This window comes from Undibacterium sp. RuTC16W, from assembly GCF_049339445.1.
Lineage (GTDB): Bacteria > Pseudomonadota > Gammaproteobacteria > Burkholderiales > Burkholderiaceae_D > Undibacterium.
The window spans coordinates 1-57,671 of sequence record NZ_JBMPPE010000003.1 but is presented as its reverse complement, the minus strand read 5'-3'; the positions used below and the strand labels follow the sequence as shown (position 1 = coordinate 57,671).

Below are 57,671 nucleotides of genomic sequence, written 5' to 3'. Positions count from 1 at the left end.
AGGCAGGTTGTGATCTGGCTGATCTGGCTGGCTTGACTCCGGCAGCGGTGATCTGCGAGATCATGAAGGACGATGGGACCATGGCGCGTTTGCCGGATTTAATGGAGTTTGCCAGAGAACACGGATTGAAAATTGGTACGATCGCGGACTTGATCCACTACCGTAGCCAGACGGAGAGTATTGTCGAACGCGTTGCCGAGCGTGAAATGCAAACTGTCCACGGCAGCTTTAATGCCGTTGTCTATCGTGATAAGCCAAGTGGCTCCGCGCATCTGGCTCTGGTGCATGGTCACATTACACGCGATAAAGAAGCATTGGTGCGGGTGCATCAGCCAGTCTCGATACTCGATTTGCTGGAAAGTAAAATTACCACGCACTCATGGAATGTCGCTGCGGCGATGGCCGCAGTGCAAGCCTCTGACTCGGGCGTTATTGTCTTGCTGAATTGTGAAGAAACGGCGGAGCAGATGTTTGATCAGTTCAAAGCACTGAACACGCCGGATGCACGCCCGCAAGGCCGTGCTGCGCGTATGGATTTGCGTAACTATGGTATCGGCGCACAGATTTTGAAAGATGTCGGAGTTGGTCGCATGAAGCTGCTGGCGAATCCGAGAAAAATGCCCTCCATGACGGGCTTTGATCTTGAGGTAGTCGGTTATATGGACAAGCCTTGATTCAGCCAGTCAGGATGAATCAACGCCAATCAGAACTAATGTAAAAAATATCCGGGTGTCAGTTTGTCGCCCATACTTGAATAATGACATAGCAGCGCACAAGCGCAAAAAGGGAAGATCATGACGGTAGGACATTACGAATCAAATCTGGACGGCGCTGGTGTGCGCGTAGGTATTGTGCAGGCCCGCTTTAACGAAACAGTGGGTAACGGCTTGTTATCCGCTTGCCTGGCTGAACTGACGCGTCTGGGTGTATTGAACGAAGATATTTTGCACGTCACCGTTCCTGGCGCACTGGAAGTGCCGCTTGCATTGCAAAAGCTGGCTGAGACAAACCAGTTTGATGCGCTGATTGCCCTGGGTGCAGTGATTCGCGGCGAGACCTATCATTTTGAGCTGGTTTCCAATGAGTCCGGTGCTGGCATTACACGCGTAGGTCTGGATAGCGGTATCCCGATTGCGAATGCGATTCTGACCACAGAGAATGATGCGCAAGCTGAAGTCCGTATGGCGGAGAAGGGTGCCGATGCTGCTCGTGTTGCCGTTGAGATGGCAAACCTGACACTGGCACTGGAAGAACTGGCCGAAGCCACTGAAGATACGGGTTACGACGCGTAAGAGCACCACCCAATTAAGTAGAGATGACTATGACGAACAAAACCCTACACGCTAATCCGAGCAAAAGCCGCTCGCCCAGACATCGTGCGCGCGAATTCGCCTTACAAGGTTTATACCAGTGGCTGTTGAATAACGAAGATTCAGGTGTAATCGACGCTCACATTCGTGAGGCGCATGGCTTTGATAAAGCGGATCGTGAGCATTTTGATGCCTTGCTGCATGGTGCGATCAATCAGTCGATACAGTTGCGTGAAGAAATCACGCCTCTGATCGACCGTACGATAGCAGAGCTGTCGCCAATTGAGCACGCGGCTTTGCTGATTGGTGCTTACGAATTAAAACATCACATCGAAATTCCTTATCGCGTCGTGATCAATGAGGCTGTTGAATTGACCAAATCCTTTGGCGGTTTGGATGGACATAAATACGTGAATGGCGTGCTGGATAAATTGGCTGCGAAATTGCGTACAGCCGAAATCAGCGCCGGAAAATAATGAACGTGTTACTGAGGTTCTGATGGATATCAGATTCTGATGCGATGAACTACAGATGAACTACAGATAAGCCGTCTTATTTCTGCATGAAGTAAGGCGGTTTTTTTGTGTCTGGTTATTACCTGAATCGTGCCTGAATTTCGCTGGAATCTCGCAAACCTGTCAAACGACAACTACAGAAAAGTAAGCTCATGGAAAAAAATCTCGCCTCCCGCCTGGATAACATTGCTCCTTTTCATGTCATGGAGTTAGCCAAAATGGCGGCTGATCTTGAGGCGCAAGGGCGTCATATTATCCATATGGGAATCGGTGAGCCGGATTTTACTGCGCCGCAGATGGTCATTGATGCTGCCAGCAAAGCTATGGCAGACGGTCGCTTGCAATATACCTCTGCCCTTGGTGTGCCTGCCTTGCGTGAGGCGATTGCCCGGCATTATCTTGATACGTTTGGATTGGCAATCCCTGCCAGCCGCATCATTGTGACTGCAGGCGCATCCGCCGCATTATTGCTGGCGTGCGCTGCGCTGGTCGAACCCGGGGCAGAGGTTTTGATGCCAGATCCATGTTATCCGTGCAACCGCCATTTTGTCGCGGCATTTGAGGGTAAAGCACGTTTGATTGAGAGCGGTCCTCAGCAGCGCTTTCAGTTGTCCGATGCAATGGTGAATCAACACTGGAGTGGGGCAACTAAAGGTGTATTGCTGGCGTCACCCTCCAATCCGACGGGGACGTCGATCGATCACGACGAGCTTGCACGCATCATTGCAAGTGTCAAGGCGCGAGGTGGATTTACGATTGTGGATGAAATTTATCAGGGCTTGTCTTATGAAGGAGCGCCATTTTCGGCCTTATCTCTGGATGATGATGTGGTGGTGATCAACAGCTTTAGTAAATATTTCAATATGACTGGATGGCGTTTGGGCTGGCTGGTGGTGCCGGAGCGTGTCGTGCCGCATATTGAGAAACTTGCTCAGAACTTGTTTATATGTGCTTCATCCGTGGCGCAGCATGCAGCGATTGCCTGTTTTTCGCCAGAGGCCTCGGCTGTCTACGAAGAGCGTAAAGCAGAATTTAAGCGCAGGCGCGATTACATCGTCCCCGCTTTGACTGCTCTGGGTTTTGAGGTGCCCGTGATGCCGGACGGCGCGTTTTATGTGTATGCGGATTGCTCGCGTTTTTCGACTGATGCCGATCAGTTTACCCGCGATTTATTGCAAGAGGCCGGTGTCGTGATTGTACCCGGGCTGGATTTTGGCACCTCAGGTGCGCGGCGCTATGTCCGCATCTCGTATGCGACCTCGATGGAGAATTTGCAGGAGGCCGTGCGGCGTATCGCAGAGTTTGTATCACGGCCAGCTACATAAACTTGTAGTAAAAATCGTTGATGTAAATGTGTCCTTCATTTTATTGCGATGCTGCTGAGCCTGCCTTAAGTGGTTTTATTGGACTTAATTTGACTTAATTTGACTTAATCAAAGGTATATTCCAGCAGTACTTGAGATAACTGGCCATTGATGCCGCTCCAGGTGCTGCGGCCATGTCCTTTGATACCTGCTAGCTCACCCGTACCGGAACCGCTCAGCACGTTCAATGTGCTTTCTGACTTGCCGGACTTGATGCTGCCGACATGTTGCAAGATAAATCCACCGCGACGATTGCCGATCTTGCCGGTCAGATATTCCAGTCCGACGAAGTTTGCGGATTGCGATGTGGCAGAGAAGGTCAGGCATTCAAAACAAGATTCAGCCTCGATATCGCCTGCATAGCGATGTTTCACTTTGGACTGGGTAAGCCCGGTGAGCAGGTTGAATTTTTCGTCCATCCCTTTTAATTTGATCGTTCCTAAAGCAAGCATATTCTCCCTCATACTGTTAAACAACAGACAAATAGTGTGCAGACTTGATTCATCGACAGTCAGAATGTGAGCTGTGTTGTGCTGATGAAGAGTCAAGCCAGCGTGAATCAATCCGCTTATGGAAGACGAAGACACGCTGATTTTTCACCTTGTGGGTATCACTGAACTTGCCAAAGGGAACAATTGCCCGATAAGGCGACATGTCTTATTTGGTGGATCAGTGGGCTAATTATTACGGAAATTAAAAACAAATCGGCAGCAGGAAATTGGATCCTTTTGCCTAATGTTGTCATCCTGTAACAATTAGGTAACGAAGTATTTCAAAAATGCCATATCATGTCCACTCACAAATTCGCATACCTCATGTATTTTTGTTATAGGCTAAGGGTGAATTTAATTTGCCGATTCTTTTTGGTGGACAAACATTCAGGTGAAATGGCGATTAATTTTCAGGCAATATTTTTCTATATTATTTACATACTCCCCAATAAATTACATTGAAATGCCTTTATCGCGCTTGATGTTATGGTGTGTTGAAAAATACTTGGGTGAGTATATTAATATTGCTCTATTTGAATGTCGAATAAATAAGGAGTAAGAGATGATCCAGTTCCGACAAATCGAAGCTTTTCGTTGCCTGATGATTGCAGGTACCAGTGTTGGTGCCGCACGGAAAATGAACATCACGCAACCCGCGATTAGTCGTTTGATTGCCGATTTAGAAGAAACGCTCGGCTTCAGGTTGTTTAATCGCGACAAAGGGCGGCTGGAACCGACTTTGGCAGGTGTGCGTTTTTATAGTGCTGTCGAGGAAAATTTTCTTGGGCTGGAACGTTTGTCGCAGGTCGCCAGCAATATTCGCAATGAGGCACCGCAGGGCATCACGATTGCCTGCTTACCAATCTTGTCTTCCTCCATCTTGCCGCTGATCCTGCGCGAGTTCTTTAAATACCATCAGGATGTCCCCGTGACTGTCGACAGTTCAAATGCACCAGAAATCCTGGTGCGCTTACAGGATCAAAAAGTTGATATGGCGATTTGTATGGCGTTCCCGCCGCTGGCAGGGATAGAGCAAGAGATTTTCAAGGAAGCGAGTGTGATGTGCGCGATGCCAGTCGGCCATCATTTAACCAGCAAGGAAGTGATTGAGCCGATGGATCTCGATGGAGAAGACATCATCGGTTTTTTCCCTATCGTGTCGCAGAGTTATGAATTAGAAACCCTGAGGCTGAGTGAGGCAGGAAGCCGTCCGATCCATCGGGTCAAGACGCAAACCTCACATACACGCTACGCAATGGTTGCGAATGGTCTCGGCGTCTCGATTGTCGAACCGTTTGGCGCAAAGCTCTGGCTTAAGAATGGCGTCGTGGTACGTCCTTTTTCCAGCGATATCCGTCATCAATATGTATTGGCTTGCCCAAGCGGTGGCAAACGCTCTGAGCTGATGCATGATTTTCGTGAAGCGGTACTGAAGGTTGCGAAGGATTATGACTTTGGCGTTGAGCAATAAAAAAGCCGTCTGCTGATGCTGACGGCTTTTTCATGACCAGAACATCCCAGTTCCGGTGACTATGCTTAACTACTGATCGCAAGCTGCTTATAGCTTATAGCTTGGCAATTTGCTCAGGATGTGCAGGTTTCGATTCTGCTGCTTTTGCCTCGGTGACAGCATCGCTTTTAGGTGCTGGCGTGCTCTGTGGCGCTGGAGCAGGTGCTGATACGGGAGCAGAGGTGAATGTCGGTACATTTTTACCGGTGGCGACATCCTTCAGGCGACGGTATTCCGCCATCACACGTGAGCCATAGCCTGCATCGTTTTCAAAAGCGGCCGCACCTACGTAGAGTTTGAGACCTGCTTCAACCGAGCCGCCACGCAAGACATAATCTTTCAAAATCAATGCGCCGACCTTGATGTTTGCTACCGGATTTAGCGCTGCTTTGACGCCGCCCATTTCCTGAAACTTGTCGTGGTGAACCTTGGACATGACCTGCATCAGACCCTGAGCGCCTACGGGGCTCTCAGCAAAGGGGTTGAGACCAGATTCGATTGCCATCACGGACAAGATCAGTAGCGGATCCAGTTTGATTTCTTGTGCTGTCAGATAACTGGCTGATACCAGCATGTTCGTCGCATCGCTGGCGATGCGATAGCGTTTTGCCAGCCAGTTAGTAACCCATTGTTGCTGGCGCTGATTGCCCAGCATTTTGGCATCTTCTTCAGTCAGTTCAGTTGTTTTGGCAATATCTGATTGAGCGACTTGTTCTGGTGTTGCCATCAACATGGCCAGGCTCGGTGGCGCGGCTTGTTCTGCAACACTCTCTTCGATCGTGACGAACGGAGAAAGTTTTTTAAATTTTTCAACCAGATCTGGTTTGATAAACATCAGGCCGAGAACGAATATGGCCGAAATACCCAGCAACATCAGCAGATGGTGCATGGTAGTCATGAAGCCGCTGCGCGTATCGCGTGCTGCGATGGACAGTGCTGTGGTCTTGCTGGCGAGCAGAGTGCTGCCTTGTTGTACTGCTAAAATAAAACCTTGAAACATTTAACCTCCTGAACTTTCGTAGCGCTTGTCTGTTCAGTAAAGAACAACACGCAAATAAAAAACCACGAATCAGAAACATCGTCTCCGTCGCTGGCGCGATCAAAAAGACGCCGGAGTTATTTGTCTGTTGAGCTTTATGTAACTCAACTTAGGGTGGGAGATTCGTAATCTCGCTTGTGACAAACAACTATTTTCGGGTCAAGGCAGTCGCCTTTTGAAAACAATCCTTACAATGTTATGTGGGGCCCGATCCCCGTGAATGATGTTACCTTTTGGCGTTGCAATCTTTGTTCGACTGCGCCGGAGTTCTAGCCTCTTCATCAAGTTGGGCGAATTGTAGGGTCGGTTTTATATCAAGTCAATACTATAGAAATTGATTGTCATTACTTTTAAATCTAGAAATATCTGCTGCGTCGCAGCAAAGTATAATGAAATCAAGCACTTGCCGAATTTATTTGCTTTATTAAGTTCAAACTCATAAAAAGCTAAAAAACATGAAATATGCAGATTTACGGGATTTTATTTCTCAGCTTCAACAACAAAATGAATTAAAACAAATAGTTACGCCTGTTTCACCGTATCTGGAGATGACAGAGATCTGCGATCGCACCTTGCGTGCAGAAGGACCGGCGCTTTTATTTACCAAGCCAACTGGTCATTCAATACCGGTACTGGGCAATTTATTTGGTACGCCGCACCGGGTAGCAATGGGTATGGGAGCCGACAATATCAGCGAGCTGCGCAAGATCGGGCATGTGCTGTCGTCTTTAAAAGAGCCGGAACCACCGAAGGGTTTTAAAGATATTCTCGGGCTCGGCTCTCTCGTCAAAGCCGTATGGGACATGGCACCCAAAGAAGTGCGTGGTGCGAAGTGCCAGGAAATCGTCTGGGAAGGCAACGATGTCGATCTGGCGAAACTGCCGATCCAGCATTGCTGGCCGGGTGACGTGGCACCTTTAATTACCTGGGGTCTGGTGATTACCAAAGGCCCTTATAAGAAGCGCCAAAATCTGGGTATCTATAGACAGCAGGTCTTAGGTCGCAACAAGGTCATCATGCGCTGGCTCGCCCATCGTGGCGGCGCGCTGGATTTTCGTGAGCATGGCATTGTCAATAAAGGGCAGCCTTATCCGATTACTGTTGCACTCGGCGCTGATCCCGCGACCATTCTTGGTGCCGTCACACCAGTACCGGATAGCTTGTCGGAATATCAATTCGCAGGGCTCTTGCGCGGTAGCCGCACCGAACTGGTCAAAGCCATCGGCAGCGAGTTACGTGTACCTGCCAGTGCTGAGATTGTTCTGGAGGGCCATATATATCCCGACGAATCACATCCGACCGGCTATGAGCACGCGCTCGAAGGGCCGTATGGCGATCACACTGGTTACTATAATGAGCAAGACAGTTTTCCCGTGTTCACGATAGACCGTATCACTATGCGTCGTGATCCTATCTATCATTCAACTTATACGGGTAAGCCGCCGGATGAGCCTGCCGTGCTCGGTGTTGCGCTCAACGAAGTCTTTATCCCTTTGCTGCAAAAACAGTTTAGCGAAATTACTGATTTCTATTTGCCGCCCGAGGGCTGCAGCTATCGCATGGCCGTAGTGCAGATCAAAAAAGCCTATGCAGGCCATGCCAAGCGCGTCATGTTTGGTGTCTGGAGCTTTTTACGCCAGTTCATGTATACCAAATTCATTATCGTCGTTGACGAGGATGTGAATATCCGCGACTGGAAAGAAGTGATCTGGGCGATTACTACCCGCGTCGATCCGTTGCGTGACACCACGCTAGTCGATAATACGCCAATCGACTATCTGGACTTTGCCTCGCCAGTCAGCGGTCTGGGCAGCAAAATGGGTTTGGATGCGACCAATAAATGGCCGGGTGAAACCAGCCGCGAGTGGGGGACAACGATCCAGATGACGCCAGAAGTCAAGGCGCGCGTTGATGCGATCTGGCAGGAGTTAGGTATCTAGTAGTTAAATACGATCTATATAGTATTTTAGGACTGACGCAAAGCGGAGAGCTACAGACGGTCATTCAGATGGCATTGGAAATTGGCAGGCCAGATGAAAAAGCTCAAGATGGCCCTTAAAACACTGGCACAGAGGTGCAGAAGTTGAACTGGTACAGAGAACATCAGAATATCTGTGAATTACTGCTTTTCTCTGCCTCTGTTGTTCCTCTGTGTCTCCGTGTCTCTGTGGTGAGGGGTTTTAGTTGTTGTGTGAGCTCTATATTTAAGCAGCCTACCCCATCAAATCGGCCAGCTCATGCAAAACACTCCGTTCAATGATCCGGGATTGTCTATCAGTGCCGGATCAAAGAGCTACCCAAGCCCTGCAAAGGACCCAGAGGATTTTTTTCATCCTCTAATTGCTGGATATTGGATTTGCCGCTCCAGAGCGTATACATCACCACATCGTTCTGAATAATGATCAGCGCGGTGAATTGCCAGCCAGTGATCTCTACCTTGCGCTCAAAATTCAGAAAATCTTTAAAAAAACTTCCATAGCGTTTTTTATCCAGATGTTTCTCTTCAATCTCATACGCGTAGCATGCGGTATGCGCAGCAAGGCAGGTGCGTACCTTGGGTGGAATCAGGTTGCTAGTCGACGATTCACTGGCAAACAGGCGACGACTGATATCCGCATGATTGAGCAGGGCGATATTGGGTGAGACTTTAGGATTGATACCCCGGCGGTGCAGGTCGGCCAAGGTGGTTTTTTCGGAGATAATATTGGCAAATTCCTGCTCGCCGACCTGATAAGTCGCCCAGGGCAGATCCGAGCTTTGCTTAGAATTAGGTAACAAAGATTCGCAGGCACTCAGACTCAAGGCAATGAATGCAATGCTGACGAAATGATATGTGCGAGATGCCATCGATTTGCCCCGATGTGTCAGCGAGCTAAGATTCGGAGATAATACCCGGACCAGCTTGCTCCTTATTGTATTGTAGGCAGCAAATGGCCGAATGCAATATTCCCTCAGTTGATAAAGAACCATCACCACGATGCTGTCGAACCGCAAAGACCACTCAGTTAGTCCGGAAAAACCTCTGTTGTACAGTTTTCGCCGCTGTCCCTACGCAATCCGCGCCAGGCTCGCTATCCGGATGAGTGGTGTCGAAGTGCAGATACATGAAGTCAGTCTGCGCAATAAGCCACAAGCGATGCTCGACCGCTCACCCAAAGGCACGGTGCCAGTTTTGGTCTTACCTGATGGTCGCGTGATCGATCAAAGTCTCGACATCATGTGCTGGGCACTGGCGCAACAGCCGGTATCGCCCTGCTTAACACCGGGCGGCAACATACCTGCCGATGCACAGGTATTGATACAGCAAAACGACAGCACGTTTAAACAAGATCTCGACCGCTATAAATATGCAGAACGATTTCCGGAACATTCGGCGACGACATATCGTGAGAGAGCAGAAGTATTTCTGGATGCACTTGACTGTCGCTTGCAACAACATAGCTACCTGACAGGGGCGAAATTAAGTATCGCCGATCTGGCAATCGCGCCGTTTGTAAGGCAATGCGCATTGGTAGACGCAGAATGGTTTTATGCCACCCGGTACAAGCACTTGATTACATGGCTGGATGCGATATTGCAGTCAGCGTTGTTTGTTGCTGTGATGGAGAAGGTGGCCACATCTTCAGCAACTTAGTATTTAGTAAATCATCATGATTTAAATATGGAGTAATTTTGGGACTTACTTTTACTCGATGAATATCTGAATTGTTTTTGATTTTTTGGTGCGTTTACATAGCTGTTCATAAAATGGACAGTCATTCAACATACGTAGTGATTGTGTATTCCTGCCAGCAGTACGCAGAAACGACAAACTTTGCGGATTACTTTACGTTCTGTTGTGCTCTGAATTTTTTGGCATTGGAACATATTTAATCGCTAGGTCAATAAACAAAGCGAAACCCATCCCGCAATATCCATGCGCCTCACAAGCCAAAAACACTCGCGAAGCCGCACCAGCAATGCGGATACGTTTTTAACTATTCATTTTTACCAGCTTTAACGCCTTTTTATCACTTGATTCAGCGCTGCACTCAGCGACTCACAATTAAACGCAACCCTAATGCCACAAAGATTGTGCCGGCGATGCGGTCTAGCCATTGTCCTGCCTTTGGATTGCGATTCAGCCACAGGCCTGCTGCGCCGGAAAAATAGCCGAGTAAGCCGAATAACACAGCGGCCTGCGCGGTAAATACCAGGCCGAGCTGGGCAGTTTGCCAACTGACAGCGCTACGTTCTGCGATCACGAATTGCGGTAAAAAAGAGAGGAAGAACAATACGACTTTGGGGTTAATACTGTTCGCGAACAGACCTTTGGCGAACAGTTTGCTAAGTGATTCATCCGGTACGCCTGTCGTTGCAACCTGCGCGCTGCCGCGACTGCGTAAAGCCTGGATGCCGAGGTAAATCAGATACAGTCCGCCGCAGGTTTTGAGTGCGGTAAAAGCTAGTGGTGACGCTGCAATCAGCGCACTGATGCCAAGGCTGGCAAGGATGGTATGGCTGATGCAGCCAAGTGCGCAGCCCAGGCCGAATACCATGCCTTGCTTACGTCCGCGTGAGATGCCGACGCCGAGCACCATCAGATTGTCGGGACCGGGCGAGGCGGTTATTAACATGGCGGCTAGCAGGAAGCCAAAGAATTGTTCGGGAGCGAGTAACACAGGACACCTTGATTATTCAGACGGAGGCTGTATGTTACCGCAGGCATACGAGGGTTGAAATAAAAAATGAGGCGATAGCTTGCACCGTCGCCTCATTTTTATTACTGCTGACTGCCAGGTATTGCAGACAGAAGTGGTTGGGCAGATAGCCCGTATATGGTTTGTTGCGTGAAAATGATGCTGCTACTACTGACCTCAGCAACAACTATTTTTAGCAAAAACTATTTGGCGGGCATCGCCACTTTAATCAAATTGTCTTCCGGTTTGCGGTCGATATATTTGTTATCTGGATCAATCCCGGCTTTGGCTGGTTCGCCTTTGACCAGCATGGTGTAGGTCACGTCCTTGCGATCAATGAGTTTGCGCTCCCTGAATAAAGGTTTTCCGTCTTTGTCATCCACGCCGATATCGATCCAGTCATGCAGGGGTAGCTCTTTTTCTGCACCGAGTTCATCTGCTTTTAGCTTGTTGCTACTTGCGGTCAGAGTGACTTCGTACTGACCGTTGCCGACAGATTTTGCACTTGCGGTCAGGGCACGATTTTCGAATAATACGATGGACTCAAACAGATCGGTGATCAGTCCCTGTTTGTCCTCCGGTGTGACCTTGCGCAAGGCATCGACCAGTACTTTGCTGCTTGGATAGGGCGCACCTTGATTTGCATATTGGGCAATCACGTCACGCAAGGCTGCATTGACCTTGTCCTGGCCAATCTGGTCCTGCAGCAGATACATGACCAGACTGCCTTTTGCGTAATGGATATAGTCCTGATTTTCATTAAAGGCGATAGGCAATTCCTTCTTGCGTTCCCGGCTTCGGCCCATCAGATAGCGATCCAGTTCGTACTTCAGGAATTTGCGCATTTTGTCTTTGCCGTAGGTCTTTTCCATCACCATCAGCGCAGAATATTGTGCCAGCGTCTCGACCAGAATCGTCGCGCCTTTGGTATTACCCGAGACGACCTGATGTGCCCACCATTGATGCGCGACTTCATGCGCCGTCACATAAAAAGGATAGTCCAGATCTTTCGGATCCTTATCATCGACCTTGGCAATAAAACCGATACTTTCAGAAAACGGAATTGTATTCGGGAATGCCTGCGCAAAGCTCGCATAGCGCGGGAACTCGATGATACGCACCATTTTGTGCTGATAAGGGCCGAAGTTCTGGGTATAGTAGGTGAGCGATTCTTGTACACCTTTGATCATGCGGTCCAGATTGTATTCATGACCTTTTTGGTAGTCGATCTCGATCGCAACATCGTTCCATTGCGCTTTTTTTACGCTGTATCGTGCCGACATAAAGGCAAAGAAATTTAATACCGGTTTATCCGGCGCATAGTGGAAATAACGCCGGCCATTTTCTGTCCACTCTTTGATCAGTCTGCCCGGTGCGATCCCGATCTGATCTGCACTGGTGGAGACGGTTGCGTCAAAACGTATCCAGTCTGCGTCGTTGGCGATGTAGCTGTTTGCCAGGCCTTTAGGATCATCGCGATCAGCCATTCTTTCTTTCTCTGGCAGGCCGTGTTTCTTGCGTTCTTTCTCATCGCTGAGTTCAGCTCTTGACTGATAACCGATGCTCGGAAAACTGCCGCTGTTAAAAAAGGTACCGTTGTGCAGGATATGGCTGTCGCTGCCCATGCCGGCAATCCCTTTCGGTGTAAATGCCAGCTCGATGTCGAGACCGAGTTTGTCGCCCGCTTCTAGCGCCGGAGTGAGTTTATAGCTGTAAAACCCTTTCTTGTCCTGAATCACCGGTGTTGCCGTTCTGTCGAAATGCAGTTGCTTGATATCGACATCTTCTGCCTGAGAGATAAAAATTTCGCTGATCGCTGCCGTTCCTTTATTGACCAGTTGATAGCTTGCTTTGGCACTGGCAGTTCTTTGGTCCGGAAAAATATCGACTGCGACCTTGATATCTGTAATGCGAGGTTGGGGCAGGGCTTCATATTTTTTATATTGCTTTTCATAGTTTGCCCTGTCAGCCTCACCGTCAAAGCTGCTCTGATAGTGATTAATGATATTCGTGTAATAGAACAATAAGCCCCCGGCACCGGCAAACAACAGACTGCCTACCACCAGCACGGATGTGATCGCAGGCGTGACAGAGTGCTGTGCCAGGCGCAGCCGATTACGCCATTCCACCGTGGTGCCGCGCACCCACATCAGCATCGCCAGGCCCAGTAATATCAAGGCCGCACCGCTCCAGTACAGTTGGTACCAGAATACCTGCGGCAAGTTGTGACCAAAACCGTCCATGTCGGAGTAATGGGCAGTCGGACCACCACCGTACATCACCATAGGATGCTCGATACCCAAAGACGGTAAGGCAATCGTCGCGATGTAATACGCGATCATGACAAAATAACCGACGTACTTATTGTTCAGAATAACTTGCACCGCCACTGCCAGCACAGCAATCAAAGCGTAGGATGGCCATTGGATCAGGAACAGATGTTCCAGGTATTGGCTTAGCTCATAATGCGTGTAGCCCTTTGCGGTCTGGATGATGATCCCGCATACCATCAGTACGAATAACAGGATACCTTGCAAGCTGATGAGCGCCACCAGTTTTGACAGTAACGGCAGCCAGTTCGGTACTGGTAGGGCATCGAGCAACTGAGCAATCCGCGCATCGCGTTCGCGCCACACCAGTTCACCTGCATAGAAGGTCGTGATAATCAGCATGAACAGACTAAAACTGGTACCAAGTAAATCCAGTACCGCATAGGTGACCGGATAAGTCGTTGTGCCGTACATTTTGCTGAGTGCGTTTGAGAGCGAAAACATGAACATCACACCCGTCAGGGCGACAACGATGAAGTACACGTTTTTGACGGTCTCGCGCAGGTTCAGCCAGCATTGACTGATAAAGAGCGACAAGAGATTGGCTCCGCCATAATTCGGGGTGACGACAGGGATCTTGACTGATGCTGGCGCCACTTCTCTGGTAGCTATTTTCTTTTGTTTACCGCCTGCGCTGATTGCCGCAAAATCAAAGCGCCAGTAACAAAAAACCATCGCGAGTAGACCGACAGCACCCCAGATCAGGCGGTTATAAAGCAGCAGTCCCTCCAATGGCACGATGCGGCTATTTTTATCTGCGATGCTCCAATATTCTGTGACACGGCTGATCGCACGTGAGCCGAATGGATCAATCAGCGCAGCCAGCGTTCTGTCGTCCACGTCGCGGGCGAGACTCCCGGCAACCAGGTAACCAATCAGCAGAACGACACTCGATACATAAACCGGCAGCATGCGGCGATATAAGGCACCCAGTGTGAAGAAGACTGCGCCGAAGATCATCAGGTTCGGTATCAGCGAGATAAAGTAGGGAGCAAAGTAGGCTGTCGGAATCATTGTTCCCAGAAAATTTTTGCCCACGCCAGGCAGGTAGCAGCCTAGCCATGCACCCAGGCTGATGCTGGAAAAAATCAAAATCAAAGTCAGCAACGCTCCTACATAACGACCGCCCAGATACTGAAATTTACTGATGGGCGCACTGTAAAAAAAGTGCCAGATATTGTGTTCGGTATCTTGCTGGATCGCGCGTCCCATCATTGCCGCGACGATCACCACGCCGAGATAGCCGAGAAAGGTCACCGTCTGCGAAACCGCCATCGGTGAATTGATATGCACCTTGCCGCCGAAATCAATCGAGGCACCATCAAACACACCACCTGCTGCGGCGATCCACAACATCGCCAGCGAGAAGAACATCAGAAAGTAGACGTAGGTAGAAATACTGCGGGATTTTTGCCGCAGCTCAAACAGAATAATTGAGAGCATGGTCGTTCCTTATGCCGCGCGTGCAGATGAGGTAGACGTTGCGGTTTGCTGTGCCAGCAGCGTTGCCATCGCTGAGAAATACACGTCTTCCAGATTGCCCTGGGCTTGGGTAAAACCATCACCCGGATGATTGTCCGCATACACATGAATCAGGGTACGTCCTGAGGTCAGGCGACTGGAGATAACCTGATATTGCGACTGGTAGGTAGCGAGCTCGCTTTTCTCGATGAAACGCTTCCAGATTTTGCCCTGTATCTGATCAATGAGCTGTAAAGGCTGGCCGGTCAGGATAACTGAACCTTGGTTGATGACTGCCATGTGATTACACAGGTCGGCAACGTCTTCCACGATATGCGTCGACAGGATCACGATTTTTTCGCTACCGATATCCGATAACAGATTGTGAAAGCGCACACGCTCTTCTGGATCGAGACCCGCCGTCGGTTCGTCGACGATAATGAGTTTTGGGTTGCCCAACAAGGCCTGTGCAATACCGAAACGCTGGCGCATGCCGCCCGAGAAGCCGCCGACGTGTTTGGTTTTTACATTGAAGAGATTGGTTTGATGTAGCAGACCTTCGACCACCTCTTTACGCTGTTTGCGGTTGTCCAGTCCCTTCAGTATCGCAAAATGATCCAGTAAATCATAGGCACTGACTTTCGGATATAAACCAAAATCCTGAGGCAAATAACCGAGCATGCGGCGCACTTCGTCTTTGTGTGTCTTGATATCAATCGCATCCAGATGCGCCGTTCCCGAATCAGCATCCTGCAAGGTTGCCAGCGTACGCATCAGCGTCGATTTACCCGCACCGTTTGGTCCCAGCAAGCCGAACATACCCGCCGGTATCGTCAGCGTAATATTGTTCAGAGCCTGTACACCGTTGCTATATTGCTTGGATAAATTCTGTATGCGTAGTTCCATGACCATTCCTTATGGGAGTGTGATGACTTCGTGAGTTGGATGAATAAAAAGAACTTAAAAAATAAAAAGTACGGCGAAATGTAAACGTGTTCAATCCGCGGTATGAGTTCCATACGGGTTAATAATGCGAATTAATCTGGTAGTCGAGTGCGTAATAATTCAGTCTATTTTGCATGCTGGATATAATAACAACAATGTTCAAATAGGCAATATATTTCGTTATTGCAATGCTGTTTGCCTTCAGCCCGGGATGTTAGCCGAATACGAACTGAATTCAATGGTGACAATAAGCGTTAGGGTTTACTTAAGCAATTAGCAAGTGATGAAATTGCCTTCAATAGGGATGAAATCCATAAATCAGGTGATGAAATCTGATGTCGGTCTGGTGCCGGTGCATCAGATGTTGACTAGTCGATTCGTTGACTAAGATGCCAGCGCCGCAGAAATTGCCAGCACGAATTCGGCCTGATCAGTTATAATGCGATCTGGCGGGCCCCTGCGCATTGCGGCATGGCCAATCTGGTCAGGTCGGGAACGAAGCAGCCACAGTCATTTCCCGCAAGTGCCGCAGACCAGGCTCGCCTCTTTCTCTCAGGTCTTATCCTTTCCAGCTTTTCCTGTCGTTGCTCTGACAAATTTTTCCTCCAACAAAATCTAAAGTTAACTGGCGTCGTGGCTTTGCGCCTGCCGGCTACTATTTACTTGATTTCGCCGATATTTATCCCTACTCTGATTTAGCAGTTTTTTATCCGACACAAAACAACTAAAGGAGATACGAATGAGAATCTTGAGTCAGTTTTTACTATCCTGCGCCTTAAGTTTTGGCTTGTTGTCGTCATCGATTGCTGCGGATGACAGAGGCAATGCGGATCAAGCTATCGCTATGGTAAAAAAAGCGATTGCAGCGATTAAATCGCAAGGTAAAGAAAAAGCCTTCGCAGAGTTCGCCAATACATCGAATAAGGATTTTCATGACCGCGACCTGTACATCATCGTCTACGACTTGAACGGCATCAATTTGTCTCACGGAAATAATCCTAAAATGATGGGAAAAAATCTGATTGAACTCAAAGCCGGAGACAAGTTTGTCGTCAAGGACATGATTGCCGTCGTTAAAGGCAAAGGTAGCGGCTGGGTTGATTATCAATGGCCCAATCCCATGACCAAGGTACTAGAGAATAAATCGACCTATGTCGAAAAAGTCGATGACTATTTCGTCGGTTGTGGCGTGTATAAATAAACGCGTAATTAAATCAACAGAAAATGAAGCAAGCCATCCCTGCGTAGCTCGGGATGGCTTTTTACATTGACAGCCTCTGATTAAGATGACTGATGATGTCAGTATGTTGCAAGGACTGGACTAATTTAATTAATACACAACAATGAATCGATACCCGTTCCCTTTGCCTGTTCGGCTTGTGGCTGAAACACGACAATCTCCCTCCCAGACATCCACATCACACGCCTGACATATCTGCTCACTAAAATGCGGCGCATCTCAATGATGTGCTCGATGCTGTGATTGATGGCGTGCTTAGTTAAAGCTTACTTAAAAGCTTAATTAAAAACTTACTCAGGTGATCACGTCAGTGCTCAGTGCTATGCTTGACTCGACTACCGGAACAATGCCGTATGACTCAAAAAAAGATATTGCTGCTGAGCGTTTCTGCGGGTGCCGGACATATGCGTGCTGCCGAGGCGATTCGTGCTTATTCGCTTGATCCTCGCTATCGGGTCGTCGCAGATCATCTCGATGTGATGAATTATGTGACGGCGGGTTTTCGTAAAATCTATACCGATTTTTATCTCAAATTGATCAATAAAGCCCCTACTTTATGGGGATACCTGTATCAGGCGTCGCATGAGGCACAGGCTGACGGTACGATAGAAAAACTACGACGTGCGCTGGAGCGGCTGAATGCGCGGGCGCTTTTGAAAGAGATCGCCACAGTCAATCCGGATGCGATCATCTGTACGCATTTTTTACCGGCAGAAATGCTGGCGCGACTGTTACGCAAGCAACGCTTGCATTGTCCGGTCTGGGTGCAGGTGACTGATTTTGACTTGCACCGGATGTGGGTGCATGAGGGAATGGCAGGTTATTTTGCAGCGAATGACGAGGTGGCTTTTCGCATGCGGGCGCAAGGGATTGCAGCAGATACGATCCATGTTACGGGTATTCCTATCATGCCTGGCTTTGCACTGAGGCCGGATCGTGCAGCGGCGGCACAGCAGCTTGGTCTTGATGCCAGTAGAACGACGATTTTATTAATGGGCGGTGGCGCCGGTCTCGGTAGTCTTGAGCAGATTGCTGCACGCTTGTTGCGTATCGCAGGCGATTTTCAATTAATCGCTATGGCGGGGAAAAATGATCGTGTACACGCAGCACTGATGAATTTGGCAGCACAATTTCCGGGTCGTCTTGTCGTGCAAAGCTACACCGACCATATCGAACAATGGATGGCATGCGCTGACCTGGTGGTGACCAAGCCCGGCGGTCTGACCTCGTCAGAATGTCTGGCGATGGGGTTGCCGATGATCGTCAATGCACCGATCCCCGGACAAGAGGAGCGCAATGCCGATTATTTGTTGGAACAGGGTGTGGCTTTGAAGGCCTTCGATGAGGTGACGCTGGAATATCGTGTGCGTTATCTGCTTGAGCATCCCGAGAAATTGCACGAGATGCGGATCAAAGCGATAGCGCTTGGGCGTGCCGATGCGGCATGCAGGGTGCTGGAGCAGGTGTGTCACTCCGGTTATTCACCATGCCGTAACGATATGCCAGTGCAGCCAATAATGCCGCCGACAAGCTTGCCAGCGCTTTGATGACAACATCACGATGAACGAGCGCATACCGTCCAAATCCTCCAAATCCCAATGCAGCTTGCAAGCGGGGTCTGACATTACGCAAGTCTGGCGGCGGCTGATCGTATTGCTGGCCTGGGTTGCCTTACTCGCCTTATTTTTTGCCCAGACCGAGATACAGATCGAGGGCAGTGCCGGATGGGGTGCGAATTTACCGACCTGGCGCATAGAAAAGCATTGGTTGCTTGATATCTTTTGGGGCGGTCGTGCCATGACGGGATATCACGCCTGGGTATTTCCGTTTATCTCGCTGGTGTTTCATTTTCCATTTTTCTTTTTCCATACCTGGACGCTGAAGCTGGAGGCAAGGGCGCTGGCCAGCATCATGAGTTTTTGGATCGTGGAAGATTTTTTATGGTTTGTGCTGAATCCTGCATTTGGCCTGGCGCACTTTGATCCGGCGTACATTCCCTGGCATAAGCACTGGTTCTGGTTTGCGCCGACAGATTATTGGACTTTTTTAACGCTCGCGTGTGGACTGTTCTGGTTTTCTTATTCTCCTTATGTTTTTCATAAGAGAAGCGAGGAGGGAAACTAAACAAACGGTGATCGAGCAGGCGGTCGCAGCCCCTGCAGGCGGACTTCTAAACATCCTTGAATTGATAAACCTTACTCCTGCTTCCTCTGTGTTTCCGTATCTCTGTGCCTCTGTGGTGAGAGGTCTTGGTTTTTACGCAAGTTTCTTGCTTGCTCAATCAAGTGTACTTAACACTTTCCTGATGCGCTGCAACGATCGTCAGGCCGAATCCGGTCGCCAATTCAGCGCGGTGTTGCCGCATCTTTTTTGAGTGATTGTTTTTTTGATGTGCTACATTGGACTATGCTTGCCTGATTGAAATAGTCTGTCATAGTCAATTCGATCAGTCATGTCTGACTGGATAGCTTCCTTGCACTGATAGGCGATGACTACTATGCGACTAAAAAGCACTTCGCTGTTACGCATTCTCCTGATCCTGATGTTGATACTGGCGGGTATCATTACGTCCGTTTTGTATCGCGCCGGAGAGGAAACGACCGATGCTGTCGCCCAAAAAACCCTGGATGCGATCAGTTCAAGGATTAACGCCGTCAGTGAAAAACAACTCGCCAGCGCCTACGTTATCCTGAATTCGATTGCGCCGAATTCTATTCATTCTAAAGACAATCACTTTCGTCTGGATCTGGCTTTTCCCAAAGATTTGCTGAAGATAGAAGAGCGGTTGTGGAGTGCGACTGGCTTGTTTCCTGATATTAATCAACTTGCGTATTTCGGTGCGGAAGATGGTGGTTTTGTCAGTGTCCGGCGCATGGTTGATGAGGGGCGGGTAGAGGTACGTTATCGTCAGCCCGGCGCAACCCAAAGTGATGTTTACAGCATGTCAGCGCCGAATCAAAAAATCGCTTTGCTCAGAAGCGACCAGTTCGACCCCAGAGTGCGCCCCTGGTATAAAAATGCCGTCGCAAAAAACAAGGCAGCATGGTCAGCGGTCTACATTGATTTTACCAAGCGCGAACCATTATTGACGCTGACCAAGCCTCTGTATACGACTGACGCCGATAGTGCGCAAGGCGAAAAGCTCCTCGGCGTACTCGCGACTGACGTGTCGCTCAAGCAGATCACCGCAGCGTTGCAGCAGATGGTGATGCCAGATGGCAGCATCGCTTTTATTGTTGAGCGTTCTGGCGAGCTGGTGGCGACTTCCTTGAGTGAATTGCCTTATGTCCGTGTCAGCGATACCGCGTTGAAGCGTCAGTTCGCTTCTGAAAGTGTGTCGCCTCTGATGCGTAATGTGTTCAATCATGTGCAGCAAAAAATCATGCCGCAAATGTCGGATCGTCTGCGCGACGGCGTAAGCGATGAGGCTCCCGTGATTGACATTATTAACACTCCCCAAGGGATCGTCCAGATTGCCGCTGGCCGCCTGATTGATCCGGCGGGACTGGAGTGGATCACGATTGTCGCCGTGCCGAGAGCGGCGATCCGTACCGAGATGCGTGGCCTCACTATCGGTAGTCTGGGCGTTGCTTTGAGCGCGATACTCGGTGCCTTATTGCTCGGTTATCTGATTCTGCGCTGGACGATGGTCGATATTCGTAAACTCACCGAGGCAGCACGACGGGTCGGTAGCGGTGAGCCTGTCAGGGATATCGATATTCAGCGGCGCGACGAAATCGGCGTGCTGGCGGAGAGTTTGCAAGAAATGCAGCATAGCCTGCGTACCGACAGTCTCACGCATCTCTTGAACCGCGATACCTTTATTTCACAAATCGATTTCACCCGGCGGCGCTCTAGCGATTTAAAAAATCTGCGCTTTGCATTGCTGTTTATCGATCTTGATCACTTTAAAAAAATCAATGATGAGCACGGACATGAGGCGGGCGATATCGTATTGATAGAGATAGCGAGACGATTGGAATCTGCGATCCGGAAAGAAGATGCCGCAGCGCGTTTCGGTGGTGATGAATTTGTCGTCTATCTGCATGGTGTCGCGCAGCGTGATCTGGCGAATCAATTAGTCGAAAAATTACGTCAGGCAATCGAGACGCCGGTCCGCCTCAAAGAGGGTGTTACAGGGATTGTCGGCGCATCCATCGGCTTGGCGATGTATCCGGAAGATGGTCTGGATATGGATAGTCTGTTGCGGGCATCGGACTTGCGTATGTTTGAAGAAAAAAGTCGTCGCAAAGCGAGGGTACGCTGATACCGTTAATGCTTCTTCGCGGGCGGGAGATGGTACGGTACATGGCGTAGCGGATTGTCCCGCTACGCCATTTTTTTCAATAGAGGTACCTCATTACCTCAGTACCGTGACATCAGTATCACCACTTCATTTCACCCTTAGTTACTTTGGCTCCCAGATCCAGTGCGATGCCTAAGCCTGCGTTCGGGTAGGCTTTTTTCATACTGTCAATCAGTGCTGCGGCATTTTTACTTTGATCAAATTCCAGTTCAAATTTTTTCAAATAGTCGCGGGTATAGATCAGTTGTGAGGCGTCGAGTTTTGCACCGGATTTGAGATGACCCGGGACTACCGTAGTTGCTTGTAGCGACAGCATCTGATCCAATGATTTGACCCAGTTAACACGGGCTTCTTTTTGTGCGGTGTCTGCCGTCCATACATGCAAACCGGCAAACGTCGTGACACCGCCAGCGATTGCTTTAATCGACGGGATCCAGACATAGTGCTTGTAGACTTCCGGTGCATCGTAGCCGACTAATTCGAGTTTTTTACCTTCCAGATCGATGCTGCTGGCTGTCCAGACCTCTGGGATGACCGGTGTTTTAGGTCCGTTCACGCCTAACTGTGGTCCCCATACCTGAAGCTTCTTTTGCAGGTTTGCTTTGATGTGATCGACCGTGCCGGCGCTGGCAACGATTTTTGCGTCAGGAAAAATTTCCTTGATGACTTCGGCACCAAAATAATAATCAGGATCTGCCTGGCTGATATAGACGGTGTTCAGATGCTTACCGCTTTCTAATACCATCGCTGCAACCCGTAAAGCATTGGCGCGTGTGAATTGGGTGTCCAGTAATACGGCTTCTTTTTCTCCAGTGATCAGCACTGAGCTGACATAGAAGCCGCTTTCTTCGGCGCTGAATACTTTTAATTCCAAGGGTTTGTTTTGTGCGACGCTGCTACCCGCGATTGTCATACCAAGCACGGCGGGAGCGGCGAATGTCAACAGAGATTTTTTCATACGATGTCTTTCTTGATGATGTGGTGGGTCGGGTAGGTCTGCTACTGCTAAGGGTAAAAAAAGAACTAATCTGGGCGTGTGAGAATCGTCTCGATCTGCGCTACTAGCTCCTCCGGATGCTGATAGGCATGGCTGTGATTCAGATGCGTTTTTATGCCACCGGCTTCGAGGAAGAAATTCGGAAAACCACGTGCGCCGAATTCATCCAGATAAGCCCGGGCCGTGTTGACGTACTGAGGCAGCGCCGTCAAGACTTCTGCGTAACGGGATGCAAATATCGTGGAGTCAATCCCAAGTTGCTCCGCCAGCGTCGCCAGTAACGCGACATTGCTGACGTCCTTGCCTTCGACGTAGTGCGTCTTTTGTATCTGTTCCAGCATAGCGTGTGCTAATCGCGGCGCAAGCTCTTGCACAGCCATCACCGCTGCTGCAGGAGGGACGGAATAGTATTGCAAGGGATCCGCAGTTCTGACGCGGTTCAGATACGCCTCTCCAAACGTCACGCCAGCCAGTGCAGCGATGCGCTGATCGGCTGTGATGATATGGTCGCGATAGGCAGGATCGATATTGGCAGGTGACGCAAACAACAAGCCGGGGTGGAAGCGGACCGTTAAGTCGTCGCCAAAATGCTGGCCGATTTTTTTCAGCAAAGGACTGGCGGCATAACACCAGCCACAGAGCGGATCGATTATTGCGTGAAGCTTAGCTGTCATGATGTCTGTCCTTTTTATGGTGCGGTCGAAATTGAAGAGGTGATGTCATTGATGTCATTGTAGGGAGCGTATCGCTTGAGAAAAAGAGCGTATGATGCAAATCATCTTTCTGTTTAACAGAACAATCAAATAGATATTTTTATGCAATTTGATTATTTGAGGCGCATGGCGTTGTTCGCCGAGGTCGCACGTTATGGCTCGTTTTCTGCGGCTGCGAGAGCGCAGGATCTGGCGACGTCTGTGCTCAGTACGGCAGTCAGTCAGCTCGAAGACGAGCTGGGCGTGCGCTTATTGCACAGGACGACGCGACGTCTGTCACTGACGGAAGTTGGTCAGGATTTTTATGCGAAATGTCAGGACATGCTGGCATCTGCCGATGCTGCGCAAGAACTGGTGGCGGAGCACTCGGGTGAAATTGCCGGACGCCTGCGTATCTCTGCCGCATCGGATGTCGCGGAGAAAATTATTTTGCCAGCGCTCGCACCGCTGGCGCGTGCCCATCCCAAATTGTTATTGGACATCATGGTCGATGATCACATCGTCGATATGACGACGCAGTCGATTGATCTGGCAATCCGTTCCGGCTGGATGCGTGACTCGTCGCTGGTGGCTCGCAAACTATCTGATCTGCACGAAGTGTTGGTCGCCTCTCCCGCGTATCTGTCGCACTACGGTGTGCCGGTCGCTCCCGACGACTTGCGTACACACCGGATTATTGGCCTGAGCCGTTTTGCGGATCCGACAACTCTGGTGTTTAAAAACGGACAGGGCATGACTGCCCGGATCAACATGACACCGGGTGCAATGACCGATAGTGTGCGTATGTTGTGTGAGCTGGCACTTGAGGGATTCGGAGTGGCACGCTTGCCTAGCTATACGGTCAGGGATGCATTACAAAACGGACGTTTGCAAGTGCTGCTGACGGACTGGAGCTTGCCGGGAGCGGGTATCTTTGCGGTGACTTTAAAACGGAATCTGCAACCGAAAAAAGTTAGCGCAGCGATTGAGGCTTTGAGTCAATTTTTAGCAAAATCATTGTGAGCACATCCTAGCGTCAGGCTAAGGCGGGCTGCGCAAAAACCAAGACCTCTCAACACAGAGGCACCGAGACACAGAGGAAAGCAAGAGAAAACAGTGCTATTTAATATCGATTAAATGGTTTTTAAACCTTCCCAAATTGAACCCGCAGACTGAATGCGGCTTCTAAAGGTCTTTCGTGCCAGCAGCCGCAGCCTGCTTGCGGATTCGTTTGAGGATTCTCTAAAAACCCTTCATCGATATTTCTTGGGGTCGCTCTCTCCTGCTTCTCCTCTGTGTCTCGGTGCCTCTGTGTTGAGAGGTCTTGGTTTTTGCATCAGTTGCGTAAATCCTAATATCGGTAACGCACCCTAATTCTTTTTAAAAAAAACCGAAGGTGACTTGCCGAAGGTTTTTTTGAACATGGCAGAAAACGCCGACTGGCTGGTATAACCCAGCTCTGCCGCAACTCTGGATAAGGGCAGACCGCCAGAGATTAAAGGTGCCGCCCGCGCCAGCCGCATCTGCTGACGCCAGGTGCCAAAACTCATCCCCAGATCCTGTTCAAACAAACGTGCCAGTGTCCGTGCCGAGGCGCCGACTTCCTTCGCAAAATCCTCGAGTGTCAGAGCCGATGCCGGATCGGCTATCAGTGCCAGGCACAGGCTTTTCAGGCGCTTGTCGCGTGGCATGACGACATTCATCGGCAAGCTTTTTGCCAGACGTAATTCATCGAGCAAGACCGCAACCAGATGATCCTCGCGCGGACCGGCCTGATCATGCTCACTCAGACTCATCACGAGTTCGCGCATCAGTGCCGAGACTTCCAGCACGACACACTGATCGCCATTGATCGGTACGGCATCCTGATGGACGTAGATTGCCCGCAGACGTGCTTTTTCCAGAGTGCGGACTTCGTGCTCGACATTGGCCGGTATCCAGATCGCCCGCAATGGCGGCACAAACCAGGTGCTGTCTTTGGCGAATACCTGCATAACGCCATCGATCGCGTAGGTCACCTGTCCCCAAGGGTGCTGATGGGCGCGCAAGAGTTCATCGGCCGCCAAATCCCGCGCGACGACCCGTACCGGGCGCTCGGTGCTGGGAAATAACCGGGCAGGAGGTGCTTTCGTGTTGGTCAGAGGTGATATGCGCATGCTTGTCCATTTTGCGATAAAGATTGTCTTTTTATCTTAAATCAGACGGCGTAATTTTGCTTACACTTTGTGTGTTGAGTGCATTTAGGTATTTTATTTACTTACAGGACTGACGCAAAAACTAAGACCTCTCACCACAGAGACACGGAGACACGGAGACACGTAGGAAAAGCAAGAGTAAACGGTTTCGTTGACGCTAACTATTGATATCAAAACGAATCCGCAAGCGGAGTGCGCCTGTTGGCGCGAAAACCCTTTGGAAGCCGCATCCAGCCTGCGGATGGCTATGTAACAGGTGGTAAGTAGCTTGTCGCTTTGCGTCAGCTCCGATTCATTTCCTTTATCAACACAGCAGGTACACACAATGACAACAACGATGACGGCGGCAACGCCTGCAAATAATGTGAGACAGGACGCTCTGGTGATTGGTCTGGTCGGACTGGCACATAGCATTTCACATTTTTTTCATTTAATACTGGCTCCTTTATTTCCCTGGATTAAAGAGGCGTTTAGCTTGTCCTATGCCGAGCTGGGGCTGTTGATGACGGTGTTTTTCATTGTGTCCGGTGTCGGTCAGGCTTTATCCGGTTTTGTGGTGGATAAACTTGGTGCGCGAGCCGTGTTGTTCTTTGGGGTGAGCTGCCTTGGTGTGTCTGCACTGGCATTATCGATGGCGCAAAACTATCCGATGCTGCTGGCGGGATCGATGCTGGCGGGGCTGGGTAATAGCGTATTTCATCCTTCCGACTATACCTTGCTGAACAAGCGGGTATCGACTGCGCGGCTTGGCTATGCTTTCTCCGTCCATGGGATTACCGGTAATCTGGGATGGGCGACAGCACCGGTATTTCTGATCAGTATTGCGGGTATCGCTGGATGGCGGAGTGCCTTGCTGGCAGCGGCTTTGCTGCCTTTGATCGTGCTGGCCATTCTGTTTATTTATCGCGATGCATTGCGTACGGATGAGGTCGCGCAGCCTGACCGTGTCGCCGCTCCGGCGAGCGCAGTGCGTCCGGCTGGCGCCATCAGTAAAAATGAGGGAACGATGGACTTCATGCGTTTGCCTGCAGTCTGGATGTGTTTTGCTTTTTTCTTTATGACGGCGATGGCGCTTGGCGGAATACAGAGTTTCGCTTCTGTGAGTTTGCGTGAAGTGTATGGCATGTCGCTGGGCTGGGCGACGACGGCCTACACTGGCTATATGCTGGCGTCAGCGGCGGGGATGTTGTGGGGTGGTTTTATCGCAGCGAAAACGACTCAGCATGATCGCACTATTACGATTGCGTTTTCGGTAGCGGGCTGCTTCGCCTTGTTATTGGCGACAGGCTGGGTCAATGCGGCGTTAGCGGTGGTGCTGATGGCGGCGATTGGATTTGGTTCGGGCATCGCCGGACCGTCCCGCGATCTGCTGATCCGTGCCGCAGCACCGAAGAACGCCACGGGCCGCGTGTATGGCGTCGTGTATTCGGGACTCGATACCGGGCTTGCCTGTTCGCCTTTGCTGTTCGGTGCGGTCATGGATGCTCGCCATCCTGGCTGGATTTTTATCTGCATCGGCGTGTTTCAGGTGATGGCGATTTTGACCGCGGTGAATGTGGGGGCGAATACCAAAGCCAGGGCGCTGGCGGTATAAATGCCTTTTTGCGGGCGGCATTCTCGGATGAGTCATGATCATTCAGGATCATTCAGGATCATTCAGGATCATTCAGGATCATTCAGGATCATTCAGGATAACTTCGTATCAGTTTCATGCTGGCTAGCGCTTGGATAAAAATAACTGGCTGGTTAGAATAGTCGGTGTAATGACATTGATGCGGAGGATTATATACTCCCTCTTAGTATATTTTTATCGCGCTTATAAATCCTGCGGGTAAAGCCCTGTTTTATGAAATTGGTAGGGGAGTATCCCTATTTTCCTTTTTTAACACATTCTGAAAGCGCGCTATGAGCTTGTTAACTTGCGATATCTGTGATGCCCATGAAGATAAAATTGCCAGCGGTGAGTTGCAAGTTTTTCCGCCGATTTTTATGAAATTTGGTCGTCACGCACAATTCGCTGGTCGAGCCGTCACACTGAAGCTGTTTGAAGAAAACGTTCTGGTACGCAATCAGCTGGAGACGCCAGGCAACGGCAACGTATTGGTGATTGATGGCGGCGGCAGTTTTCGTTGCGCGCTGGTCGGTGGCAATCTCGCTAAACTCGCTGAGCAAAACGGCTGGGCGGGTATCGTCGTGAACGGCTGTATCCGCGATGTCGATGAGATCAATGCCTGCGACATTGGCGTCAGGGCGCTCGCTGCTTTCCCTGTGAAAAGTGCTAAACGAAATACAGGACTAGAGAATGTCCGCCTGCACTTTGCCGGTATCACGGTTAATCCCGGTGACTGGATTTATGCTGATGCCGACGGCGTGATTGTGTCACCGCTGGCTTTGGGATGAGCTGAGTTGAGCCGAGCTGCGTTGTGTTCAGTCTGGTTTGCTACATTGACGTTGGTGAGGCATTGTGCGATCAGGTTTTAAATCAACTCTACGCTCTGCAAATTCAAATAACTGCTTTCCCGTATCGTCTTTACAAAATCCGTCAGATACGCCTTGTCTGCCAGCTCTGGCAGGCAGGCAGCATACAGTTTGCCGGTTAAGCCACCGGCAGTAATCCGCTTCGGCAAGACATAATCCCGGTTTACATAATTTTGTGCCGCCCACACGGGCAGCGTGGCGATGCCACGTTTGCTGGCGACCAGTTGCAGCATGGCGACGGTAAGCTCGGTGGTGCGGCGAGTGGTATCGATGCCAGCGGGCTTCAGCACTTGCCGCACGATGTCCAGCATTTCATCCGGCACCGGATACGTGATCAGGGTATCGCTGGCAAAATCCTGTGCCACCAGATAGTCGCGGCTGGCCAGCGCATGGTCCTTGGCGAGCAGGGCGACAATCTCGAAACGGAATAGCGGCTGATAACTGATGCTCTCGTCATGATCGATTTCGGACACGATCGCGACATCGGCACGGCCGTTGTACAGCAGGCCGACCGGATCCGCCTGAAAGCCGGACACAATATCCAGCTCGACTTCGGGCCAGCGATTGCGAAACACATCCATCGCTGGCATCAGCCAGTCAAAACAGGTGTGACACTCGACCGCAATCCGTAATTGTCCGGCAACACCTTGCGCCAGCCGCGCCAGATCGCGTTCGGTATTGGCGATCTGTGGCAGCACGGCATCGGCGAGTTGCAGCAGCCTTTCCCCTGCCGGAGTAAAGCGTATCGGTGTCGATTTACGCTCAAACAAGGCGCTTCCATGATGTTCTTCCAGCAGTTTGATCTGGTGCGACAGCGCTGATTGCGTGACATTCAGCAGGGTTGCCGCACGCAGTAAATTGCCGGCTTCGCGCAGGGCATGCAAGGTTTTTAGGTGGCGGACTTCGAGGATTGATTGCATAGGAGATGCTGACTATTAGTAAAATTCAAGTTGATTCTTAAAATTTATCGTTTGAATCATAGTCGACACTCAACCATCATGGCAACACTTAAAAGATTAAAAGGAGTTGTCATGGCATCAGCACATATTTTGGGTTTTCCGCGTATTGGCGCGCAACGTGAATTGAAATTTGCTCAAGAGGCATTCTGGCGTAACGAATTGTCTGAGGACGCATTACGTGACATCGGTGGTGAACTGCGCGCCCGCCACTGGGCGGTGCAAAAGCAGGCGGGGCTGGATCTGATCAGTGTCGGTGATTTTGCCTGGTACGATCAGGTGCTGACGACACTGGCGTTGCTGGGGGCGCTGCCGACCCGCTTTGGTTTTGATGCGCGTGAACTTAGTCTGAGTGATTATTTTTGCGCCGCGCGTGGCAATAGCGCTCAGGTCGCGATGGAAATGACGAAATGGTTTGATACGAATTATCACTACCTCGTGCCAGAATGGACCGCCGATACGCAGTTTGATGGCGGTGTCGATTGGTTATTCGATGAGCTGATGCAAGCGCAGGCCTTGGGACACAACGCGAAGGTGACGTTGATCGGTCCGGTCACTTTGCTGTATCTGGGCAAGATCAAAAACGGTCTGGGTCATAAGCTTGAACTGTTGCATAAAATTGTCCCCGGGTATCAGCAACTTCTTGCCAGAGTCAAGGCGGCAGGCGTTGAGTGGGTGCAGATTGATGAGCCAATTCTGTCGCTCGATCTGGATACGCAATGGCAAAATGCGCTGCAAGTGGCCTACGTGGCGCTGGAAAAACATGCCCCCAAACTGCTGCTGACCAGCTATTTTGAATCCATCGGCGATCATACCGATATCGTGCATCGCTTACCGGTAGCTGGTGTGCATCTGGATCTGGCCAGAGCACCGCAGCAACTAACGCCTCTGCTGGCAAACTGGCCGCAAGGCCGCGTGCTGTCTGCAGGTGTGATTGATGGACGTAATATCTGGCGTGCTGATCTGTCAGCCTTGCTGAAGCAGTTGCAGCCTGTGCAGCAGGCATTGGGTGATCAGTTATGGATTGCGTCAAGCTGCTCCTTATTGCATGTGCCGGTCGATCTGGCGACCGAGACTGGCCTCGACGCCGAATTGAAAAGCTGGCTAGCATTCGCCACACAAAAGTTGGATGAAATTCATGCGCTGAAACAAGCCTTAAACGGTCAGGCCGCATCCGTACTGCCTCACTTTAACGCAGCCCAAATCGCTCGCCACACGCGTGCCAGCTCGACCCGTATTCATAATCCTCTGGTACAGCAGCGGCTGGCTTCGACCACGGCAGCCGACGCGGAGCGCAAGAGCGTTTTCAATGAGCGTATCGGTAAGCAGCAGGCACGTTTTCAGTTGCCGCTGTTCCCGACGACCACAATCGGATCTTTTCCGCAGACCAAAGCAATTCGTCAGGCGCGCGCCAGCTATAAGCGCGGCGACCTGAATCATCTCGATTATCTGGAGGCAATGCGTGCCGAGATTCGTCTGGTCGTGGAAAAGCAAGAGCAACTTGGCATCGATGTACTGGTGCACGGCGAGCCTGAACGCAATGACATGGTTGAGTATTTTGGTGAGCAACTCTGGGGTTACGGTTTTACGCAAAACGGCTGGGTGCAAAGCTATGGCTCACGTTGTGTCAAGCCGCCATTTATTTACGGTGACGTATATCGTCCCGAAGCCATGACTGTCGCCTGGAGCATCTACGCGCAAAGCCTGACCGACAAGCCGATGAAGGGCATGCTGACGGGGCCGGTTACGATGTTGCAATGGTCATTTGTACGCGACGATCAGCCACGTGCAACGACTGCGCTGCAAATCGCTCTGGCCCTGCGCGACGAAGTGACCGATCTGGAGAAAACCGGTATCGGCATGATACAGATTGACGAACCGGCTTTCCGCGAGGGTTTGCCTTTACGCAGTGCTGATTGGCCGGCGTATCTCGACTGGGCTGTGCGGGCATTTAAGGTCTGTGCATCCGGTGTTGCTGACGATACGCAAATTCATACTCATATGTGCTATTCGGAATTTAATGACATCTTGCCCTGGATTGCGGCGATGGATGCCGATGTCATCACGATCGAGACCTCACGCTCCGATATGGAATTGCTGGAAGGCTTTGGCGACTTCGCGTATCCGAATGATATCGGCCCCGGCGTCTATGACATTCATTCACCGCGTGTCGCCAAAGTCACCGAGATGCAAAGGCTGCTGCAAAAAGCCCGCAGTGTCTTGCCAGACCGGCGGCTCTGGGTCAATCCGGATTGTGGTCTGAAAACCCGCGACTGGCCAGAAACGATTGCGGCTCTGGAGAACATGGTACAGGCCGCCAGACTGCTGCGTGCCTCGGTCGAGGAGCATGAGGAACATCTCGATTGTTGCTGAGTACGGTAGGACTGAACCAAAAACCAAGACCTCTCACCACAGAGACACGGAGACACGGAGGAAAGGCAAGAGTAAGCGGCTCCATGTGATGTCGGTATTAAAACGAATCCGCAATGTGGACGCGGCTTTCAGGCATATTTCAGGCTGAAGGCCACATGAACATTAGCGGATTCAACTCAGAAGTTTCTAAAAACCTTCACATTAAAAAAGCACATCGATAGGATTGACGCAAAAGCCAAGATCTCTCAACACAAAGATACGGAGGCACGGAGGCACAGAGAAAAGGCAGGAGTAAGCGGCTTACATAATATCGATTCTATAGAGATCCTTGCTGCGCAGGGGCTAGTACAGGAACTCTTTGTGCGGAATCGATGTTTCATGCGGATGCTGCATAAAAATGGTGGAAGGACGGAATTGTCAGGGCAAGATGTTTTATAAGTCGTTGCTGACATAGTTGACTGGGTAAAACGCATCTGGGCATAATCCCTGCATGCCTACTTCTCCAACCATCCGGTTCATTACATTGACTGCCTTAGTCTGATGTGGATAGACACCCATTGCCATTTAGACGCCAGCGAATTTCAAGGTGCTTCGCTGGACGTCGCGCAGGCAGCGTCTGCGAAAGCGGTCTCCGGCATCGTTATTCCGGCTGTGCATCCGAGTAATTTTGCTATCGTTGCTGAGCTGGCGAGACAGCGCAGCGACTGTTTTTATGCGCTGGGTATTCATCCTATGTATGTGCCGACCGCGCATGAAAAAGATTTGCTTATGCTGCGTTCTGCGGTCGAACAAATAATGTCGGCGCCCGCCAATGCTGGGCGTTTTGTGGCGATTGGCGAAATTGGTCTGGACTTTTTTGTCCCGGAATTGACGCAGGCACCATTGCGGGAAAAGCAGGAATTTTTTTATAGCGAACAACTGAAGCTGGCGCGTGATTTTAATTTGCCGGTATTGCTGCATGTACGCCGGTCACAAGACACCATCCTCAAATATTTACGTCGCATTAAGGTTCCTGGCGGGATTGCTCATGCATTTAATGGCAGCGAACAGCAGGCGCAGACTTTTATTAATTTAGGATTCAAGCTTGGCTTTGGTGGTGCGATGACTTATACACGTGCCTTACAGATACGGCGACTGGCGACGCAGCTCCCGTTGAGCGCGATTGTGCTGGAAACCGATGCGCCGGATATTGCGCCAAGCTGGTTACATCCCGCGATTAATAGTCCGGCAGAATTGCCGCAGATCGGTGCGGTGCTGGCTGAATTGCGTGGAATGTCTATCGAGGCAGTGGCTGAGCAGACCAGCGCTAATGCCTTTGAGGTATTGCCACGAATGCGTGTGGCCTGAGACATGCGGCTGGCGATCATCAGTTTTGTGATTGGTGTCGCTTATGTGCAGCAACAGGCTAGCTTGCTGGCGTATTTACCTCTAATGATGCTGCTATTAGGCAGCGTGCTTATCTTGATGCTGGTTCGCTTGATACAGCGAAAAGACGCGTCAGATAGTGCGCCACAAGATCTGTCTTTCCCTAAAATTTTTTTGGTTCGTTCTCTAATTTCATTTTCATTGGCGGGCCTCGGATTCGTCTGGGCAAGTCTGTTCGCCCATTGGTATCTGGCACAAGAGTTACCGTCCCAATGGGAAGGGCGTGATGTCACCGTGATCGGCACGGTTGATAGTTTGCCTTTCCGTTTTGAGCGCGGAGTACGCTTTAATTTTGCTGTCGAACAGGTATTGCCGGATGGAAGGGGGAAACCCTCATTGCCATCGAAGCTGGCACTGTCCTGGTATGCCCCCAGTCGCGTCAATGCCGATGTGGATATAGGCGATGAAAGCAGTGATCAGGTGGCCGATCAGGTGGCAGATGCGCAGCCCGGCGAACGCTGGCGTTTTACCGTCCGCTTGAAGCGTCCCCATGGTAATGCTAATCCAGAAGGCTTTGATTATGAGGTCTGGTTGCTTGAGCAGGGATTGCGCGCGACTGGCACCGTGCGTTCAGCCAGCCCAGCCAGCTCAACTAGTTCCACCAGTTCAACCAATCCGGCTGCCGTGTCGAATCAAAGAATGGACTCGTTTGTCTGGAGTCTCGGTAATCTGATTGAGCGTGCCAGAGGTGCGTTGCGTGACAAAATACATGCCGCAATTCCTCAGGCACCTTACGCCGGTGTTATCGTGGCACTGGTTATTGGCGATCAGCGAGAGGTGGGGCAGTCCGACTGGAAAGTCTTTAACCGAACAGGGGTGGGACATCTTTTTTCAATCTCTGGTTTGCATATTACGATGGTTGCCGGTTTGTTCGCTAGCCTGGTGTACTGGTTGTGGCGGCATTCATTTTTCTTGCTCGATTATCTGGATGAACCCTTGCCACTGCGCTTGCCAGCCCAAAAAGCTGCGGCATTGGCCGGTGCACTGATGGCCTTGTTCTATGTCGCGTTGACGGGTTTTGGCGTACCAGCGCAACGCACGCTGTATATGCTCAGTGTCGTCGCATTCGCATTATGGACAGGACGTTTGACCAGTATCTCGCATGTCTTGTGCGTTGCCTTGGGATTGGTTGTGGTGCTGGATCCCTGGGCGGTATTGTGGCCGGGATTCTGGTTGTCTTTTGGTGCGGTCGGGATGATCTTGTTCGCATCCGTCGGACGTGGTCAGCCAGAGAGGGTGGATAGTCATCGTGATCAGCTAAAGCAACTAAAGCAGCTCTGGCATAGCGCTACCCATACACAATATGCGGTGACGATAGGACTGATTCCGCTAACGCTCTTGCTGTTCGGTCAGATCTCTTTAATCGGTCCTGTTGCGAATGCGGTTGCGATTCCGGTTGTGAGTTTTATCGTGACGCCGCTGGCATTGGTCGGCAGCATTTTGCCTTTGCCGTTTGCAGGCTGGGTTCTGACGGTGGCGCATGCTTGTGTCGCATTGCTGGCGTCGTTATTGAGCTATTTGAGCGAACAGACACTGGCCGTATGGGCGACACCCGTGCCACCCTGGTGGATGGCAGCGATTGCGATGCTGGGTGTGTTCTGGATGCTGGCGCCACGTGGCTGGCCTTTGCGCTGGCTGGGCCTGTTTTGCTGTCTGCCTTTACTATGCTATCAGGCCAGCCATCCTGATGATGAACAGATGCGCGTGACAGCGCTGGACGTCGGGCAGGGGATGGCCTTGCTGATAGAGACGGCGCATCATCGCTTGTTGTATGACACGGGACCTGCATATTCGCCAGAATCCGATGGCGGCAGCCGGGTCATTTTGCCGTATTTGCGGGCACGCGGTATCAGCAAACTTGATGCTGTCGTTATCTCGCATAATGATAATGACCATTCTGGCGGCGCGCTGAGTATTTTTAAGGAAATGCCAGTCAGCTGGGTGAGCAGTTCGCTGGCCAAAGACAGTCCCATTGTTGCCTCTGCCAGCCATCACAGATCTTGCGTCGCGGGGCAGGCCTGGTCATGGGATGGTGTCGATTTTGAGATGCTGCAACCGGGTGAGGCGAGTTATGCAAGCCAGAAATGGAAACCTAACGCGCGTAGCTGCACCTTAAAAATTTCGACGAAACACCGTTCAATCCTGTTGCCGGGGGATATCGAGGCGGTGCAGGAGGATGAGTTACTGCACACGATACCGGATAAATTATCGGCCGATGTTCTGCTGGCACCGCATCATGGCAGCGGGACATCCTCTACGACAGCATTTTTGAAAGCCGTCCATCCTGGCCTGGCTATTTTTCAGGTCGGCTATCTGAATCGTTACCATCATCCTAAATCGGAAGTTTTCGATCGCTACGCTGAATTTGGAATAAAACGTCTAAGGACAGACGAAGCAGGCGCAATCACATTACAATTCGGGAACGAATTACGCTTTTCCACTTACCGTAGCGAACATGCCCGTTACTGGTATCACCGCTGATTATCAATCCATCACTCTATTACTCAATCATTCGGTTTTGCTAATGCTTCTAGCTTATGTCCTCTAATTATGCCCACTGAATTTGTTAAACCTGTCGTTCATTTTGCTCATGCAAATAGTTTTCCTGCCGGGACCTACCGCGTTTTCTTCGATTTTTTAGGTGCTCATTATGATGTGCAGGCGTTACCCCTGCATGGACATAACCCTGCATACCCGGTGACTGATGGCTGGCCGCATCTGGTGCAGGAGTTAATTGATACCTTAGAGTCGCGCTATCAGTCTCCGGTTATTTTGCTGGGACATTCACTAGGCGGTATGTTGTCGATGATGGCGGCCAAAGCGAGGCCTGATCTGGTGCGCTGTGTGGTGATGCTGGATTCGCCTCTGGTTGGCGGGTGGCGCGCGACAATGCTGCGATTGTTTAAATTGATCGGGCTGGATAAGAAATTTTCGCCTGCCAGATTTTCAGAAAAACGTCGTAATCAATGGAAAGATGCCGAAGAAGCCTACAAGCATTTTGCAAGCAAGGAAATGTTCGCTATCTGGCCGCCTGAAGTGCTGCGTGATTACATTAATGCTGGCATTCAAGCGAATGAGAATGGCGAAGGCGTGACATTGCGCTTTACTCGTGAAGTCGAGACGGCGATTTATTCTACTTTGCCGGACAGGCTGGGTTATCTGGCTCGCAAGGGACTTAAAGTGCCTATCGGCTTTGTCGGCGGCACTGAGTCCGTCGAGTGTCGTCAGGCAGGTCTGAAGGCAACTCATCAGTTAGTGGGCAAGAATTTTGTGCAAATTCTGGCAGGACATTTGTTGCCCATGGAGGTGCCAGAACAAGCCGCAGCGGCGACGCACGCAATGATTCAGTCTTTGATTTCAACCACGTCACCTCATGAAGCGAGAAGATCAATATGACACAGTTTTTTTCAATACCGCAGGCGCAAAGGATGTTGGGAGTGGGTTTGCTCGCCGTGAGTGGGCTTTCGCATGCTGAGGGGCTTTCCTGGGATGAGTGGCAGGAGGTGCGATTCAAGGGGGCGACCGTGCTGCAACTGACGATAGATAACGATAGTCTGCTTTTGAAAAAAGATGACGGTTTTTATACCAGCGGCAATCGCATTGCGACGAGTTATGTGCTTAGTACAGCACAGCAGTCCATTACTTATGGCTGGCAGTTAGGGCAAGATTTATACACGTCTTCCGACATCAAATTGTTGCCAGCTCAGATTGCGAAAAATGATCATCCGTATGCGGGCTGGTTGTTTGCCGGTCTGTATCGTGAATTCGCAGAGGTCAGCGGTACCGGTAGCCGGATTGCTTTTGACCTCGGTTGTCTTGGTCCGTGCGCCGGCGGTGAATGGTCGCAGACGCATTTACATCGTCTGATCCAGCAGCCCTTGCCACAAGGCTGGAGTACCCAATTACGTAACGAGTGGGGTGTCGTCGTGTCAGGTGACTGGACTCCCGCGCGCTGGTCGCGGGGGACGGGGATTGATTTGACGCCGCGATTGAAGGCGCGACTCGGTAATATTTTCACCGATGCGGCAACGGATGTGACCTTACGTCTGGGGTCTTTGAATGCCTTGCCTCAACAGTCGGCCAGTTATGCTTTTTTGCGGGGCGAAGCAAAATTGATTGGCTATAACGCGACTTTGCAAGGCGGTTATTTGAATAATCAAGTCACCGACGTCTCACCTAAACGCAGTGTGGGAGAGCTGGAGCTTGGCTATGTCTGGCGTGCTGGCAGTTACGGTGCCAGCGCCTCTATTTTGCGTCGTAGTAATGAAATAAGGGAGTTATCCAACGGGACGGGCGCACAGAATTTTGCTCGATTGCAATTTATCTATGCGATGTAAGTTGGCCTAGGGAAGCGTGGATTTATTTGGTACGCACATTCGATTGCAAAACGGGATGAGTTTGGTAGCAATATTCCCTTGCTTGGCTGGAGCCAAGCAAGCGAATTTGCTGCCAAAATCGCCCGCTTTTTGCCGAACCCGAAGGGAGGCCGCATTATTATGTCAAGTATGGTAATTTTTTAGTCATATAAAAAATGTGGTTTTGTGCTTATCGAATAGATCCGCGCTTCCCCAATTATGAACGGAGAAATCGGGCACGATTTTTATCTAGTGCTTTGGCGAGCGGCGCTGTTTGAGGTATAATTCGAATTTCCCGCTCGTGCCGTCTGGCACCTTCTGCAATGACTAAGTTTGTATTCGTTACCGGGGGCGTCGTTTCCTCCTTAGGCAAAGGCATCGCCGCTGCCTCACTCGCTGCGATCCTTGAATCGCGCGGTCTCAGAGTCACCATGCTCAAACTCGATCCGTATATTAACGTTGATCCGGGTACCATGAGTCCATTTCAACACGGCGAAGTTTTCGTGACCGATGACGGCGCTGAAACCGATCTGGATCTGGGCCATTACGAGCGCTTCATTTCTTCAAAAATGAAGAAAGTGAACAACTTCACCACCGGTCAGATCTATGAGTCTGTGATTCGTAAAGAACGTCGCGGTGAATACCTCGGTAAAACGGTTCAGGTCATTCCTCACATCACAAATGAAATCCAGGATTTTATCCATCGCGGTGCGAATGGTTACGATGTGGCACTGGTTGAAATCGGCGGTACCGTCGGCGATATCGAATCCTTACCGTTCCTGGAAGCAGCTCGTCAGCTGAGCTTGCGCGCCGGTCGTAATGCAGCAGCTTTCGTGCATCTGACACTGGTTCCTTATGTTGCGGCAGCGGGCGAACTGAAAACAAAGCCGACACAACACAGCGTACAAAAATTGCGTGAAATCGGTATTTTTCCGGATGCTTTGTTGTGCCGTGCCGATCGTCCTATCCCTGATGATGAACGCGCAAAGATTTCTTTGTTCGCCAACGTGCCTGAAGAAGCCGTGATCTCTGTATGGGATGCTGACACCATCTACAAAATTCCTCAAATGCTGCATGACCAGGGACTGGATCGCATCGTCTGCGACAAACTCGGCCTGGCACCAAAGCCAGCCGATCTGACGATGTGGGATAAACTCATTTACGCACTGGAAAATCCGAAAGAAGAAGTCACGATTGGTATGGTCGGCAAATATGTTGATCTGACTGAGTCGTACAAATCGTTGACCGAGGCATTACGCCACGCCGGTATTCATACCGAAAGCAAGGTGAATATTGAGTACGTCGATTCCGAAGAGATCGAAGCGCACGGCACCAAGTCGCTGGAAAAATACGACGCGATTCTGGTACCAGGCGGCTTTGGTAAGCGTGGTGTCGAAGGCAAGATCGTTGCAGCGCGCTTTGCCCGTGAAAACAAAATTCCTTACCTCGGTATCTGCCTCGGTATGCAGGTTGCCTTGATTGAATATGCGCGCAACAAAGCGGGTCTGACTGCCGCTAACTCTACTGAATTCGATCTGGAAACAGAGCAACCAGTCGTTGCGCTGATCAACGAATGGCAAAATCACGACGGTAAAGTTGAAACACGTGACGAAAATTCCGATCTGGGCGGCACTATGCGTCTGGGCGCACAGACTTGCGCGATCAAACCAGGGACACTTGCAGCTGAGATCTATGGCAATGTCGTGACTGAGCGTCACCGTCATCGTTATGAAGCAAATAATCATTATCTTGGTCGTGTTGAGCAGGCAGGCTTGATTGTGTCTGCACGCACACCGACAGAAGATTTGTGTGAAATCATGGAATTGCCGCGCGAAGGTTCTAATTCACATCCTTGGTATCTCGGTGTGCAATATCACCCGGAGTTCAAGTCGACACCGCGTGATGGTCATCCTTTGTTCATCTCCTTTGCCAAAGCAGCGATTGCGCATAAGTTAGCGAACAAAAAAGCTTAAGGAATACAACATGAAACTTTGTGGATTTGACGTCGGCCTGGAGCATCCTTTTTTTCTGATTGCAGGTCCTTGTGTGATCGAATCGCATCAGATGGCGCTCGACACCGCAGGTGCTTTGAAAGAAATGACTGCTGCACTAGGCATTCCTTTCATTTATAAATCATCCTTCGATAAAGCCAATCGTTCTTCAGGTTCTTCTTTCCGCGGTCTGGGCATGGAAAAAGGTCTGGAGATTCTGGCGGATGTTAAAAAGCAATTGAATGTACCGGTTTTGACGGACATCCACGAAGTTGACGAAATCACGCCAGTTGCCGCGGTTGTCGACGTGTTGCAAACGCCAGCTTTTCTGTGCCGTCAAACAGATTTTATTGAAGCTTGCGGTCGTTCGGGCAAGCCGGTGAATATCAAAAAAGGCCAGTTCCTTGCGCCGCACGACATGGTTCATGTGATTGCCAAAGCACGCGCTGCCGCAAAAGCAGCCGGTCTGCCGGAAGATAATTTCATGGCGTGTGAACGCGGTGCTTCTTTTGGCTACAACAATCTAGTCTCCGATATGCGCTCCCTGGCGATCATGCGCGAGACGAATTGCCCTGTCGTATTCGATGCTACCCACTCTGTGCAGTTGCCTGGCGGGCAGGGCGCGACATCCGGTGGTCAGCGTGAGTTTGTCCCCGTATTGGCGCGTGCTGCCGTTGCGGTGGGTATTTCCGGTTTGTTCATGGAAACTCATCCTGATCCGGCGAAAGCAATGTCAGACGGACCGAATGCAGTGCCTCTGGGACGTATGAAGGAATTGTTATCGACGCTGATCGAACTTGATCGCGTGGTCAAAAAGAATGGATTCCTTGAATCCAGTTTCGTGTAGTTTTTGAGTCATTCTCTGTTGTTTTGAGTGGTCTCGCGTTGCCCTGAGTTGTCTGAAGTTTTCTAAAGTTTACTTGTTGTGCGTAGTCCCGCTTTTGCTTCAACCTGACGCAAGGGCGGTGAGCATAAAATTGTTGATGGCATGCGCTTTGTCTGTTGAACCAAAGTGTCGATGGTGACAACCGGAATCATGATTTTATCTGACAGCCTGTACCGATCCGGACGGCCGACTTTGAGTGCATATGGTCAAGATGAACTTCGCAGCTTGTTGAAATTTTGTTCGCTATATTGATTGTTTAGGAGAAATGAATGAGTGCCATCGTTGACATTATCGGTCGTGAAATTATTGATTCACGCGGCAATCCAACAGTTGAATGTGATGTTTTGCTGGAATCCGGCGTCATGGGACGTGCCGCTGTACCATCCGGTGCATCGACAGGTTCCCGCGAAGCAATTGAATTGCGTGACGGTGATAAGTCTCGTTACCTGGGCAAAGGCGTATTAAAAGCCTGCGAACATATCAATACAGAAATCGCTGAAGCGATCATGGGCCTGGATGCGAACGAGCAAGCCTTCCTTGACCGTACTCTGATTGATCTTGACGGTACAGAAAACAAAGCACGTCTCGGCGCAAACGCGATCCTGGCGGTCTCCATGGCGGTAGCTAAAGCTGCTGCTGAAGAAGCTGGTTTGCCTTTGTATCGTTATTTCGGCGGTTCAGGCGCGATGCAATTGCCAGTACCAATGATGAACGTCATCAACGGCGGCGCCCATGCGGACAATAATCTGGATATTCAGGAATTCATGATTATCCCGGTTGGCGCCCCTTCTTTCCGCGAAGCGATTCGTTACGGTGCCGAAGTATTCCATGCATTGAAAAAAATCCTGCATGACAAAGGCCTGACTACAGCCGTTGGTGACGAGGGTGGTTTCGCACCTTCCGTAGAGAACCATGAATCAGCAATCAAGATGATCATTCAAGCGATTGAAGCGGCAGGCTATGAGCCAGGTACGCAAATCGCTCTGGGTCTGGATTGCGCTGCCAGTGAATTCTATAAAGATGGCAAATATCACCTTGAAGGTGAAGGTCTGACTTTGTCTTCCACCGACTTCACTAATCTGCTGGCAACCTGGGTCGACAAATATCCTATCATTTCGATTGAAGATGGTATGGCAGAAGGCGACTGGGACGGTTGGGCAATTCTGACTGAAAAACTGGGTAAAAAAGTCCAGATCGTGGGTGACGATTTATTCGTGACTAACACCAAGATCCTCAAAGAAGGCATACAAAAAGGTATCGCCAACTCCATTCTGATCAAGATCAATCAGATCGGTACTTTGACCGAGACTTTCGCTGCGATTGAAATGGCAAAACGTGCGGGTTACACCGCCGTTATTTCCCATCGTTCCGGTGAAACGGAAGACAGCACGATTGCTGATATTGCTGTCGGTACCAATGCGCTGCAAATCAAAACAGGTTCTATGTCCCGCTCTGATCGTATGGCGAAGTACAACCAGTTGCTGCGCATTGAAGAAGATCTGGGTGATATCGCCAGCTACCCTGGCCGTGATGCGTTCTATAATCTGAAGTAAGCGTCAATGACAAAGGGGAACGGCGTTCCCCTTTTTTGCTGACTTTTTATTTTTCTGGCTGCGTTTATCTGATGCGTCTGATCGCGTTATCACTTGCTGCATTGCTTTTGCTGATCCAATTCCCGCTATGGTTGGGTAAGGGCGGTTGGCTGCGTGTCTGGGATCTGGATAAGCAAGTATCGCAAGTGCAAAAGCATAACGACGAGCTGAAAGAACGCAATAGCAAGCTTGAATCTGAGGTTCAGGATTTAAAAACGGGGACCGGTGCCGTTGAAGAACGTGCTCGTTTTGAGTTGGGAATGATCAAGAAAGACGAGATTTTCGTGCAAATTCTCGCTCCGGGCAGTGCGGTACAAAAAACAGAAACACCGGCACCAGTGCTACAAAAAGAAAACGCTGCAAGATAAATTTTGCAGCGTTTTTTATTTTTCACTCGCTATCTGGAATAGTGTTTGTGTTTGTGTAGCACAGGCATCCATCCTCGCGCACACGAATTTAAGGTTTGCTATAAGGCATTACTATGTAATGCTGACTATTTAATGCTTACTTTGACTCACAATACTGGTTGCTTCAACCAAGGTATTTGCCACAAATAATTGCGCACAATCGACTTTGTCAAAGCCGTAGTGTTTGCCGCAAAAATCGCAATGAATATCAAGCTTGCCGAGTTCCTCGACTGCCGTATTAATTTCAGTCTCTCCCAGCATACGCAACATGTCACCGACTTTTTCACGCGTGCAGTTGCAATGAAATTCAGGATGTTGCGGCTCAAAAACCCGGATCGTTTCTTCCCAGAACAGTCGGTGCAACAGCGTTTCGATATCGGTCGTCAATAATTCATCCTGCTTCAACGTACTGCCCAATACGACGGCACGGTTCCAGGCTTCAGCCTCATCCTCGACAGTCGCTTCAATACCGCCATGTTTTGGTAATTTTTGCAGCAGCATGCCACGCGCGACGGTGTCATCGGCAGCCAGCCATAATTTGGTATCAAGCTGCTCGGAGCGCATCATATAGTTTTCAATGATGACAGCAATACTGTCGCCATCGATAGGCACGATGCCCTGATACGCTTGTTGCCCTGGCAGTTTGTCATTCGGGTCCAATGTAATCACGAAGCGGCCTTGTCCGTGCGCATGAATCAGATCGGCTAGTGTCGCGTCATCAGGAACGAGCGCATCCGGTGCCAGTTTTGCTGTTGCCCGGATATGTAGTTTGTCATTACACTCGACGACCAGTAATTTTAAAGGACCATCACCGTGGATTTGCATGATCATGGTGCCGTCAAATTTGAGATTCGCCGACAGCAGAGCAGATGCCGCCGTCAATTCGCCGAGTAGGGTTTTAACCGCTTGCGGATAATTCTGGCGCGATAAAATTTGTTGCCAGGTGTTCGATATTTCGACGAGCTCGCCGCGCACGCCTGCATGTTCAAACATGAATTTTTGTAATGAGTCTTGCATAGATTGTTGTGTACTTTATGTTGCTTTGGATCTTGATGTAGGAGATGTTTCTTACTTTTTTGGGTCTTAACCGATACGTTTCAGCTCGGTTTTAAACGATTGTCCGCGGCGCACATAGTTCTGGGTATTGCCGTGCATACGTACGATATCCTCTTCGTTCAAGGTACGTACGGCTTTGGCTGGCGAGCCGATAATGAGTGAATTATCAGGAAACTCTTTGCCCTCTGTGACCAGTGCACCGGCACCAACCAGACAGTTTTTTCCGATCCTGGCGCCATTCAGAATCACTGCCTGAATACCCACTAATGAGCCTTCACCGATGGTGCAGCCGTGTAGCATCGCCTGATGCCCGATAGTCACGTTTTTACCGATCACCAGAGGGAAACCAGGATCGGTGTGCAGGATGCAGCCTTCTTGCACATTACTGTTCTCGCTGACGGTGATCAGTTCGTTATCGCCACGTATGGTCACGTCGAACCAGACACTGGCAAACGCTTCAATTTTCACTTTACCAATAATATTGGCTGTGTCCGTGATGTATGCGCTGGGATCTATTTCTGGTGCAACGTCGCCTAACTGGTATATGGCCATGATTTTTCCGTAAAATAGAGAACATGTTGTAAACCCCTCTATTTTAACGCTCCTTGTATGAACTCACCGATGTCAACCGCAAATCCCTCTTCAATCACGCCAGATGTTGCCAATGCAGGCCAGGCCCGGGCAGATACGAAAGAATTGCGTCATGCCGCACTCAACTGGCTGGCAGAGTCCCATATCGACGCGAAAGTCGGCGGGGTATTGAAATTACGGCAAGACTGGCTGGCGGGCGCATTGAGTCTGGATACTTCTGCCAGTCTATCGGCAGATCAGCCTATCCCGGGCCGCCCTGATCGACCTGAGCTGGTGCCCCCGCTGCAAGTCAAGAGGCGAGCGATGAACACAGTGGAGGGACGGGCAGTGCTGATCCATGCTCTGGCGCACATCGAATTTAATGCCATCAATCTTGCGCTCGACGCGATCTGGCGTTTTGCCGATATGCCACGTGATTATTATGTTGACTGGTTACAGGTTGCGCAAGAAGAGGCCTATCATTTCAGCCTACTGGCAGATCACTTGCGCGTACTGGGGTATCAGTACGGAGATTTTCCTGCACATCACAGTTTGTGGGAGTTGGCCGAAAAAACGCAGGAAGATGTACTAGCAAGAATGGCGCTGGTGCCGCGTACCATGGAAGCGCGCGGACTCGATGCGACACCCGCGGTCAGAGCCAAGCTGGCACAGGCCAAAGACATTGCCGCCGCAGAGATTCTGGACATTATCTTGCGGGATGAAATCGGGCATGTGATGATAGGCAATCGCTGGTTCGGCTATCTGTGCGAGTTAAGGCAATTAGCACCGGTCGTAACCTATGCCACCTTAGCCCAGCAATACAAGGCACCGCAAATGCGTGGCCCATTTAATCTCGATGCACGCCGCGCCGCTGGTTTTAGTGAAGAAGAATTGACCGCATTACAGGCTTAAGATTTTTTAACCCGGATTTTCATTGGAACAGCGACTAGCGGTCTGATAGTCAATCCGGGTTCAACACCATTACTTTCAGAGGCCAAGAGAATGAAACAACTCATCGCGCTGTTTACGAGTGTCCTGTTTATATCCTCTGTGTTTGCACAGACAGTGACTGTACCCTTGCCTGTTGCTGCGTCACAGCCCGCAGCAGAAACGCCTGTGCCAGCCAGCGACTATCGCCTGCCTGAACGAAAATTTAAAAAGAAGATTCTGGCAACGGCATTCACAGTCGGCAAAAATGTACAGATCGACGATATCGATGAAACAGGTCAAAATTTTCCAAAAGAGTTATTACACCGGCTGTATGCGACACAGGGATTTTTGACCAGAATGTCGCCCAATTTGCTCTCATTTAATTATGAGATCGAAGCACCTTCGACGCAATTGTTGCGCCAGCTGGGAACGCAATACGACAGCCAGTTCGTTATCTCAGGCGCGATACTGGATGCCAGCGTCATTACAGAGAAAAAATATTGGGGTCTGATCGAAAATAAAAAACGTCACCTGACATTACAAATCGAACTGCATGATGTCGCGAGTGGTATTTTGCTTGCACGTCATAAGCTCAGCCAGATTGCCGACAAAGATATCACGGTGGGTAAAGATAAGCCTTTTGCCAGTACCGTGTTCTTTGCTACGCCTTACGGTAAAGTCTTTGATCAGTTGCTAGAGCAGGCAACGAATATGATTATCAAGGATTTAGACGTGACCAGCTTCTACGCAAAAATTACGCAGGTCGGCCCGGATGGAGAAGTCATGCTGGATGCGGGATCTAATTCTGCGGTCCTGCCAGGCGACGTATTCGCTATCTTTGGCCGGCAAACTAATTTGTCCGCAAACGGCATGGCACATGTCGCAACGGAACATCAGGAGCGCCGGCTAGGAACACTCGCCGTGATCAAAAGCCAAAGCTCATCGTCAATGGCTGAACTGTCTGCCGATACTAAAATCAGCGAAGTGAAGGTGGGTGATATTGTGAGGGCGGATACGGTTGTTGGACGATAATAAACACCTAGTCATATGGCTGTGAAGATGCTAGTTAAAAGTATGCCTCGGTTTAGAAAAATCGATTAATACGTTTTTGTTGCCCTTAATCGGTTCTTAAAATATATATTTTGAAAATGTCTCTATGAACGACAAATTATCTCTGGTAGCACCTATTGCCATCATTTTTATTATTGCTTTGACCCAATGAAAGCTCTGTTTTAATGCAGACAAAAAGTATTTGGGCATACAAACAAATTTTCTCTATTACTTTTTTCTTGTATCTCTGATTATTGCTGGGATAATCATTTTTTTTAAGTGAAATCAAGCGAAGATTATTTTGGTGGATAGTACCCGTAAGTTAATGTGGGGAAAAACGTTGAGTCAACCTTGTAGTCACAATCGCCCGGCAATCCTTTCCTCTTCTAATAAACGCAAAACCCGCCGTTGTACCTTACCCGTTGTCGTCATTGGCAATGCTGCGATGAATTCGATTTCTCTCGGATATTCGTAAGGGGCGAGTTTGCCTCGTACGTGTGTTTGCAGCTCTGTGATCAGGTCTGTGCTACCTTCATAACCGCTGCTTAACACCACATATGCTTTCACGATGTTGCCACGCTCTTTGTCCGGTTTGGGGATGACGGCGGCATTTGCTACTGCTGGATGTTTGACCAGACAATTTTCTATTTCTGACGGCCCGATGCGATAACCCGCGGCCTTGAACATATCGTCGGCGCGACCCTGATACCAGAGGTAGCCATCTTCATCACGTAAGGCCAGGTCGCCTGTGCGGCACCAGTCGCCAGTGAATTTGTTTCGTGTGGCATCAGGGTTTTTCCAATAACCGAGAAAGAATACGGGATCGGCCTGTCCATGAATATCCTTGCGGTGCATGGCGACTTCGCCGATCTGGTGATCACCTACCTCGTTGCCATCGTCATCGATAATCGCGACGCGATGTCCGGGGTAGGGTCGTCCCATACTGCCTGGTTTGGCGGGCCATTGCACGATGCTGTTACCGACAATGTAGTTCATCTCGGTTTGTCCAAACATTTCGTTCGGGATGATATCGAGCGCGTCATTGCACCAGTTAAATACGGCGTCACCGACAGCTTCTCCCGCACTCATGATGCTGCGTAACTTGAGCTGGTAGCGTGACTTGGGTTCCGGGCAGACTTTCATCATCATCTTGAGCGCGGTTGGGAACAGAAAGGTATTGGTGACCTGATATTTTTCCATCAGATAAAAAGCCGTTTCTGCACTGAATCGTCCCTGGTAACCGACGATGGGCTGACCAAAGTACAGCGTCGGTAACAAGGCGTCCATCAGGCCGCCGGTCCATGCCCAATCTGCTGGCGACCAGAATACGTCACCCGGCTGTGGAAACCAGTTTTGAGACGCGACAAAGCCGGTCAGGTTGCCAATAATCGCAGAATGAGGAATCACCGCACCTTTCGGCGCGCCCGTAGTGCCGCTGGTATAGATCAAAATGGCAGGATCAGTCGCCTTGGTCATCGCCGGAGTAAAATCGGCCGGCATCTGCGGCACCGTATGTGACCAGATCAGCGAATCTTCGGCTTTGCATTGCAGAGTAATGAGGGTTTTTAATGCAGGGCAATTGCCGCGAATTTGCCAATACGCTTCGATGCCGCTCTGATCGACAATCAAGGCGACTGCCTCACTATTTTGCAGCCGATATTCCAGGGCTTCAGGGCCGAACAAAAAAGATAGTGGCATCGCAATCGCGCCCATCTGCAGGCAGGCAATCACGCTGACCGCCGTCTCGGGGCGCTGCGGCAGGATGTAGGCAACGATATCGCCAGCTTTGACGCCTTGTGCGCGTAACAGATTCGATAACTGATTGGCCTGAGTTTGCAATTCGGCATAGCTCAATGTGCTGGTATTGCCCTCGGCATCTTCATAATGGATAGCAATACGCTGGGGATCTTTACTCCAGCGCTGGCAGCAGACTTCCGCGATATTGAATTCAGCCGGAACCTCCCAGCGAAAGTTTTGATAAAGGTCCTGATAGTGATCAATCGTGCCGACGGCGGGTGCATGTGTAAGCGTTTTTTTCTGACTCATCCTGACTCCGGTATAATTATCGAACGATCGTGCTATTGCTTGTTATGCTCTAACGTTAATCCTAAACGAAAAACGGGCTTGCCGATGTCGCAAGCGCTCTGTTTATTCACGAAAATTATTAATCTCATGATCAAATCATCTCGCTCAGAATTCATTCCCGTTCGCGGTCTTCAGTATCATGTTCGTCATTGGGGACCTGATAACGCGCCCAAGATCGTGATGTTGCACGGCTGGATGGATGTCTCTGCCTCTTTCCAGTTTGTGGTGGATTGCCTGAAGCAGGACTGGCACGTGATTGCACCGGATTGGCGGGGCTTTGGCCTTACCGATGCCCCGCATGCGGATTGCTATTGGTTCCCCGATTACATGGGTGATCTGGACGCGATCTTGCAGCATTATTCGCCTGACGAATCCGTCAATTTATTAGGGCATAGCATGGGCGGCAATGTCGTGGGGATCTACGCTGGCGTACGACCGGAGCGAATCAGAAAACTGATCAACCTCGAAGGCTTTGGCATGCCGACCACGACGCCGGGTCAGGCACCTGGCCGCTATCTGAAGTGGCTGGATGAATTGCGTGAAGCACCAGTATTGCGAACCTACGCAACACAAGCGGAAGTCGCAGGGCGTTTGCAAAAAACGAATCCACGATTGTCCGACGAGCGTGCCGCATTTTTATCCCAACACTGGGCACGTCAAAATGAGGATGGTCGCTGGGAGATACTCGGTGATCCGGCGCACAAACTGACCAGTCCCTTGCTCTATCATGTTGAAGAAGTCATGGCGTGCTGGCAAAAAAATACGGCGCCAACCTTATGGTTCGAAGCCGACGATACCAATGTCTGGCATTGGATGGGACCAAAACCGGAAGCCCGTATCGAAATCGACCGCCGACTATCCCATATTCCGCATTTACGTAAAGAAATGATACAGAATGCAGGACACATGTTGCATCATGATCAGCCCGAAATTCTGGCAGAAATTATTGAACAGTTTTTGCTCGAATGAGTTTTTTGCCTATGGCGGACAGTAGGGCGGACAGCAGGGTGAATCGATTAGACCAAATTAAGCCAAAAACGATCTGTACATTATTTAGCCTTCAAATCAGCTCAATAGTCGATGTATTAAGAAATATATTCATGAAACGAATTCTTCTATTCCTGATGTTGACAATAACTAGCTTTGCTTATGGAGATGAGCTGTCATCGCCTTTGCAGATTGGTGATATTGAGGGTGTATATAAACATCGTTTCATGAATGGCGTAATCACACCGGGTAAGGCGCCGGGTGAGGCTGATCAGCCTTATCAATCTGAAGACATTATTGAGATCGTTCAATATGATCCGTCCCATGTGTATTTTCGTGCAGAGCTTCAGTTTTATAACGGACACTCTTGCAGTATCTATGGCATTGCGGGTCAGGAAAAAGATGGCTTTGTCTACCATGATCCTGCGCCGCCACTGTCAGGAGAACCGGCCTGTACCTTAAAAATATCCGGCACGGCAGATCAACTGCGTATCAGCGACCGGATTACCCCAACTGGTGTCGCAACTTGCCGCATGTATTGCGGTGCACGCGGCAGCTTGTCCGATTATCTGATCGCCAGGAGCGCCAGGCGCAAGATTCGCTACCTTGATCGTTTAAAAGCATCCAGGGAATATCTGGATGCCGTCAAGTTGTTCATAGCATCGCAGACGGCTACCGCTGGTGCTACTGCCAATAAATAATGGCAATAACCACGTTGGTACAGTCGACCTGGTCGGCTGCCATTGCCTCGGCTCTGCTTTGAGATCGTTGCGTCTCCCATCTCTCGAGAGTAATTGACTCTGAAGCCCGCGTCGCCGCAAAGAATCTCGGTTAAACTTATGAGATTCCTTTTCAGATCTGTTCTACTCCACAGCACCTATTTCATCATGAGCGAAAAAGCATCTTACGGCTTCACCACGACCATTCTTCACAACGATCGCCAAAAAACGATTGAGCACGGCTCTGCACATAAACCTGTCCACACGTCGGTGTTCTATGGCTATGAGGATGCGCGTGATCTGGCTGCGGTATTCCAGGGCAAACAATCGGGTTATCGCTATGGACGTCAGGGCAATCCCACGGTGTCGGCACTCGAAGACAAGATTACCAAGATGGAAGATGGACAGTCCAGCATTTGCTTTGCGACCGGGATGGCCGCGATTGGTGCGGTGTTTCAGGCGTTGTTGCGTCAGGGCGATCATGTAATTTCATCCTCATTTTTATTTGGTAATACGAATAGTCTCTGGCAAACAGTCGCTGCGCAAGGCGTTGAGGTGGGCTTTGTTGATGCCACCGATGTTGCGAATGTGGCAGCCGCGATTACACCGTCAACCCGCATGGTATTTGTAGAGACGATTGCCAATCCGCGCACTCAGATTGCGGATTTAAAACGGATTGGTGATTTATGCCGTGAGCGCGGAATTTTATATGTCGTGGACAACACCATGACCTCGCCGTATCTGTTCCGTCCAAAGAGCGTTGGGGCTGGTCTGGTTGTCAATTCTTTGACCAAGTCGATTGCGGGTCATGGCAACGTACTTGGTGGTGCTTTAACCGATACGGGTGAATTTGACTGGTCCGCTTATCCGCATATCGCCGCCAATTTTAAAAAAGCACCGGCACCGCAGTGGGGTATGGCGCAGGTACGTGCCAAGGCCTTGCGTGATTTCGGCGCATCGCTGTCGCCGGATGCGGCGCATCAGATCGCGGTCGGTGCCGAGACAATTGCCTTGCGTCTGGAGCGTGAATGCGCAAACGCGCTGGCACTGGCGCAGATGCTGGAGAACGATCCGCGCGTCGACGCCGTGCATTACCCTGGCTTGCCATCTCACCCGCAGCATCAGATTGCGAGTGATTTATTCCGGTCTTACGGTGCGCTGTTCAGTTTTGAATTGAAGCCAGAAATTGACTGCTTCGACTACCTGAATCGCCTGCAGTTACCGATCTCCGCCACCCATCTGGGCGATACGCGTACTCTTGTGATTCCGGTAGCGCACACCATCTTCTTTGAGATGGGGGCTGAACGCCGGGCTGCGATGGGGATAGTCGATTCACTGATCCGCGTTTCTGTGGGTATTGAAGATACTCAGGACTTGTTAAATGACTTCGCACAAGCCTTGAATGCCTGATGATCTCAGAGTGAGTTAATCGCTATGTGACTTATACTGGGTCTGAGTATCAGCATGTAAATGTCCATGCGCCTTATAAAAACTGCGGAATGGGCATGTAAAACTAGATACTCCCCCTTTATTTGTTTTTCAGTACGTTCCGGTCATTCCTAATCACTCCTAATTGTTTTTATTCTCAGAAGGATCGCCATGCTACGACTCTCATTCAGTATGACCATGCGTGACTGGCGAGCGGGCGAATTACGATTCTTGCTGGTCGCCTTGATGATCGCGGTTGCGTCCTTGTCGTCGGTAGGTTTTTTTGTAGACCGGATGCGCAACGGATTGAATCGCGATGCACATCAGTTGCTCGGTGCGGATTTGCTGGTCAGTGCCGATCAGCCCATCAATCCTGCCTGGCGTACCGAAGCGCAACGACGTGGATTGACGATGGCAGAGACTATTGTTTTTCCGAGTATGGCGATTGCGGGTGAGGGCGATGCCATCACCACCAAGCTGGTCGCGCTGAAAGCTGTCACACCCGGTTATCCCTTACGTGGCAATCTCAAGCTCAGTCAGTCGCCACAGGGCGCGGAGCTGAGCACAAGGCAGATTCCTGCGTCCGGCACCGTCTGGATCGATCCGACGCTGCTGCTCAGCATGAAACTCAAGACCGGTGATGTTCTCAAACTCGGCGACAAAACACTCACCGTCACACAACTGATCGCGAATGAGCCGGATCGTGGTGCCGCGTTTATGAACTTTGCACCGCGTGTCATGCTTAACATGAGTGACCTTGCTGATACCCGACTCATACAGAATGGTTCCCGCGTGACCTATCGCCTGCTGCTGGCGGGCAAAGCCGATGTCGTTACGCCGTTTCAAAAATGGCTGCAAGACAGTATCGACCGTGAGCAAACTAAAGGTGTGCGGCTAGAATCCCTCGAGTCGGGTCGTCCTGAAATGCGTGCGACACTGGACCGGGCAGAGCAATTTTTATCACTGGTCGGCTTGTTGTCGGCGATGCTGGCAGCGGTTGCTGTGGCAATGGCGGCACGCCGCTTCATGCTGCGTCATGTCGATGCCTGCGCGATGTTGCGATGCCTTGGACAGACGCAGAATCAGGTCACGGGCATGTACCTGATCGAGTTTTTGATCGTGGGATTATTGGGCAGCGCCGCTGGCGTCATCCTTGGCTTTGCCGGGCATTATGTCTTGCTTGAATGGTTGGGCAAATTGGTTTCTAACGATTTGCCGCCTGCAAGCCTGCAACCTGCATTGCAGGGTATCGCGACCGGTTTGTTGCTATTGGTCGGCTTTGCCTTGCCGCCGATACTGCAATTGCGGAATGTCCCGCATAATCGCGTCATCCGTCGCGAACAGGATGCGCCGCAAGCGATGACGCTGGCGACCTACGGCCTTGGATTGGGTATGTTCGTTGGCTTGCTGTTATGGCAGGCAGGTGATGTGAAGCTGGGCTTGCTGACCGCATCCGGCTTTTTAATCGGCTTGCTGGTATTCGCCCTGATCGCCTGGCTCGCCGTTGCCTCCTTAAAACGTGTACGCAATTTCAGCAGCCACACGGCATGGCGCTTTGCGATTACGGCGCTGCAACGCCGTCCTGGCGCAACCGTGATACAGGTAGTGTCGCTTGCATTGGGACTGATGGCTTTGTTGCTGCTGACGGTGGTGCGGTCTGATCTGATCACTGCGTGGAAAAGTGCCACTCCGGCGGACGCGCCGAATCAATTCGTGATCAACATCCAGCCAGATCAAAAAGAAGAAATCACCAGACGTCTGCAAGCCATTACAACGGATAAACAGGCGACGCTATACCCGATGATCCGCGGGCGGCTGATTCAGGTCAATGATAAAGCTATTACCGGTGATACGTATCCCGACGACAGAGCCAAACGCCTGGTCGAAAGAGAATTCAATCTGTCTACCATGCGTGATATGCCAGCGACGAATAAGCTCATCGCCGGAAAATGGTATCAGGAGACCGGTGCACATCCGCAAGCAGAGGCATCGGTAGAGGAGGGCATCGCTAAAACTCTGGGGCTAAGATTAGGCGATAAACTGAGTTTTGATGTCGCCGGTCAGCAAGTCACCGCAGCGATTACCAGCCTGCGCAAGCTCGACTGGGGATCGATGCGCGTCAACTTTTTTGTGATTCTCAATCCTGCGGCGGTAGCTGAATTGCCGCAGACCTGGATCACCGCTTTTCATTTGCCAGAAAGCGATCAGCGGTCAGTAAATCAGTTGACGCTGGACTTTCCTAATCTGACGGTGGTGGATGTCGGTGCCATGATCAAGCAAGTGCAAAGCGTGCTGGATCAGGTCATTACGGCGGTTGAATTTTTGTTCTTGTTCACACTCGCATCGGGTGTGCTGGTCTTGTATGCAGCACTGGCCGGTTCGCAAGACCTGCGCATGCGCGAAGCGGCCCTGCTGCGTGCGCTGGGCGCAACCCGCAAGCAATTGTCACAGGCACAGTGGATAGAATTTTTGCTGGTCGGCGGCTTGGCCGGCTTGCTTGCCGCCAGCGGTGCGTCCGCTATCGGCTGGGCACTCGCGCGATTCAGTTTTAATTTCGAGTGGAGCTTCTCGCCGCTGGTCTGGCTCGCCGGTTTAAGCGTCGGTGCATTGTGCGCATTGATTGGCGGTTGGATGGGATTGCGTAATGTGTTGAATCAGCCACCTTTGCTGAGTCTGCGTGAAAGCTGAACTGTGACTAAACCACGGCTGAGCGACGGCTCAGCGGAGGAGTTTTTGCACTCAAATTAAGATGCACAATGGACGGTATGTGCACCATGTTCACCACTAACGTTCAGGCCCGGTATGCATCCGCGTATAGGGACAAAACCTGTTACTAAAAAATTGTTGCTAGGTATGAATACAGAAACAAATACAGATAATCACGAAGAAGAACAATCCAGGCTCTATGCTCTCATCGGCGGCGCAGACAAGCTGCGTGAGATGGTGGATCGCTTTTATGACTTGATGGAACTGGAGCCAGAATTTGCCGGTATCCGCGCACTGCATCCGACACCGATGGACGGCTCCCGCGATAAGTTGTTCTGGTTCTTGTCCGGTTGGATGGGCGGCCCGAATCTCTACATTGAACAATTCGGCCATCCGCGTTTGCGCGCACGCCATTTGCCGTACGCGATCGCCAGCAGCGAGCGCGACCAATGGCTGCGGTGTATGGCGTGGGCTATGCAAGATGTGGGCATCGCCGAAGAGTTGCAACAGCACCTGATGCAATCGTTTTATCAGACAGCAGATTGGATGCGGAATAAGCCCGGCTGAGCTAGGAAAATAAAGATCAGCATCATCCCTCTCCCGCAGACGACAGAGGAGTGGCGGGTGAGAAGAGGCAGAATATATCTGTTCTTCGCTGAATGTAAAACGTTAATCCTGAACCTATCACTAACAAAAAATAAAAGAACACGACATGAATTTGATAGAAATTTTAATACTCATCACGCTCGCCATTCTCCTGGTAGTGAACCTGCTTGTCTTATCACGCAGTCGCGGCAGCGATGTCGGCACTCAACTGCTCGCACTACAGCATTCACTACAACAGGCACTGCAGCAACAAGAGCAATTGCAACAAGCGCAGGAACGTTCTGAGCGCTCATTGCGGGAACAGGTGCAATCGACGGCACAAGCGACACGGCAAGAGCTGGGCGGAAATTTCTCACAGCTTCAACAAACTTTAGCCGCCCAACTGACCAGCGTCGCCACGCTGCAAAACAATCAGATAGACGCATTTTCTCAGCAGCTGATCAAGCTGACAGAGACCAACGCGCAGCAACTGGAGCAAGTGCGTCTTGCCCTGATCCAGCAAAGCCAAAATTCGCGTGACGAGCAAGCACTCAGCCTCAAACGGTTTGGCGACACCTTAAACCAGAGTCTGGCAACACTGACCGAATCCAATGCCTTGCGCATGGCAGAAGTGCGGGCGACACTGGAAGAAAAAATCAAACATCTGCAAGATGACAATGCTGCCAAACTCGAAGAGATGCGCAAGACCGTCGATGAAAAACTGCACGCCACGCTGGAGCAGCGTTTGGGCGAATCCTTTAAACAAGTCTCAGACCGTTTAGAAAAAGTGCATCAAGGTCTGGGTGAAATGCAGCAATTAGCGATTGGTGTCGGTGATCTGAAACGGGTACTGACCAATGTGAAAACTCGTGGTACCTGGGGTGAGGTACAGCTAGAAATGGTACTGGAACAAATGCTCACGCCAGAACAATACGCTAAGAACGTCGAGACCGTGCCCGGCTCTGGCGAGCGCGTAGAGTTTGCAGTGAAATTGCCAGGCAAAGAAGATGGCAGGGCGCCAGTCTGGATGCCGATTGACGCCAAGTTCCCTAAAGAGCAGTACGAGCGTCTGCTGGATGCTGCCGAGCGTGCAGATGCAGAAGGCGTCGCACAGGCAGGCAAAGAATTAGAACGTGCAATCCGTGGCGAAGCCAAGACCATCGCTGAGAAATATCTCTCGCCGCCATTAACCACCGATTTTGCGATTTTGTTTTTACCTACCGAAGGCCTGTACGCCGAAGTCATGCGCCGCCCGGGTCTGGCCGATGAATTGCAACGCACCTACCGAGTCAGCATCTCCGGCCCATCGACGTTGTCCGCATTGCTGAACAGTTTGCAGATGGGCTTCCGCACACTGGTATTAGAAAAACGTTCGTCAGAAGTCTGGCAAGTATTAGGTGCAGTCAAGACCGAATTCGGCAAGTTTGGCGACGTACTCGCGTCGACCAAAGCCGCCCTGGTCAGAGCCGCCGACAACATCGACAAGGCAGAAGTACGTACCCGTCAAATGACCAGAAAATTGAAATCAGTCGAGGCTTTACCTGCGGATTCAGCTCAGAGTTTGTTGAGTATTGACGGTGATTCTGAGATCAGTGATGCCATGGATGTCGAGAGAAATATTTGACTTGCATATGATGTCGTATTTAGTTTTGAGTGGAAAAAGTAATTAAGGATGTTAGTGGGTGTGTTCAACTCAATTCAATTTAAGCCAGATAAAAGTACAAGCGAGAAAGAGAATTGCTTTGAAACCTCTGGGGAGTTTTTCAAACTGTGTTGCGGTGCTACGAAAGTGCTTTATTCTGCAAACTAGTTTTTTACTAGATGACGTTGCTTAGTTGGATTTACTGGAGTCATTCCTGTCCGTATGATTTGCTCAGGAATGACTTCTGAAGCATCGCCTTTTATGGACAAAAATCCGTCTGTATATCCCACCACGGCGCTCCTGTGCGTAGTGTCCATAAAATGGCTTCCATTACTTCTCGGTCATTTTTCCAGTGGTGACATCCTTGGGCTCTCAGCGCAGGTTCCAGTTACCCCCGAATACCATCGCTTAACACTCTGCTGACCATCTGCATCCTCTTCATTAAGCTTGTAATTTTACATAAACTCATTCATGCAAGAAGCTTAATCATATTTTGGCGCGCACTAATGAAAATCCGAGTTTAACCGATAATGCGGCCAGTCTTATCCACGGCAAGCACCTCCGAAAAGTGCGAGCCGTGATGCCCGCCTGAAGCGAAGTTCACGCGATAACCGCCGAGATCCACGTTCAGCGCAGAGATTGCTTTTTTGAAGCGGCTACGGCTCACGCCATCCTCGCCTTTCAGCGCGAGTTGCGCCGCCTCTATCGCGACCATGCCCGCAATATAACCTTCCAAACTAGTATAGCCGGTGCGTGCGCCACCGCCCAAAGCCGCGATATGTTCCTGGTAGTGCTTGATCAGAGAACTGCCTATGGTTTTTGGTCTCAGCACAACCTGAGACATGATGATGCTACGCCTTTTGCTGCTCAAAGTATCAATCAGGGCTTGTCCGGCAAAGGAGGTGCAAAAGCTAAAACCGGTGAAACCGTTTTTAGCCAGATAATCAGTAATTCTGACGATAGGTTGCGCATTCGTAGTGAATAATATTCCTTCCACGTCGGCAGCCAATAATTTGGCTGCGTCAGCATCAAAGGATTTGGCATTGCGATCCAGCGCTATCGCGATAGCCGGAGCAATACCCGCGGCCTTCATGGCATTTTCCATCGCTGCCAAATTAGCGTTCGATACATCTTTCAGATACACATAAGCGACTTTTTTCATGCCAAAGTCTTTGATGAAAGCGACTAATTTGACATACTCATCATCAGATCCAGCACGCACATGGTAGGGCATATTGAGTTCTTTTCTACGGATACCCATATTTCCACTGGCGGTACCCAATAACACGATCTGGCTCTCTTCAATTTGCGGCAACGCAGCCTCTGCACCAGCGCCGCTGGTAAATCCAAGCAGCGCAGACACGCCACTATCAATGAGGGTTTTCGTGTTTTGTACGCAACGCGTTTGGTCGCCGCCATCATCCAGAGTTACCAGCTCAAAACGTCCACTCTTAGCGCTGCCAGCTTTATTTGCGGCAGCAAAGGCAGCGTTAATGCCATCGCGAATGTCTTTGCCATAAGCAGCCTGTCCACCGGTAATGGATGCAGATTGACCAAAACGTATCTGAGCGGTCTGCGCATAGACTGGTCGGATTAGCCCAGACAAGACGCCACTGGTGAGCAGAGATGGTACTGCGGCTAATAATTTTCTACGCTGCATTGTCATGCCTCTTTTTTTAATGGTGATAGCGTTCATTCATTTCAGATGAGCTAGCACTGACACATCAATGAAAGTCGCCCATCGAAAATTTCTGAATTTGTTTTATGCATAATCCTAAATACAGTCAAAATCCACAATCCGACAAATGCCGGATAGCCTCTTATTCGCCATTTGAGATACTGTTGCGGAAGGCGTGAAAGATACAGAAATTTAATAGATAAATTTTTCAAAATATAATAAAAACAGGCAATCTAAAATCCGACCCATAAAAAACAACGGAACCGTGAGTGAGCGGGATGATCGTTCTTTCTAGAAGATATCTGTCCTACTTCTTTATCCGTTTTTGACATTAGTAAATGTCTACTGCATCAGGAGAAATCCATTCTACTTATTGCAGGTTACGTCCTTGCAGAATAAAAAATTATGCTAGCGACTTGCCACTGGTCGGCAGCGTTGTCCTGGACCGATGGCACTTATTTTACGGAGTCGTATTGTGGCCTCATTGCAAGATCAGTTTTTAAAAGCAGGACTAGTCGATAAAAACAAAGCCAAGCTGGTCCACCAGGAAAAGACCAAGCAGAAGAAGGTCGAGCGCCGGACTGGCAACGAGAGCGTAGATGAGTCGCGCCTGGCCGCGCTGGAAGTGCAGCGCAAAAATGCCGAACGCGCTCGTGAACTCAATGCGCAACGTGATGCGGCCGCGAGCCAAAAAGCGA

General features: G+C 50.3%; 47 protein-coding genes and 1 other RNA gene (1 of these 48 running past the window's edge). 33 read left to right on the top strand and 15 right to left on the bottom strand.

From position 1 onward, the window contains the following. From ribBA to ACO0K4_RS06990, 4 genes are all read left to right on the top strand, one after another. A protein-coding gene (ribBA, locus tag ACO0K4_RS07005) for a bifunctional 3,4-dihydroxy-2-butanone-4-phosphate synthase/GTP cyclohydrolase II (protein ID WP_422955916.1) crosses the window boundary here: on the top strand, positions 1 to 674 show its 3' portion. The gene continues 433 nt to the left of window position 1, outside the view; 674 of the gene's 1,107 nt are visible here — the last part of the coding sequence; its start codon lies beyond the left edge, outside the window; the stop codon is at positions 672 to 674. A gap of 120 nt (positions 675 to 794) precedes the next feature. After that, positions 795 to 1,292 (top strand): 6,7-dimethyl-8-ribityllumazine synthase, encoded by a 498-nt coding sequence (ribH, locus tag ACO0K4_RS07000; RefSeq protein WP_422955915.1) that lies wholly within the window; start codon positions 795 to 797, stop codon positions 1,290 to 1,292. A gap of 29 nt (positions 1,293 to 1,321) precedes the next feature. Continuing rightward, the gene (gene nusB / locus ACO0K4_RS06995; RefSeq protein WP_422955914.1) at positions 1,322 to 1,786 is read left to right on the top strand and encodes a transcription antitermination factor NusB; all 465 of its coding nucleotides are present in this window, start codon (positions 1,322 to 1,324) and stop codon (positions 1,784 to 1,786) included. A gap of 191 nt (positions 1,787 to 1,977) precedes the next feature. Beyond that, positions 1,978 to 3,150 carry a pyridoxal phosphate-dependent aminotransferase gene (locus ACO0K4_RS06990; RefSeq protein ID WP_422955913.1) on the top strand — a complete coding sequence of 391 codons (1,173 nt, stop codon included), beginning with the start codon at positions 1,978 to 1,980 and terminating at the stop codon, positions 3,148 to 3,150. 104 nt (positions 3,151 to 3,254) lie between these two features. Here ACO0K4_RS06990 and ACO0K4_RS06985 read toward each other — a convergent pair whose 3' ends face one another. Next, positions 3,255 to 3,641: a DUF3224 domain-containing protein gene (locus tag ACO0K4_RS06985; protein ID WP_422955912.1), complete on the bottom strand. Its 387-nt coding sequence runs from the start codon at positions 3,639 to 3,641 to the stop codon at positions 3,255 to 3,257. A gap of 601 nt (positions 3,642 to 4,242) precedes the next feature. Between ACO0K4_RS06985 and ACO0K4_RS06980 the strand changes: the two genes are divergently transcribed. Continuing rightward, positions 4,243 to 5,151 (top strand): LysR substrate-binding domain-containing protein, encoded by a 909-nt coding sequence (locus ACO0K4_RS06980; protein WP_422955911.1) that lies wholly within the window; start codon positions 4,243 to 4,245, stop codon positions 5,149 to 5,151. Positions 5,152 to 5,245: 94 nt separating this feature from the next. On the opposite strand, the gene ACO0K4_RS06975 is transcribed toward ACO0K4_RS06980, so the two are convergent. After that, a complete protein-coding gene (locus ACO0K4_RS06975; RefSeq protein ID WP_422955910.1) occupies positions 5,246 to 6,190 on the bottom strand; it encodes a transglycosylase SLT domain-containing protein in 945 nt (314 codons plus the stop codon). Between the two features lie 494 nt (positions 6,191 to 6,684). Between ACO0K4_RS06975 and ubiD the strand changes: the two genes are divergently transcribed. Further along, the gene (ubiD, locus tag ACO0K4_RS06970; RefSeq protein WP_422955909.1) at positions 6,685 to 8,169 is read left to right on the top strand and encodes a 4-hydroxy-3-polyprenylbenzoate decarboxylase; all 1,485 of its coding nucleotides are present in this window, start codon (positions 6,685 to 6,687) and stop codon (positions 8,167 to 8,169) included. A gap of 334 nt (positions 8,170 to 8,503) precedes the next feature. Here ubiD and ACO0K4_RS06965 read toward each other — a convergent pair whose 3' ends face one another. After that, complete coding sequence (locus tag ACO0K4_RS06965) at positions 8,504 to 9,076, bottom strand: hypothetical protein (protein ID WP_422955908.1); 573 nt, start codon at positions 9,074 to 9,076, stop codon at positions 8,504 to 8,506. A 130-nt stretch (positions 9,077 to 9,206) separates the two neighbouring features. On the opposite strand from ACO0K4_RS06965, the gene ACO0K4_RS06960 reads away from it, so the two are divergent. Next, a complete protein-coding gene (locus tag ACO0K4_RS06960) occupies positions 9,207 to 9,863 on the top strand; it encodes a glutathione S-transferase (RefSeq protein ID WP_422955907.1) in 657 nt (218 codons plus the stop codon). Between the two features lie 397 nt (positions 9,864 to 10,260). Here the strand turns inward: ACO0K4_RS06960 and ACO0K4_RS06955 are convergent, their stop codons facing one another. The 3 genes from ACO0K4_RS06955 to ACO0K4_RS06945 form a co-directional block, all read right to left on the bottom strand. Then, complete coding sequence (locus tag ACO0K4_RS06955) at positions 10,261 to 10,845, bottom strand: LysE family translocator (protein ID WP_422956273.1); 585 nt, start codon at positions 10,843 to 10,845, stop codon at positions 10,261 to 10,263. Positions 10,846 to 11,111: 266 nt separating this feature from the next. Then, entirely contained in the window at positions 11,112 to 14,681 is a 3,570-nt protein-coding gene (locus ACO0K4_RS06950) for an ABC transporter permease/M1 family aminopeptidase (protein WP_422955906.1), read from the bottom strand. Positions 14,682 to 14,690: 9 nt separating this feature from the next. Next, the gene (locus tag ACO0K4_RS06945) at positions 14,691 to 15,605 is read right to left on the bottom strand and encodes an ABC transporter ATP-binding protein (protein WP_422955905.1); all 915 of its coding nucleotides are present in this window, start codon (positions 15,603 to 15,605) and stop codon (positions 14,691 to 14,693) included. 487 nt (positions 15,606 to 16,092) lie between these two features. Between ACO0K4_RS06945 and ffs the strand changes: the two genes are divergently transcribed. The 5 genes from ffs (at position 16,093) to ACO0K4_RS06920 (ending at position 21,151) form a co-directional block, all read left to right on the top strand. Continuing rightward, an RNA gene (gene ffs / locus ACO0K4_RS06940) (signal recognition particle sRNA small type) lies at positions 16,093 to 16,191 on the top strand. Positions 16,192 to 16,383: 192 nt separating this feature from the next. Beyond that, positions 16,384 to 16,845, top strand: coding sequence for a cache domain-containing protein (locus ACO0K4_RS06935; RefSeq protein WP_422955904.1), 462 nt, complete (start codon positions 16,384 to 16,386; stop codon positions 16,843 to 16,845). A 392-nt stretch (positions 16,846 to 17,237) separates the two neighbouring features. Further along, positions 17,238 to 18,431, top strand: coding sequence for an MGDG synthase family glycosyltransferase (locus ACO0K4_RS06930; protein ID WP_422955903.1), 1,194 nt, complete (start codon positions 17,238 to 17,240; stop codon positions 18,429 to 18,431). Positions 18,432 to 18,444: 13 nt separating this feature from the next. Beyond that, positions 18,445 to 19,008 carry a hypothetical protein gene (locus ACO0K4_RS06925; RefSeq protein ID WP_422955902.1) on the top strand — a complete coding sequence of 188 codons (564 nt, stop codon included), beginning with the start codon at positions 18,445 to 18,447 and terminating at the stop codon, positions 19,006 to 19,008. Positions 19,009 to 19,372: 364 nt separating this feature from the next. After that, on the top strand, positions 19,373 to 21,151 hold the full coding sequence (locus ACO0K4_RS06920) for a diguanylate cyclase domain-containing protein (RefSeq protein ID WP_422955901.1): 1,779 nt from the start codon (positions 19,373 to 19,375) through the stop codon (positions 21,149 to 21,151). 118 nt (positions 21,152 to 21,269) lie between these two features. Here ACO0K4_RS06920 and ACO0K4_RS06915 read toward each other — a convergent pair whose 3' ends face one another. Together ACO0K4_RS06915 and ACO0K4_RS06910 are read right to left on the bottom strand one after the other, a co-directional pair. Beyond that, on the bottom strand, positions 21,270 to 22,148 hold the full coding sequence (locus ACO0K4_RS06915) for an MBL fold metallo-hydrolase (RefSeq protein WP_422955900.1): 879 nt from the start codon (positions 22,146 to 22,148) through the stop codon (positions 21,270 to 21,272). Positions 22,149 to 22,213: 65 nt separating this feature from the next. Further along, positions 22,214 to 22,861, bottom strand: coding sequence for a DsbA family protein (locus tag ACO0K4_RS06910; protein WP_422955899.1), 648 nt, complete (start codon positions 22,859 to 22,861; stop codon positions 22,214 to 22,216). A 141-nt stretch (positions 22,862 to 23,002) separates the two neighbouring features. Between ACO0K4_RS06910 and ACO0K4_RS06905 the strand changes: the two genes are divergently transcribed. Further along, complete coding sequence (locus ACO0K4_RS06905) at positions 23,003 to 23,902, top strand: LysR substrate-binding domain-containing protein (protein ID WP_422955898.1); 900 nt, start codon at positions 23,003 to 23,005, stop codon at positions 23,900 to 23,902. Positions 23,903 to 24,249: 347 nt separating this feature from the next. Here the strand turns inward: ACO0K4_RS06905 and ACO0K4_RS06900 are convergent, their stop codons facing one another. Further along, a complete protein-coding gene (locus ACO0K4_RS06900; protein ID WP_422955897.1) occupies positions 24,250 to 25,035 on the bottom strand; it encodes an AraC family transcriptional regulator in 786 nt (261 codons plus the stop codon). Between the two features lie 364 nt (positions 25,036 to 25,399). Here ACO0K4_RS06900 and ACO0K4_RS06895 point away from each other — a divergent pair, with 364 nt between their 5' ends. Together ACO0K4_RS06895 and rraA are read left to right on the top strand one after the other, a co-directional pair. Beyond that, positions 25,400 to 26,668: an MFS transporter gene (locus ACO0K4_RS06895; RefSeq protein ID WP_422955896.1), complete on the top strand. Its 1,269-nt coding sequence runs from the start codon at positions 25,400 to 25,402 to the stop codon at positions 26,666 to 26,668. A 311-nt stretch (positions 26,669 to 26,979) separates the two neighbouring features. Further along, complete coding sequence (gene rraA / locus ACO0K4_RS06890) at positions 26,980 to 27,474, top strand: ribonuclease E activity regulator RraA (RefSeq protein ID WP_422955895.1); 495 nt, start codon at positions 26,980 to 26,982, stop codon at positions 27,472 to 27,474. Between the two features lie 77 nt (positions 27,475 to 27,551). Here the strand turns inward: rraA and ACO0K4_RS06885 are convergent, their stop codons facing one another. Then, a complete protein-coding gene (locus tag ACO0K4_RS06885; RefSeq protein WP_422955894.1) occupies positions 27,552 to 28,472 on the bottom strand; it encodes a LysR substrate-binding domain-containing protein in 921 nt (306 codons plus the stop codon). A 111-nt stretch (positions 28,473 to 28,583) separates the two neighbouring features. Here ACO0K4_RS06885 and metE point away from each other — a divergent pair, with 111 nt between their 5' ends. The 9 genes from metE to ftsB all read left to right on the top strand — a co-directional run bounded on the left by metE (position 28,584) and on the right by ftsB (position 41,498). Further along, positions 28,584 to 30,881 carry a 5-methyltetrahydropteroyltriglutamate--homocysteine S-methyltransferase gene (gene metE, locus ACO0K4_RS06880; protein ID WP_422955893.1) on the top strand — a complete coding sequence of 766 codons (2,298 nt, stop codon included), beginning with the start codon at positions 28,584 to 28,586 and terminating at the stop codon, positions 30,879 to 30,881. Between the two features lie 540 nt (positions 30,882 to 31,421). Then, positions 31,422 to 32,228: a TatD family hydrolase gene (locus ACO0K4_RS06875; protein ID WP_422955892.1), complete on the top strand. Its 807-nt coding sequence runs from the start codon at positions 31,422 to 31,424 to the stop codon at positions 32,226 to 32,228. A gap of 3 nt (positions 32,229 to 32,231) precedes the next feature. Beyond that, on the top strand, positions 32,232 to 34,787 hold the full coding sequence (locus ACO0K4_RS06870) for a DNA internalization-related competence protein ComEC/Rec2 (protein ID WP_422955891.1): 2,556 nt from the start codon (positions 32,232 to 32,234) through the stop codon (positions 34,785 to 34,787). Between the two features lie 69 nt (positions 34,788 to 34,856). Then, positions 34,857 to 35,702, top strand: coding sequence for an alpha/beta fold hydrolase (locus tag ACO0K4_RS06865; protein ID WP_422955890.1), 846 nt, complete (start codon positions 34,857 to 34,859; stop codon positions 35,700 to 35,702). Next, positions 35,699 to 36,643 carry a lipid A deacylase LpxR family protein gene (locus tag ACO0K4_RS06860; RefSeq protein ID WP_422955889.1) on the top strand — a complete coding sequence of 315 codons (945 nt, stop codon included), beginning with the start codon at positions 35,699 to 35,701 and terminating at the stop codon, positions 36,641 to 36,643. Before ACO0K4_RS06865 ends, ACO0K4_RS06860 begins: the two co-directional genes overlap by 4 nt. A gap of 341 nt (positions 36,644 to 36,984) precedes the next feature. Beyond that, complete coding sequence (locus ACO0K4_RS06855) at positions 36,985 to 38,634, top strand: CTP synthase (RefSeq protein WP_422955888.1); 1,650 nt, start codon at positions 36,985 to 36,987, stop codon at positions 38,632 to 38,634. A gap of 10 nt (positions 38,635 to 38,644) precedes the next feature. Beyond that, a complete protein-coding gene (gene kdsA, locus ACO0K4_RS06850) occupies positions 38,645 to 39,499 on the top strand; it encodes a 3-deoxy-8-phosphooctulonate synthase (protein ID WP_422955887.1) in 855 nt (284 codons plus the stop codon). Between the two features lie 308 nt (positions 39,500 to 39,807). Then, a complete protein-coding gene (gene eno, locus ACO0K4_RS06845; RefSeq protein ID WP_262838444.1) occupies positions 39,808 to 41,091 on the top strand; it encodes a phosphopyruvate hydratase in 1,284 nt (427 codons plus the stop codon). A 71-nt stretch (positions 41,092 to 41,162) separates the two neighbouring features. Further along, positions 41,163 to 41,498, top strand: coding sequence for a cell division protein FtsB (ftsB, locus tag ACO0K4_RS06840; protein ID WP_422956272.1), 336 nt, complete (start codon positions 41,163 to 41,165; stop codon positions 41,496 to 41,498). 129 nt (positions 41,499 to 41,627) lie between these two features. Here ftsB and hslO read toward each other — a convergent pair whose 3' ends face one another. Then, positions 41,628 to 42,554 (bottom strand): Hsp33 family molecular chaperone HslO, encoded by a 927-nt coding sequence (gene hslO / locus ACO0K4_RS06835; RefSeq protein WP_422955886.1) that lies wholly within the window; start codon positions 42,552 to 42,554, stop codon positions 41,628 to 41,630. A 66-nt stretch (positions 42,555 to 42,620) separates the two neighbouring features. Continuing rightward, positions 42,621 to 43,145 carry a gamma carbonic anhydrase family protein gene (locus ACO0K4_RS06830; RefSeq protein WP_422955885.1) on the bottom strand — a complete coding sequence of 175 codons (525 nt, stop codon included), beginning with the start codon at positions 43,143 to 43,145 and terminating at the stop codon, positions 42,621 to 42,623. A gap of 69 nt (positions 43,146 to 43,214) precedes the next feature. Here ACO0K4_RS06830 and ACO0K4_RS06825 point away from each other — a divergent pair, with 69 nt between their 5' ends. Both ACO0K4_RS06825 and ACO0K4_RS06820 read left to right on the top strand, forming a co-directional pair. After that, positions 43,215 to 44,075 (top strand): ferritin-like domain-containing protein, encoded by an 861-nt coding sequence (locus tag ACO0K4_RS06825; protein ID WP_422955884.1) that lies wholly within the window; start codon positions 43,215 to 43,217, stop codon positions 44,073 to 44,075. 90 nt (positions 44,076 to 44,165) lie between these two features. Next, entirely contained in the window at positions 44,166 to 45,125 is a 960-nt protein-coding gene (locus tag ACO0K4_RS06820) for a flagella assembly protein FlgT middle domain-containing protein (RefSeq protein ID WP_422955883.1), read from the top strand. Between the two features lie 375 nt (positions 45,126 to 45,500). On the opposite strand, the gene ACO0K4_RS06815 is transcribed toward ACO0K4_RS06820, so the two are convergent. After that, positions 45,501 to 47,189 (bottom strand): acyl-CoA synthetase, encoded by a 1,689-nt coding sequence (locus ACO0K4_RS06815; protein ID WP_422955882.1) that lies wholly within the window; start codon positions 47,187 to 47,189, stop codon positions 45,501 to 45,503. 126 nt (positions 47,190 to 47,315) lie between these two features. Here ACO0K4_RS06815 and ACO0K4_RS06810 point away from each other — a divergent pair, with 126 nt between their 5' ends. From ACO0K4_RS06810 to rmuC, 6 genes are all read left to right on the top strand, one after another. Then, positions 47,316 to 48,197: an alpha/beta fold hydrolase gene (locus tag ACO0K4_RS06810; RefSeq protein WP_422955881.1), complete on the top strand. Its 882-nt coding sequence runs from the start codon at positions 47,316 to 47,318 to the stop codon at positions 48,195 to 48,197. 131 nt (positions 48,198 to 48,328) lie between these two features. After that, positions 48,329 to 48,916 (top strand): hypothetical protein, encoded by a 588-nt coding sequence (locus tag ACO0K4_RS06805; protein ID WP_422955880.1) that lies wholly within the window; start codon positions 48,329 to 48,331, stop codon positions 48,914 to 48,916. 186 nt (positions 48,917 to 49,102) lie between these two features. Continuing rightward, the gene (locus tag ACO0K4_RS06800; protein WP_422955879.1) at positions 49,103 to 50,344 is read left to right on the top strand and encodes a cystathionine gamma-synthase family protein; all 1,242 of its coding nucleotides are present in this window, start codon (positions 49,103 to 49,105) and stop codon (positions 50,342 to 50,344) included. A 189-nt stretch (positions 50,345 to 50,533) separates the two neighbouring features. Continuing rightward, positions 50,534 to 53,050, top strand: coding sequence for an ABC transporter permease (locus tag ACO0K4_RS06795; protein WP_422955878.1), 2,517 nt, complete (start codon positions 50,534 to 50,536; stop codon positions 53,048 to 53,050). 165 nt (positions 53,051 to 53,215) lie between these two features. Further along, positions 53,216 to 53,635 (top strand): group II truncated hemoglobin, encoded by a 420-nt coding sequence (locus tag ACO0K4_RS06790; protein ID WP_422955877.1) that lies wholly within the window; start codon positions 53,216 to 53,218, stop codon positions 53,633 to 53,635. A gap of 145 nt (positions 53,636 to 53,780) precedes the next feature. Further along, the gene (gene rmuC, locus ACO0K4_RS06785; protein ID WP_422955876.1) at positions 53,781 to 55,277 is read left to right on the top strand and encodes a DNA recombination protein RmuC; all 1,497 of its coding nucleotides are present in this window, start codon (positions 53,781 to 53,783) and stop codon (positions 55,275 to 55,277) included. A gap of 277 nt (positions 55,278 to 55,554) precedes the next feature. Here rmuC and ACO0K4_RS06780 read toward each other — a convergent pair whose 3' ends face one another. Beyond that, complete coding sequence (locus ACO0K4_RS06780) at positions 55,555 to 55,683, bottom strand: transposase (protein ID WP_422956271.1); 129 nt, start codon at positions 55,681 to 55,683, stop codon at positions 55,555 to 55,557. A 132-nt stretch (positions 55,684 to 55,815) separates the two neighbouring features. Then, the gene (locus ACO0K4_RS06775; RefSeq protein WP_422955875.1) at positions 55,816 to 56,955 is read right to left on the bottom strand and encodes an ABC transporter substrate-binding protein; all 1,140 of its coding nucleotides are present in this window, start codon (positions 56,953 to 56,955) and stop codon (positions 55,816 to 55,818) included. Positions 56,956 to 57,448: 493 nt separating this feature from the next. Between ACO0K4_RS06775 and ACO0K4_RS06770 the strand changes: the two genes are divergently transcribed. Beyond that, a partial coding sequence (locus ACO0K4_RS06770) for a DUF2058 family protein (protein WP_422955874.1) occupies positions 57,449 to 57,671 on the top strand: 223 nt, incomplete at its 3' end.

Bases quoted from the DNA above. Each gene is read 5' to 3' on its own strand.
- ribH (WP_422955915.1), top strand. From the start codon at position 795: ATGACGGTAGGACATTACGAATCAAATCTGGACGGCGCTGGTGTGCGC.
- nusB (WP_422955914.1), top strand. From the start codon at position 1,322: ATGACGAACAAAACCCTACACGCTAATCCGAGCAAAAGCCGCTCGCCC.
- ACO0K4_RS06990 (WP_422955913.1), top strand. From the start codon at position 1,978: ATGGAAAAAAATCTCGCCTCCCGCCTGGATAACATTGCTCCTTTTCAT.
- ACO0K4_RS06985 (WP_422955912.1), bottom strand. From the start codon at position 3,641: ATGCTTGCTTTAGGAACGATCAAATTAAAAGGGATGGACGAAAAATTC.
- ACO0K4_RS06980 (WP_422955911.1), top strand. From the start codon at position 4,243: ATGATCCAGTTCCGACAAATCGAAGCTTTTCGTTGCCTGATGATTGCA.
- ACO0K4_RS06975 (WP_422955910.1), bottom strand. From the start codon at position 6,190: ATGTTTCAAGGTTTTATTTTAGCAGTACAACAAGGCAGCACTCTGCTC.
- ubiD (WP_422955909.1), top strand. From the start codon at position 6,685: ATGAAATATGCAGATTTACGGGATTTTATTTCTCAGCTTCAACAACAA.
- ACO0K4_RS06965 (WP_422955908.1), bottom strand. From the start codon at position 9,076: ATGGCATCTCGCACATATCATTTCGTCAGCATTGCATTCATTGCCTTG.
- ACO0K4_RS06960 (WP_422955907.1), top strand. From the start codon at position 9,207: ATGCTGTCGAACCGCAAAGACCACTCAGTTAGTCCGGAAAAACCTCTG.
- ACO0K4_RS06955 (WP_422956273.1), bottom strand. From the start codon at position 10,845: ATGTTAATAACCGCCTCGCCCGGTCCCGACAATCTGATGGTGCTCGGC.
- ACO0K4_RS06950 (WP_422955906.1), bottom strand. From the start codon at position 14,681: ATGCTCTCAATTATTCTGTTTGAGCTGCGGCAAAAATCCCGCAGTATT.
- ACO0K4_RS06945 (WP_422955905.1), bottom strand. From the start codon at position 15,605: ATGGAACTACGCATACAGAATTTATCCAAGCAATATAGCAACGGTGTA.
- ACO0K4_RS06935 (WP_422955904.1), top strand. From the start codon at position 16,384: ATGAGAATCTTGAGTCAGTTTTTACTATCCTGCGCCTTAAGTTTTGGC.
- ACO0K4_RS06930 (WP_422955903.1), top strand. From the start codon at position 17,238: ATGACTCAAAAAAAGATATTGCTGCTGAGCGTTTCTGCGGGTGCCGGA.
- ACO0K4_RS06925 (WP_422955902.1), top strand. From the start codon at position 18,445: ATGAACGAGCGCATACCGTCCAAATCCTCCAAATCCCAATGCAGCTTG.
- ACO0K4_RS06920 (WP_422955901.1), top strand. From the start codon at position 19,373: ATGACTACTATGCGACTAAAAAGCACTTCGCTGTTACGCATTCTCCTG.
- ACO0K4_RS06915 (WP_422955900.1), bottom strand. From the start codon at position 22,148: ATGAAAAAATCTCTGTTGACATTCGCCGCTCCCGCCGTGCTTGGTATG.
- ACO0K4_RS06910 (WP_422955899.1), bottom strand. From the start codon at position 22,861: ATGACAGCTAAGCTTCACGCAATAATCGATCCGCTCTGTGGCTGGTGT.
- ACO0K4_RS06905 (WP_422955898.1), top strand. From the start codon at position 23,003: ATGCAATTTGATTATTTGAGGCGCATGGCGTTGTTCGCCGAGGTCGCA.
- ACO0K4_RS06900 (WP_422955897.1), bottom strand. From the start codon at position 25,035: ATGCGCATATCACCTCTGACCAACACGAAAGCACCTCCTGCCCGGTTA.
- ACO0K4_RS06895 (WP_422955896.1), top strand. From the start codon at position 25,400: ATGACAACAACGATGACGGCGGCAACGCCTGCAAATAATGTGAGACAG.
- rraA (WP_422955895.1), top strand. From the start codon at position 26,980: ATGAGCTTGTTAACTTGCGATATCTGTGATGCCCATGAAGATAAAATT.
- ACO0K4_RS06885 (WP_422955894.1), bottom strand. From the start codon at position 28,472: ATGCAATCAATCCTCGAAGTCCGCCACCTAAAAACCTTGCATGCCCTG.
- metE (WP_422955893.1), top strand. From the start codon at position 28,584: ATGGCATCAGCACATATTTTGGGTTTTCCGCGTATTGGCGCGCAACGT.
- ACO0K4_RS06875 (WP_422955892.1), top strand. From the start codon at position 31,422: ATGTGGATAGACACCCATTGCCATTTAGACGCCAGCGAATTTCAAGGT.
- ACO0K4_RS06870 (WP_422955891.1), top strand. From the start codon at position 32,232: ATGCGGCTGGCGATCATCAGTTTTGTGATTGGTGTCGCTTATGTGCAG.
- ACO0K4_RS06865 (WP_422955890.1), top strand. From the start codon at position 34,857: ATGCCCACTGAATTTGTTAAACCTGTCGTTCATTTTGCTCATGCAAAT.
- ACO0K4_RS06860 (WP_422955889.1), top strand. From the start codon at position 35,699: ATGACACAGTTTTTTTCAATACCGCAGGCGCAAAGGATGTTGGGAGTG.
- ACO0K4_RS06855 (WP_422955888.1), top strand. From the start codon at position 36,985: ATGACTAAGTTTGTATTCGTTACCGGGGGCGTCGTTTCCTCCTTAGGC.
- kdsA (WP_422955887.1), top strand. From the start codon at position 38,645: ATGAAACTTTGTGGATTTGACGTCGGCCTGGAGCATCCTTTTTTTCTG.
- eno (WP_262838444.1), top strand. From the start codon at position 39,808: ATGAGTGCCATCGTTGACATTATCGGTCGTGAAATTATTGATTCACGC.
- ftsB (WP_422956272.1), top strand. From the start codon at position 41,163: ATGCGTCTGATCGCGTTATCACTTGCTGCATTGCTTTTGCTGATCCAA.
- hslO (WP_422955886.1), bottom strand. From the start codon at position 42,554: ATGCAAGACTCATTACAAAAATTCATGTTTGAACATGCAGGCGTGCGC.
- ACO0K4_RS06830 (WP_422955885.1), bottom strand. From the start codon at position 43,145: ATGGCCATATACCAGTTAGGCGACGTTGCACCAGAAATAGATCCCAGC.
- ACO0K4_RS06825 (WP_422955884.1), top strand. From the start codon at position 43,215: ATGTCAACCGCAAATCCCTCTTCAATCACGCCAGATGTTGCCAATGCA.
- ACO0K4_RS06820 (WP_422955883.1), top strand. From the start codon at position 44,166: ATGAAACAACTCATCGCGCTGTTTACGAGTGTCCTGTTTATATCCTCT.
- ACO0K4_RS06815 (WP_422955882.1), bottom strand. From the start codon at position 47,189: ATGAGTCAGAAAAAAACGCTTACACATGCACCCGCCGTCGGCACGATT.
- ACO0K4_RS06810 (WP_422955881.1), top strand. From the start codon at position 47,316: ATGATCAAATCATCTCGCTCAGAATTCATTCCCGTTCGCGGTCTTCAG.
- ACO0K4_RS06805 (WP_422955880.1), top strand. From the start codon at position 48,329: ATGAAACGAATTCTTCTATTCCTGATGTTGACAATAACTAGCTTTGCT.
- ACO0K4_RS06800 (WP_422955879.1), top strand. From the start codon at position 49,103: ATGAGCGAAAAAGCATCTTACGGCTTCACCACGACCATTCTTCACAAC.
- ACO0K4_RS06795 (WP_422955878.1), top strand. From the start codon at position 50,534: ATGCTACGACTCTCATTCAGTATGACCATGCGTGACTGGCGAGCGGGC.
- ACO0K4_RS06790 (WP_422955877.1), top strand. From the start codon at position 53,216: ATGAATACAGAAACAAATACAGATAATCACGAAGAAGAACAATCCAGG.
- rmuC (WP_422955876.1), top strand. From the start codon at position 53,781: ATGAATTTGATAGAAATTTTAATACTCATCACGCTCGCCATTCTCCTG.
- ACO0K4_RS06775 (WP_422955875.1), bottom strand. From the start codon at position 56,955: ATGCAGCGTAGAAAATTATTAGCCGCAGTACCATCTCTGCTCACCAGT.